This is a genomic window from Providencia sp. Me31A, from assembly GCF_050487165.1.
Lineage (GTDB): Bacteria > Pseudomonadota > Gammaproteobacteria > Enterobacterales > Enterobacteriaceae > Providencia.
Genome location: NZ_JBKQGZ010000028.1, coordinates 1 through 55378, shown reverse-complemented (window position 1 = coordinate 55378; position 55378 = coordinate 1). Strand labels below are relative to the sequence as shown.

The 55378-nt window shown below is 40.9% G+C and carries 45 protein-coding genes, 2 tRNA genes and 1 rRNA gene; 30 read left to right on the top strand and 18 right to left on the bottom strand.

The window, feature by feature from the left end:
• Positions 1 to 102, top strand: a 5S ribosomal RNA gene (gene rrf, locus ACLPIE_RS19505); the annotation flags it as partial.
• An 844-nt stretch (positions 103 to 946) separates the two neighbouring features.
• Here the strand turns inward: rrf and idi are convergent.
• The 4 genes from idi to ACLPIE_RS19485 all read right to left on the bottom strand — a co-directional run bounded on the left by idi (position 947) and on the right by ACLPIE_RS19485 (position 5350).
• Complete coding sequence (gene idi / locus ACLPIE_RS19500; RefSeq protein WP_430263381.1) at positions 947 to 1462, bottom strand: isopentenyl-diphosphate Delta-isomerase; 516 nt, start codon at positions 1460 to 1462, stop codon at positions 947 to 949.
• 153 nt (positions 1463 to 1615) lie between these two features.
• On the bottom strand, positions 1616 to 2254 hold the full coding sequence (gene narL, locus ACLPIE_RS19495) for a two-component system response regulator NarL (RefSeq protein WP_430263380.1): 639 nt from the start codon (positions 2252 to 2254) through the stop codon (positions 1616 to 1618).
• A gap of 36 nt (positions 2255 to 2290) precedes the next feature.
• Positions 2291 to 4048 (bottom strand): nitrate/nitrite two-component system sensor histidine kinase NarX, encoded by a 1758-nt coding sequence (gene narX / locus ACLPIE_RS19490; protein ID WP_430263379.1) that lies wholly within the window; start codon positions 4046 to 4048, stop codon positions 2291 to 2293.
• A gap of 384 nt (positions 4049 to 4432) precedes the next feature.
• Entirely contained in the window at positions 4433 to 5350 is a 918-nt protein-coding gene (locus tag ACLPIE_RS19485; protein ID WP_430263378.1) for a DUF808 domain-containing protein, read from the bottom strand.
• Positions 5351 to 5634: 284 nt separating this feature from the next.
• Here ACLPIE_RS19485 and ACLPIE_RS19480 point away from each other — a divergent pair, with 284 nt between their 5' ends.
• Positions 5635 to 6621, top strand: coding sequence for a glycosyltransferase (locus tag ACLPIE_RS19480; RefSeq protein WP_430263377.1), 987 nt, complete (start codon positions 5635 to 5637; stop codon positions 6619 to 6621).
• Between the two features lie 46 nt (positions 6622 to 6667).
• Here the strand turns inward: ACLPIE_RS19480 and uriH are convergent, their stop codons facing one another.
• Positions 6668 to 7612 (bottom strand): uridine-preferring nucleoside hydrolase UriH, encoded by a 945-nt coding sequence (uriH, locus tag ACLPIE_RS19475; RefSeq protein ID WP_430263376.1) that lies wholly within the window; start codon positions 7610 to 7612, stop codon positions 6668 to 6670.
• Between the two features lie 260 nt (positions 7613 to 7872).
• On the opposite strand from uriH, the gene ACLPIE_RS19470 reads away from it, so the two are divergent.
• The 5 genes from ACLPIE_RS19470 to ACLPIE_RS19450 all read left to right on the top strand — a co-directional run bounded on the left by ACLPIE_RS19470 (position 7873) and on the right by ACLPIE_RS19450 (position 13000).
• A complete protein-coding gene (locus ACLPIE_RS19470) occupies positions 7873 to 8619 on the top strand; it encodes a helix-turn-helix transcriptional regulator (protein ID WP_430263375.1) in 747 nt (248 codons plus the stop codon).
• A gap of 267 nt (positions 8620 to 8886) precedes the next feature.
• A complete protein-coding gene (locus ACLPIE_RS19465; protein ID WP_430263374.1) occupies positions 8887 to 10191 on the top strand; it encodes an NAD(P)/FAD-dependent oxidoreductase in 1305 nt (434 codons plus the stop codon).
• Positions 10192 to 10238: 47 nt separating this feature from the next.
• A complete protein-coding gene (locus ACLPIE_RS19460; protein ID WP_430263373.1) occupies positions 10239 to 10607 on the top strand; it encodes a cupin domain-containing protein in 369 nt (122 codons plus the stop codon).
• A gap of 28 nt (positions 10608 to 10635) precedes the next feature.
• A complete protein-coding gene (locus ACLPIE_RS19455) occupies positions 10636 to 12129 on the top strand; it encodes an aldehyde dehydrogenase family protein (RefSeq protein ID WP_430263372.1) in 1494 nt (497 codons plus the stop codon).
• Positions 12130 to 12256: 127 nt separating this feature from the next.
• Complete coding sequence (locus ACLPIE_RS19450) at positions 12257 to 13000, top strand: SDR family oxidoreductase (protein ID WP_430263371.1); 744 nt, start codon at positions 12257 to 12259, stop codon at positions 12998 to 13000.
• 2 nt (positions 13001 to 13002) lie between these two features.
• Here ACLPIE_RS19450 and ACLPIE_RS19445 read toward each other — a convergent pair whose 3' ends face one another.
• A complete protein-coding gene (locus ACLPIE_RS19445; RefSeq protein ID WP_430263370.1) occupies positions 13003 to 13671 on the bottom strand; it encodes a helix-turn-helix domain-containing protein in 669 nt (222 codons plus the stop codon).
• Positions 13672 to 14077: 406 nt separating this feature from the next.
• On the opposite strand from ACLPIE_RS19445, the gene ACLPIE_RS19440 reads away from it, so the two are divergent.
• From ACLPIE_RS19440 to ACLPIE_RS19415, 6 genes are all read left to right on the top strand, one after another.
• Positions 14078 to 15568 (top strand): APC family permease, encoded by a 1491-nt coding sequence (locus ACLPIE_RS19440; protein ID WP_430263369.1) that lies wholly within the window; start codon positions 14078 to 14080, stop codon positions 15566 to 15568.
• Complete coding sequence (locus ACLPIE_RS19435) at positions 15543 to 16157, top strand: DUF3156 family protein (RefSeq protein WP_430263368.1); 615 nt, start codon at positions 15543 to 15545, stop codon at positions 16155 to 16157. The genes ACLPIE_RS19440 and ACLPIE_RS19435 overlap by 26 nt, the downstream gene beginning before the upstream one ends.
• Before the next feature lie 58 nt (positions 16158 to 16215).
• Positions 16216 to 17784: an alpha/beta hydrolase-fold protein gene (locus ACLPIE_RS19430; RefSeq protein ID WP_430263367.1), complete on the top strand. Its 1569-nt coding sequence runs from the start codon at positions 16216 to 16218 to the stop codon at positions 17782 to 17784.
• 179 nt (positions 17785 to 17963) lie between these two features.
• On the top strand, positions 17964 to 19403 hold the full coding sequence (gene phoA, locus ACLPIE_RS19425) for an alkaline phosphatase (RefSeq protein ID WP_430263366.1): 1440 nt from the start codon (positions 17964 to 17966) through the stop codon (positions 19401 to 19403).
• Between the two features lie 202 nt (positions 19404 to 19605).
• Positions 19606 to 20136, top strand: a complete 531-nt coding sequence (locus ACLPIE_RS19420) for a GNAT family N-acetyltransferase (protein WP_430263365.1) — start codon at positions 19606 to 19608, stop codon at positions 20134 to 20136.
• 107 nt (positions 20137 to 20243) lie between these two features.
• A complete protein-coding gene (locus ACLPIE_RS19415) occupies positions 20244 to 20498 on the top strand; it encodes a DUF1435 family protein (protein WP_430263364.1) in 255 nt (84 codons plus the stop codon).
• 157 nt (positions 20499 to 20655) lie between these two features.
• On the opposite strand, the gene ACLPIE_RS19410 is transcribed toward ACLPIE_RS19415, so the two are convergent.
• The 3 genes from ACLPIE_RS19410 to rsmC form a co-directional block, all read right to left on the bottom strand.
• Positions 20656 to 20741 (bottom strand) — tRNA-Leu (locus ACLPIE_RS19410).
• Positions 20742 to 20789: 48 nt separating this feature from the next.
• Positions 20790 to 20875, bottom strand: a tRNA-Leu gene (locus ACLPIE_RS19405).
• A gap of 196 nt (positions 20876 to 21071) precedes the next feature.
• A complete protein-coding gene (gene rsmC, locus ACLPIE_RS19400; RefSeq protein WP_430263363.1) occupies positions 21072 to 22085 on the bottom strand; it encodes a 16S rRNA (guanine(1207)-N(2))-methyltransferase RsmC in 1014 nt (337 codons plus the stop codon).
• A gap of 131 nt (positions 22086 to 22216) precedes the next feature.
• On the opposite strand from rsmC, the gene ACLPIE_RS19395 reads away from it, so the two are divergent.
• The 12 genes from ACLPIE_RS19395 (at position 22217) to deoD (ending at position 34999) form a co-directional block, all read left to right on the top strand.
• Complete coding sequence (locus tag ACLPIE_RS19395; protein WP_430263362.1) at positions 22217 to 22627, top strand: DNA polymerase III subunit psi; 411 nt, start codon at positions 22217 to 22219, stop codon at positions 22625 to 22627.
• Positions 22596 to 23048 carry a ribosomal protein S18-alanine N-acetyltransferase gene (gene rimI, locus ACLPIE_RS19390; RefSeq protein WP_430263361.1) on the top strand — a complete coding sequence of 151 codons (453 nt, stop codon included), beginning with the start codon at positions 22596 to 22598 and terminating at the stop codon, positions 23046 to 23048. Before ACLPIE_RS19395 ends, rimI begins: the two co-directional genes overlap by 32 nt.
• A 32-nt stretch (positions 23049 to 23080) precedes the next feature.
• A complete protein-coding gene (locus tag ACLPIE_RS19385; protein WP_430263360.1) occupies positions 23081 to 24145 on the top strand; it encodes a tartrate dehydrogenase in 1065 nt (354 codons plus the stop codon).
• Positions 24146 to 24347: 202 nt separating this feature from the next.
• Positions 24348 to 25937: a peptide chain release factor 3 gene (gene prfC, locus ACLPIE_RS19380; RefSeq protein ID WP_430263359.1), complete on the top strand. Its 1590-nt coding sequence runs from the start codon at positions 24348 to 24350 to the stop codon at positions 25935 to 25937.
• A gap of 193 nt (positions 25938 to 26130) precedes the next feature.
• Positions 26131 to 26541, top strand: coding sequence for a BON domain-containing protein (locus tag ACLPIE_RS19375; RefSeq protein WP_430263358.1), 411 nt, complete (start codon positions 26131 to 26133; stop codon positions 26539 to 26541).
• 148 nt (positions 26542 to 26689) lie between these two features.
• Positions 26690 to 27778, top strand: coding sequence for a patatin-like phospholipase family protein (locus ACLPIE_RS19370; protein WP_430263357.1), 1089 nt, complete (start codon positions 26690 to 26692; stop codon positions 27776 to 27778).
• Entirely contained in the window at positions 27759 to 28556 is a 798-nt protein-coding gene (locus ACLPIE_RS19365; RefSeq protein ID WP_430263356.1) for a TatD family hydrolase, read from the top strand. Before ACLPIE_RS19370 ends, ACLPIE_RS19365 begins: the two co-directional genes overlap by 20 nt.
• A gap of 305 nt (positions 28557 to 28861) precedes the next feature.
• Positions 28862 to 30145: a NupC/NupG family nucleoside CNT transporter gene (locus ACLPIE_RS19360; RefSeq protein ID WP_430263382.1), complete on the top strand. Its 1284-nt coding sequence runs from the start codon at positions 28862 to 28864 to the stop codon at positions 30143 to 30145.
• 487 nt (positions 30146 to 30632) lie between these two features.
• Complete coding sequence (gene deoC / locus ACLPIE_RS19355; protein WP_430263355.1) at positions 30633 to 31412, top strand: deoxyribose-phosphate aldolase; 780 nt, start codon at positions 30633 to 30635, stop codon at positions 31410 to 31412.
• A gap of 43 nt (positions 31413 to 31455) precedes the next feature.
• A complete protein-coding gene (deoA, locus tag ACLPIE_RS19350) occupies positions 31456 to 32778 on the top strand; it encodes a thymidine phosphorylase (protein ID WP_430263354.1) in 1323 nt (440 codons plus the stop codon).
• A gap of 53 nt (positions 32779 to 32831) precedes the next feature.
• Positions 32832 to 34055, top strand: a complete 1224-nt coding sequence (gene deoB / locus ACLPIE_RS19345) for a phosphopentomutase (protein WP_430263353.1) — start codon at positions 32832 to 32834, stop codon at positions 34053 to 34055.
• Positions 34056 to 34282: 227 nt separating this feature from the next.
• Complete coding sequence (deoD, locus tag ACLPIE_RS19340) at positions 34283 to 34999, top strand: purine-nucleoside phosphorylase (RefSeq protein ID WP_430263352.1); 717 nt, start codon at positions 34283 to 34285, stop codon at positions 34997 to 34999.
• 61 nt (positions 35000 to 35060) lie between these two features.
• On the opposite strand, the gene ACLPIE_RS19335 is transcribed toward deoD, so the two are convergent.
• A complete protein-coding gene (locus tag ACLPIE_RS19335) occupies positions 35061 to 35555 on the bottom strand; it encodes a GNAT family N-acetyltransferase (protein WP_430263351.1) in 495 nt (164 codons plus the stop codon).
• A 214-nt stretch (positions 35556 to 35769) separates the two neighbouring features.
• Between ACLPIE_RS19335 and ACLPIE_RS19330 the strand changes: the two genes are divergently transcribed.
• Positions 35770 to 37341 (top strand): hypothetical protein, encoded by a 1572-nt coding sequence (locus ACLPIE_RS19330; protein ID WP_430263350.1) that lies wholly within the window; start codon positions 35770 to 35772, stop codon positions 37339 to 37341.
• 66 nt (positions 37342 to 37407) lie between these two features.
• On the opposite strand, the gene ACLPIE_RS19325 is transcribed toward ACLPIE_RS19330, so the two are convergent.
• The 5 genes from ACLPIE_RS19325 to ACLPIE_RS19305 all read right to left on the bottom strand — a co-directional run bounded on the left by ACLPIE_RS19325 (position 37408) and on the right by ACLPIE_RS19305 (position 46373).
• Positions 37408 to 40197 carry a M16 family metallopeptidase gene (locus tag ACLPIE_RS19325; protein WP_430263349.1) on the bottom strand — a complete coding sequence of 930 codons (2790 nt, stop codon included), beginning with the start codon at positions 40195 to 40197 and terminating at the stop codon, positions 37408 to 37410.
• Complete coding sequence (locus ACLPIE_RS19320) at positions 40187 to 41893, bottom strand: ABC transporter ATP-binding protein/permease (protein ID WP_430263348.1); 1707 nt, start codon at positions 41891 to 41893, stop codon at positions 40187 to 40189. Before ACLPIE_RS19320 ends, ACLPIE_RS19325 begins: the two co-directional genes overlap by 11 nt.
• A gap of 68 nt (positions 41894 to 41961) precedes the next feature.
• A complete protein-coding gene (locus ACLPIE_RS19315; protein WP_430263347.1) occupies positions 41962 to 44733 on the bottom strand; it encodes a secretin and TonB N-terminal domain-containing protein in 2772 nt (923 codons plus the stop codon).
• 117 nt (positions 44734 to 44850) lie between these two features.
• Positions 44851 to 45837 carry a FecR family protein gene (locus ACLPIE_RS19310; protein WP_430263346.1) on the bottom strand — a complete coding sequence of 329 codons (987 nt, stop codon included), beginning with the start codon at positions 45835 to 45837 and terminating at the stop codon, positions 44851 to 44853.
• Positions 45837 to 46373 carry an RNA polymerase sigma factor gene (locus ACLPIE_RS19305; protein ID WP_430263345.1) on the bottom strand — a complete coding sequence of 179 codons (537 nt, stop codon included), beginning with the start codon at positions 46371 to 46373 and terminating at the stop codon, positions 45837 to 45839. Before ACLPIE_RS19305 ends, ACLPIE_RS19310 begins: the two co-directional genes overlap by 1 nt.
• Positions 46374 to 46575: 202 nt before the next feature.
• Here ACLPIE_RS19305 and ACLPIE_RS19300 point away from each other — a divergent pair, with 202 nt between their 5' ends.
• A complete protein-coding gene (locus ACLPIE_RS19300; RefSeq protein ID WP_430263344.1) occupies positions 46576 to 47358 on the top strand; it encodes an energy transducer TonB in 783 nt (260 codons plus the stop codon).
• A gap of 10 nt (positions 47359 to 47368) precedes the next feature.
• Here the strand turns inward: ACLPIE_RS19300 and ACLPIE_RS19295 are convergent, their stop codons facing one another.
• Positions 47369 to 48142: an AhpA/YtjB family protein gene (locus tag ACLPIE_RS19295; RefSeq protein ID WP_430263343.1), complete on the bottom strand. Its 774-nt coding sequence runs from the start codon at positions 48140 to 48142 to the stop codon at positions 47369 to 47371.
• A gap of 175 nt (positions 48143 to 48317) precedes the next feature.
• On the opposite strand from ACLPIE_RS19295, the gene serB reads away from it, so the two are divergent.
• The 3 genes from serB (at position 48318) to nadR (ending at position 52079) form a co-directional block, all read left to right on the top strand.
• The gene (gene serB, locus ACLPIE_RS19290) at positions 48318 to 49295 is read left to right on the top strand and encodes a phosphoserine phosphatase (protein WP_430263342.1); all 978 of its coding nucleotides are present in this window, start codon (positions 48318 to 48320) and stop codon (positions 49293 to 49295) included.
• 132 nt (positions 49296 to 49427) lie between these two features.
• Positions 49428 to 50813 carry a DNA repair protein RadA gene (gene radA / locus ACLPIE_RS19285; protein WP_430263341.1) on the top strand — a complete coding sequence of 462 codons (1386 nt, stop codon included), beginning with the start codon at positions 49428 to 49430 and terminating at the stop codon, positions 50811 to 50813.
• Between the two features lie 30 nt (positions 50814 to 50843).
• Positions 50844 to 52079 (top strand): multifunctional transcriptional regulator/nicotinamide-nucleotide adenylyltransferase/ribosylnicotinamide kinase NadR, encoded by a 1236-nt coding sequence (gene nadR / locus ACLPIE_RS19280; protein WP_430263340.1) that lies wholly within the window; start codon positions 50844 to 50846, stop codon positions 52077 to 52079.
• 70 nt (positions 52080 to 52149) lie between these two features.
• Here nadR and ettA read toward each other — a convergent pair whose 3' ends face one another.
• Together ettA and ACLPIE_RS19270 are read right to left on the bottom strand one after the other, a co-directional pair.
• Positions 52150 to 53817 (bottom strand): energy-dependent translational throttle protein EttA, encoded by a 1668-nt coding sequence (ettA, locus tag ACLPIE_RS19275; protein WP_430263339.1) that lies wholly within the window; start codon positions 53815 to 53817, stop codon positions 52150 to 52152.
• A 977-nt stretch (positions 53818 to 54794) separates the two neighbouring features.
• Entirely contained in the window at positions 54795 to 55055 is a 261-nt protein-coding gene (locus ACLPIE_RS19270; RefSeq protein ID WP_430263338.1) for a YdgH/BhsA/McbA-like domain containing protein, read from the bottom strand.
• Positions 55056 to 55378: the final 323 nt, after the last annotated feature.

Sequence of the window (55378 nt, the reverse complement as noted above, 5' to 3'; positions counted from 1 at the left end):
CGCGGTGGTCCCACCTGACCCCATGCCGAACTCAGCAGTGAAACGCCGTAGCGCCGATGGTAGTGTGGGGTCTCCCCATGTGAGAGTAGGGAACTGCCAGACATTAAATTAGTGAAGAAGCCACCCAATGGGTGGCTTTTTTGCGTTTGGGAAATGACAAATATTTTTCTATTTTCTTCTTTATTTTCCACACAATACCCACCCTTGTTTTTACCACGTCCTCTATTGAGTGTTATAGCGAAGACTTTACCTGATTACGTAATTTTAGTTATCACTGTGATGAATAGGAGTGCCTGACTCAAAGTAGTGAGTAACAGCTTACTTACTATTGAGGAAGTAACTGAGATTCCTAATAAAATCAAATATATATTGCGAATTATAAGTTTGGTTATCACCGTGATGAATAGGAGTGCCTGACTCAAGGTAGTGAGTAACAGCTTACTGGCTACTGAGGAAGTAACTGAGATTCCTAATAAAATCAAATGCATATTGCGAATTATAAGTTTGGTTATCACCGTGATGAATAGGAGTGCCTGGCTCAAAGTAGTGAGTAACAGCTCACTTACTACTGAGGAAGCAGTCGAGATTTCGAATGAAATCTAATGAGTATTATGAATTATAAGCTTGCAGGATCAATGAGGGGATGAAATCTCAGTGAGTATCAATGTCATAAATGGAAATGGCGGATATAACATAGTAAGTAACAGCCCATTCGCTGTTTGAGTCTTAATTGAGATCAAGGAGTCAGCTATGCTGAGTCTATAAAATATTATTTTTTACTCTGAAAATTCACTAAATTAAAGAGTAATAACGTTTTATTAAATTAACTCACTATAGAATGATGTGGCTAAATAACGTAAGTTAAATAATTATTTATAATGCATTTTTAGTTTTTACATCTTATTTTTAATTTATGGCTTAACCAAAAAGATATGAAATTTTAATACTAATTAAAATTTAATAAGGGATATTTTTCCTGTATTTTTTTAAACCAGGGAGTGAACTTATCAGGGCATTGGGCAACTTCTTGTATTAATTCTGAAGGAAATACCCAGCGGATAGAATTTACTTCATCTGTATTTGGCGTAACACATTGGTCATAATAGCCAATAAAAATATGGTCAAATTCGTATTCAATTAAGCCTCCACTAACTTTAGCATGGTAGATGATTGAGCCTACATGAGTTAATGGAGTAACGAAACCAAGCTCTTCTTTGAGCCTACGTTCTGCTGCTTTAAGAGTATCCTCATTTGGTTTTGGGTGACTGCAACATGAGTTAGTCCATTGGCCAGCTGAATGGTATTTGTGAAAAGCTCTTTGTTGAATAAGTAGCTGACCTTGATGATTAAAAATAAATATCGAAAATGCACGATGTAAACGCCCAAGTTGATGAGCTAATAATTTTCCCATTATTCCGATCTGCTCATCATGCTCGTTGACTAAAATTAAATTATCTTCCATCTTAAATTATTTCCATCATAAGTTTTATAATAGTTTATTATAATCCAAAAGATTAGTTTGTAGATTAGAGCTATTTTTATTTGATTTGACTTAATCTTATTTCTATAAAAGATCCGCAGCTATTTCTTTCATTATATAGCTGCGAAATTAATCTTACTTTTGTTGTAATACCCAGACGGCAGCTTCTACTCTAGATTTTAGATTTAATTTTTTAAGTAAATGTTTAACATGAACTTTAACCGTACTTTCTGCAATGTCGAGTTTACGAGCTATCATTTTATTAGACAAGCCTTGTGAGATTAGCTCTAAAATATCAGCTTCTCTTGGAGTTAGCGTTGTGATGTTGTTTTCATCTTGCCCTGTATTATCTCTTAATGACTCTGCGAGTACTGACGCTAGTGTTGGGCTAACAACTAATTTACCGCTTGCTGCTTCTTTGAGGGCGATAATCAATTCTTCGGGTTCCATATCTTTAAGTAGATAACCATCAGCCCCTCTTTTTAAGGCGTTGACGAGGTCATCACTATAGTTTGAAACAGTAAATAAAATGATCCTACCTGATAATTCACGTTTTCTCAGTTCATCTAAGGTTTCGAATCCATTCATACCAGGCATATTGAGATCGAGTAAAATGAGGTCAGGATCTTGTTCTTCTGCTATTTTAATCCCTAATTTACCGTCTCCCGCTTCACCGATAACTTTTAATGAAGGTTCCAAACTGATTAGTTGTTTGACTCCATTTCTTAGCATAGGATGGTCATCAATAAGTAAGATGGTTGATTTTTCATTCATTATATTTTTATTTTCCATAGATGATTTTTCCAGTGTTTAAGCTTCAACTAAAGGGAAGGTAACTTTAACTTCAGTTCCCCCTTGTTCTCTAGAAATAACAGTGCATTCGCCATTAAGACTTGATGCTCTTTCTCTCATAATAATAAGACCGTAATGATTTAGTTTATCAGCATTTGATGAGATCCCTGCACCATCATCAGTAACAGTAATACAAACAATACCAGAATGTTGGTTTAACGAAACCTCAGCCCATTTAGCATCAGCATGCTTCAGAATATTGCTAAGAGCTTCTCGGATTATCTGTATAATATGAATTGATTGGTGCGGTGAAATACTTTTTGCTGGCAGGTCATAACGTAATTCTACCTTATAGCCTAAGCGTTCGCTAAATTCATTGATTGTACTTTCAAGAGATGGCAATAGACCTGGTTCGGTTAATTTTAGTCTAAAAGTTGTCAATAATTCCCTTAACTGGCTGTATGCTCTATTGATTTCACTACGCATTTCCATCAACAGCTGTTGGGGTTTTTCAGGTAAAGGGTCGGGTTGCAGTTGTAAGTAGCTAATCTGCATTTTTAAGCATGATAATGATTGTGCAATGGAGTCATGGAGTTCGCGTGCAATTGCTGAACGTTCGTCCATGATAAGTAACTGTTGCTGCTGCTCAATTTGTTGCTCCATTGTTAGCATACCAGAAATTTGTTTAGCCAGAACGGAAACTAAACTATTTTGTTCATCTGAAAGTGTTTGATTTTCATCTATTTCCCCAATTATGATACCGTAACGATGCATATTATCGGATAGATCCCACTGTAAGTTTTTTGTTCTTCCTGTGGTGGCCTGTTTTTCTGGCAAAATGCTATCAGGAGCAACTAACCCAGTTGAGTAACAGCATATTTCATGAAAATAGCTATCATTGCTTTCTTCATATAACCGTAAGCTAAGGTTTTTTAATATAGTAATGTTTTTTAATTCGATTAAGACTTTTTGCAGCCTTAAATAAAGAGATTCTGAGGAATGAAGAATTTTGTTTGATTGGTATAAGTAAGATAAAACACGGTTTTTCGTGATTAGGTCTGCTGTTTTTTCTGCAACTCTTTCTTCGAGTTGATGGTAGCTTTGAGCTAATTCATCAGACATTTGATTTAGTGTTTCTCCAAGCGCATTAAGCTCATCTTGTCGATGATTTTTGGGATAACGCTGACTAAAATCTTTTTGTCCAATAGCGGTTACCATGGATAATAATTTCATCCAAGGATAGTAAATTTTACGTCGTAAATGCCACATTGTTCCTATTAATAACAAGAAAACTAAGCCAATAAAAATGAGTTGTGTCATTGCAACATAAGCAATTTTTCTTTCTGTTTTCTCATCAATATGGTGCACTAGTTCGTCTAGTTTATTGACGAATGAAATGACTTCATATCTTGCATCATTTGGAGTGCTTGCTGCCATTAATGCAGGCTGCAAGGTTTGTAACCAAAAGTCATGAAGCTCATTAAATTGGGGGGTTAAATGTTCTGCTTTTACTACTTGAGTAAGCTCAGGGCTGACCAAATCATTTTCTAGGGCATCAATATAACGCTGATTTTGGTTGTTTAACGGTACTAAAGAAAGAAGGCGGTAGCTTTGCATTCGCAAAGAACCTGACTTATTTATTGCATGTGCGTTGCCTTGTACGCTAATAATCATGCGGTTCGAAATCGTCATTCCAATAATCCCTAAAATCGCAATAAGCAACATTAGGCCTATCACTTGGTTAATAATTGAAAATCGACGATATAAAGTCGGCATGTTTTTTCCTTAGACATAACGTATTTAATGAAGTTTAAAATAAAAGTTATTGTATTGTTCATAAAAGTGGAATAATTAAATATACCACCTCAGTATTGGATTTAGTGTGAAACCGAGTTAGTAAGGTTTAAAATAAACATAAGAAACACTCAGTTTTATCTTGTTTGTTGATATTTATGGTTATATGTAAATTTTATTGTGTTTTTATGAGATTTTTAGGTTTATAGTGTAAATTAAAAATGAATTTCTTTGGGTTTAAATCATTTTGATGTTGGTGATATTCGTTATATATTTAAATTCATATTAATAAGATTAAGAACCACAAATGGATAACTATGATAGCTCAAATAGCTCTAATTTATTAGAGCTATTTGACTTGTTAAATTAGGATGTCCTTAGTTTTTTGAATAAAAATAGAGCTGCAACGAGGATTAACCCTACAGCTAAACCAAATAACAAATTGATGATAGTAGGTAAGATAAACTGCATTGTACTACCAATTACGGGTGTGAATGTGGCTGTAAAGGCCAATTCATCAATCCATTTTGAAATATAGCTAATTCCATGTGTTAAAATTCCACCACCAACCATAAACATGGCTGCTGTACCTACAACTGATAATATTCTCATTAGGTATGGGGTGATATAAATAAGAGCATTACCACATTTTTTTAATAGTGTTGCTGTTTTCTTTTGTAAGAAAAAGCCTAGATCATCGAGTTTAACAATACCTGCCACTAACCCATATACGCCGATGGTCATAACGATAGCAATGATTGAAAGCACCACGATTTGATTAAGAAAAGTGGTGGTAGAAACAATTCCTAATGTAATGGCAATGATCTCAGCGGATAAAATAAAATCAGTTCGAATAGCCCCTTTAACTTTTTTTCTTTCAAACTCGCTTATCTGTTCAGTGGATAGTTGGTTTTGCTCTTGAACTGTCGTGGTTTTTTTTGTATTCGGATGTAGTAGTTTATGCGCTAGCTTTTCCGCACCTTCGAAACACAAATAAGCGCCACCTAACATGAGTAAAGGTGTGATAGCCCAAGGGAGGAATGCGCTGATAAGCAAGGCTAAAGGAACGAGTATGAGTTTATTAATAAAAGAGCCTTTAGCGACGGCCCAAACAACAGGTAGCTCTCTGTCTGCGCGAACGCCTGTTACTTGTTGAGCGTTTAGAGCAAGGTCATCACCTAAGACACCTGATGTTTTTTTAGCCGCCATTTTTGTCATGACGGAAACATCATCTAATACCGCTGCAATATCATCAAGTAAGGTGAGTAAGCTACTTCCTGCCACAATAAATTCCCCGATAGTTTATTTATAAGGTGTAATTAATGTTTGTTAGGTCAATTATGTGATAATAAGTTCACTGAAGTATAAATATAATTTAGATTATTCTATGGACACTTATGACATGACTTATTGGATTGTTAAATTTTTATGACAGTGGAACCAATACCACATTTGCTTTTCTAAACGGGTGGTTTTAGTGAAACGACGACCTGTTGTTAGTTTCTTTTATTTCGTTTAGCCACTTTGAGTTATCAATAATTTCGGGTGGATTAGTATAGGGTTAATACATGTCTTCTCAGCTAGTTTTGAGCATTGTTGTTGCAGTTTATAATGGTGAAAAGTTTTTACCTCAGTTTTTTGACAGTTTAATCGCACAAAAATTAGAGAATTGGGAGCTTATTGTCGTTAATGATGGCTCTAAGGATAACAGTGAAAGTGTTATCAACTCTTACGCTGATAAATTTACGAATTTGAAAGTATTGTTTCAAGAAAACCAAGGTGTTTCAGTTGCACGCAATACTGGTATGGCAGAAGCAACGGGGAAGTATATTACCTTTCCTGACATTGATGATGAAATTAGTCCGAAAATGTATGGGCGTTTATTAGAAATTGCTTTGTCTGAGGATCTTGATGTTGCGACCTGTAATGGTACATACATTTACACTAATGGTGATGCCCCTAAGGCGATTTTTCCACCGAATAAAGTGCCATCAACAGGTGTAATTTCAGGGCCACAATGGCTTGAGATCGGTTTAAACTCTCGTAAATTTTTACATGTTACTTGGCTAAATCTATATCGTTTAGATATGTTACGTCAGCACAAATTTTTCTTTGAACCGAAACTTCATCACCAAGATATCCCTTGGACAACAGAGGTTTTACTCGTTGCTAAACGCGTTCAGTTTATTAATGAGCAGTATTATCGTTATTTGATCCACAACCAATCAGTTTCCCATTCTCTTTCTGGTGATGAAAGGTCTGTTCGTAAGATCAACACCTATTTGAAAATTATTGATATGCTATTAAAAATCTATCAGCGCTATCCAGAGCAAACTAAGCAAGCTCCAGCGTGTTTATGGCAGGTTGGTAAAGAGGGGTTAGGTATCGTTCAAGCGTTGCTAGCAATTAAATCACCAGAAATAAAAAAAGACATGGTGCAGCAATTTTTTGATAAAGGATACTGGGAAGTTGTTTGGAGTCATGCAACGACCGTGAAGCTAAAATGGCGCTTAATAAGACGTTATATGAAGCTAAAAGAAATTATTAATTCCTAATCATTTGAAAAGGTAGTTTATTTTTATGATAAACTACCTTTCACTTCTATTTGTCTAATCGCTTTAAAGAATCAATAAACATCGCCCATAATTTAGGGTTATCTAGCTTTGTTGCAACTTGAGTATGGCAGTCAGTTGTTGCTTGAGAGCGAAAATCCGTGACGGTCATACCTGTTGTAAGGGCGCCCTGTAATTCAATATTCACCGGTGCTTTTTGTGTATCAATGATTGACGGATCAATTAAATAAGCGACTGCACAAGGATCATGAACGGGAGCATGATCACTGCGACCACTGCGTTGGCGATACCCTGCGGTGTAATAGTTAAGTGATCTAACAACAAACTCACTAATAGGGGTCTTTAACGCAGCAATCTCAGCCATAATACGATCATCAGGCCGAGCTTGATGGGTTAAATCTAACCCAACCATGGTGAGAGGCCACTTTTCATTGAAAACAATATGAGCCGCCTCAGGGTCAATTGCAATATTAAATTCAGAGACCGCAGAACGATTTCCTGTGTGATAGCCGCCGCCCATTAGAACGACTTCTTTGACTAATTCAGTAATTTCTGGAGCCTTTCTTACGGCGAGGGCTATATTAGTCAAACCGCCAATGGGGACTAAGGTGATTGTTTTAGGTGGATTGGCTTTGATTGTATCTATGATTAAATCAACAGCATGACGTTTATCTAGGGGGATAGTTGGTTCAGGAAGGTTTGTACCATCTAACCCACTGATGCCATGAACTTCAGCGGCATTTTGAATCGCTCTAACAAGTGGGCGTGTGCAGCCAGCGGCAATTGGAATCTGTTTTGCACCAGCAAACTCAAGGATCGCTCTTGCATTATGTGTCACTTTTTCTAAAGTTTGGTTACCAACAACGGTGGTTACTGCCACTAATTCAATATTTGGATTACCAAGTGCCAATAAAATAGCCATTGCATCATCATGGCCAGGGTCACAATCCAAAATAATCTTGTGTAAAGGCATTGTATCTCCTTGTATAAAAACAATCTTATCTAATGAGGTAGACTAAGTAATTATCAGTTTTTTTCCTGTGATCAGCTTCTTGTTTACTTATTACACATAAGAAAATTGGTAACAAAATATTAATACTTTTGGACGAGACTGTGATTTGATTAACATATTAATAACAATCGGTTTGAGCTTATCGGCAGAATATGTTTTTTATATCCAGTGAATTCATTGCTTTTATGCGTGAGCGCTTATTAATAAATTAGAGGGGCGAAATGAATAACTATCTCAATAAATTACCTGATGTAATTGATTCTGTTGCAACTAATCAGTTCTACCCTAATTTATTATCGTGGCTATCATCATTCATTACATTTGATAATGCGATTGTTTACTCCTTTGAAAAAGGGTTCCCACCTCGTTTTCTGTCTAAAGTAGAGCAACGCAATAGCGACAGCGTTAACCGAATTTATCAGCGGGGGGCTTATTTAATGGACCCCTTTTACCAAGAGATCCAAAAAGGTGGAGCTTCGAAAGTACTGACATTAAAAGAACTCGCACCTAAAGGCTTCTATCATACTGATTATTACTTGAATTTTTATCGTAAGACAGGTTGGTGTGATGAAGCGGGTTTGTTATTAGAAATTTCAACTGATAGGCAGCTGGGCATTTTTTTTGGTAACGAAGAGAGGCCTTTTTTCTCTGAAAAATATACGCAAGCACCTCTTAAAGATGCATTTGATATTATTTGTAGTATGGCTAGATTACATAAAGAGGTTTTGCCTCATACTGTTTCTAGTTATTACCAACAAGCGGACATGCAAACTCGATTTGGTCTCACACCAAGAGAGTGTGAAATTGTTGAACTGATCCTTGAAGGGAAAGGGTCTCCGCAAATCGCGCAGGCTCTTTTTATTAGTTTAGGAACAGTAAAAAACCACCGTAAAAATATTTATCAAAAGCTAGATATTAACTCACAAGCAGAGTTATTTAACTTATTCATGAACAAGTTTAGCCAATAAACTAAAACGTCATTGCCCCAGTTAACTCATCATTTTTCAGCGTATTATCGGTTTATTTAATTGTTATTATTAACATGGTAATAATTCAATAACTAGTTGAATAATAAAATGAAATTTTTATTTTTTTGGATTTTATTTTTATTTAAATATTCTACCTGCGTCACAAATGTTAATTTTATGTTTTGAATGTCCCTAAAGGGCTATGTAATTGTTAATGTAAGGTTAAGATAATTGGGTTATCACAAGATACTAAATAGGGTATCCATTATGAATAACCAAGTCGAATCACTAACTTATTACGCTGCAACGAAGAAGTACGATCTACGTTTTCCAATCTTAAAAGAAGATATCGATGTTGATGTTGTGATTATTGGGGGTGGGTTTTCTGGAGTTCACACGGCACTAGAGTTGTGTGAAAAAGGCATAACCAATATTGCGATTCTAGAAGGGCGCTATCTTGGTTATGGTGGTTCTGGGCGTAATGGTGGTCAAGTGATGGCGGGTATTGGCCATGATATTGATGCTATTAAAAAATACGTAGGTCCAGAAGGTTTAGAAACCATTTTTAAGCTCAGTAACATGGGCGCTGGGATCATGCGTGAGCGTATTGCTAAATATGATATTGATGCCGATTTTTGCCGCGGATATGCCTATTTAGGTAGTAACAAGCGCCAAGAAAAAACTTTACGCACTTGGCTGAAAGATTTTAAAGCAGTTGATCCTGAAGAAGAAATTGAATTTTATAGTGGTTCTGAATTAAAACAGATCATTGGTTCAGATGCCTATACCTGCGGTATCAAACATATGGGTGGAGGGCATGTCCATTCATTGAATTTATTGCTAGGTGAAGCAAAGGCAATTAGTGAAATCTATGGTGCAAAAATTTTTGAAAACAGCCAAGTATTGAATGTTGAATATGGCAATACCATTACGGTAAGAACGGCGATGGGAACGGTCAAAGCACAGAAAATGTTGTGGGCTTGTGACTCATTCTTAAATGGCCTTGAGCCGACAATTTATCCAAAAACAATCAATACTTACGCTTACCAGTTAATGACGGAACAATTGTCTGACGAATTAATTGAGCAGATTAGCCCAATTCGTGGGGCGTATAGTGATATTCGTCCTGTAATTGATTATTACCGAGTCACTAACGAAAACCGTTTGTTATTTGGCAGTTCGACACATTTGCTTGAGTATATTCCATCAGACCTTAAAGCTTGGAACCGTAACTTAATGTTGAAAGTTTTCCCTTATCTCAAAGATGTCAAAATTGAGTTAGCGTGGGGAGGCCCAATGGCGTGTAGTGCGAATTTATTTCCACAAATTGGCTCATTACCGCAACATAAAAATGTGTTCTATGCGCAAGGCTATTCTGGTTTTGGTGTCACACCTAGCCAGATTGTTTGTAAAGTGCTTGCCGAAGGCATGGTGGAAGGTTCTCATCGTTATGACTTAATGAGTTCAATTCCCCATGCCAATATTATCGGTAAAGATAGTATGCGTAATGTGATTGTTTCGCTCGCAAAAATCATGCATCAAACGTCGGGTTATTGGCAAGGTCGCCGCTAATTCATTATCAGTCTCATTATTTTTGAAATTTATTAAAGGTAAACATCATGATTAGTCCATTATTGCTGAATAAACCACTGCCAGAATTATTAAATATTGGTAGCGTTGCTAATTTAGGGTCTGTTGTTGTTGAAGGTGACCCGCAAGCCAGTGTGGCAATGATCCACGGTGAACCATCCGATAACCTGACTTGTGGGATCTTTGCTTGTACCAAAGGCAAATTTAAAATGATTTACCCATTTGATGAGATGGCGACGGTGCATGAAGGCTCTGTGAAATTAACCGATGTTAAAACGGGTGTCACGGTTGAGTATCATAAAGGCGACTCATGGTTTGCGGCAAAAGGGACTGAAGTTTTATGGGAGATTGAGGCACCACGTTTCGTCAAACACTATCTAGCTTGTGTAAATGCTTAATTAATTCTTATTTAGTGGAGTGATAACGATGAGTGAGTTAGCCCTATTACCAGAAGTCAGTGAATTTTTAAAACGCCAACATGGTCATTTTATCAACGGGTTGCCGGTTTCTGGCAAGGGAGATACTCTTTTTGATGTCGTAAATCCTGCCACTGAGCAAGCTATTGCTAAAGTGAAAGAAGGCACATTAGCGGAAGTGGATGAAGCAATGAACGCCGCTCACGCTGCATTTAAAGGGGTTTGGGCAAATACCACGCCGATGGAAAGAGGGAATTGCTTAAACCGCCTTGCTGATTTATTTGAGAAGCACCTTGAGGAGTTAGCCCAATTAGAAACGCTATGCTCAGGAAAAACAATTCAGCTTTCTCGCTTTCTTGAGGTAGGCTCTTCAGCACAATTTTTACGTTATTTTGCTGGTTGGGCGACAAAAATCAGTGGTGAAACTCTCAACGTTTCATTGCCATCATTTAATGGTGAAAAGTATTCTGCCTTTACACAGCGCGAGCCAGTTGGGGTGGTTGCAGGGATCATTCCTTGGAACTTTTCCATTATGATTTCTATTTGGAAATTAGCAGCGGCATTAACCTGTGGTTGTACAATTGTATTGAAGCCGAGCGAGTTTACGCCTCTGACAATGTTGCGAGTCGCTGAGCTGGCAAAAGAAGCAGGGATCCCTGACGGTGTGATTAACATCGTCAATGGCGGTGGCCGTGAGGTTGGGCCTGCGCTTATTCACCATCCTCTTTGTTCGAAAGTGACATTTACGGGTTCTGTACCAACTGGGTTGGCGGTAGGGCGTACAGCGATGGAGGGTAAGTTAACCCGTGTAACTCTTGAGCTTGGTGGTAAAAATGGCGCTGCATTTTTAGCGGATCTTCCGGTTGAAAAAATTGTCAATGGCATCATTGAAGCAGGGTATCTGAACCAAGGGCAAATTTGTGCGGCTGCGGAGCGTTTTTATATCCCTTCTAAGTTGATGGAGCCTGTATTAACCGAGTTAAAAGCACGTTTATCTGCGATGAAGGTGGGGGCGCCATTAGATGAAACAACGGAAATGGGACCACTGGCAAACAAAGCGCACTATGAAAAAATCTTAGGATTGTTTGAAAAAGCGCGCCAAGAAGGTAATGAAATTATTTATGGTGGGCAGCCAATTGCGGGGACGGGTTACTTTGTTCCGCCAACCATTATTTGTGCGAATAGCCCTGACGATGCATTAATGAAGGAAGAAACTTTTGGCCCAATAGGGACATTCCTCAGCTACGATGATGAGGAGCAACTTATTGAGTTGATGAATAGCACCCCGTTTGGTTTAGCGGCGAGTTTATGGACTAACGATCTCAGCAAAGCGATGCGTATGATTTCACAAATTGAAGCAGGAACGGTTTGGGTGAATATGCACACCTTCCTAGATCCGGCAGTACCTTTCGGTGGCATCAAGTCATCTGGGATTGGTCGTGAGTTTGGCAGTGCTTTTATCGAATATTATACCGAATTAAAATCTGTCATGGTGCGTTATTAGAGTTTAATTAACATTCTTTTTATCAATGTTTCCCGGCTATCGTGCCGGGTTTTTTGTATTTTTATAGATAGAGTGAGTTATTCGTGGCTATGATGGGGGTAACCGTTATTCACGCATAGGTAACAGTATGAAAAAAGTGTTGGTTACAGGGGGAAGTCGCGGTATTGGCCGAGCTACAGCGATTCAATTAGGTCGCCTTGGTATGCATGTGCTGATTAATTATAAAAGTCACCAGCAAGCAGCAGAGGCTGTTGTAGAAAATATTCGCTCAGCCGGTGGTACTGCAAATGCGCTGCGCTGTGATATCAGTAATGAAAATAATGTTGTTGAGCTATTCGCTAGCATCAAAGCGCAGTATGGTGATTTACATTATTTAGTAAACAATGCTGGAATTTTATTTCAACAGTGCCGTACAGAGGTACTGACAGCGGAGCGTATTAATCAGGTATTAGCCACAAATGTGACAGGATTACTGATTTGTTGTCGTGAATTTATCAAACATGCACGCCATTTTAATCAATTTCAAGGCAAAGCCATCGTAAATGTCTCCTCTGCGGCGGCACGCTTAGGTGCTGCTGGGCAATATATTGATTATGCGGCCTCTAAAGGTGCAGTAGATTCAATTACCAAAGGGCTGTCACTTGAACTCGCAGACGTTGGCATTCGAGTTAATGGTGTTCGCCCTGGCTATATTTACACGCAAATGCACAAAGATGGTGGGGAAGAAAGGCGTGTAGACCGTATTGCTTCGCAATTGCCAATGAAAAGAGGGGGAGAACCACGTGAGATTGCAGAAATTATCGTATGGTTGCTAAGTGATGCTGCTTCTTATGTCACAGGTTCGATTATTGATGCAGCGGGGGGCCGTTAGGCTCATTGAAACTTTTCTTGGCGAATGATAAAACCGGATGACACTAATTCGGTTCGGTTGGTTACATTCGCTTTGGTGAAAATGTTGCGTAAGTGAGTCTTTACTGTAGAAAGTGAGACCCCTAATAATAGGGCAATTCGCTTATTGCTCGCGCCTTCTCGTACTAAGTGGATAATTTCTTGTTCTTTGGGTGTATAGGAAACTAGAGAATCAGGTAATACATCGAATGTCATCAATTCAGCAATGGGCAAAATGGCATTTAAACGTATGATTTCCTGTTGGCTAAATGGACTATCACGTAGCACAGAGATCCCCGCAATAATTTTATTTTTTCGACGAATAAAGATCTCTGCCATATCGGTGAGGTTATTTGGTTGCATGAAATCATGATAAAAAGCTTGATTTTTCTGGCGTATGTCGGGTTCCATGCGAACGAGCCTGAGGTCATCATTGCGAAAATTATCAGGATGCAAAGGATCAATTTGGTGAAAATAGGCCAGATAGTCTTGGTGCATCTTTGATGGAATTCCATATAAGACGTAGTTATCAGGTTTCCAGTGATCATTGACGAGGTAATAAACGGATGCTGAGATAGGAATAATATGTGCAATCGTATTAAGACAGCAATCAATCAATGTTTGTTGGTGAAGACTAAACAATGGTGGATTCATGATATTCCCTTCCGTAGCCTCTTAGTCAATTGAATTATTATCATGCCTTTTATTTTTATTAACATAAAGTAAACATGTTAATAACGTGAAGTCGATTGCAGTATTTAAAACTCATAAAAATCTAGCCAAAGAGTGTAAGCTCCTTTTTGGTATCTTTCGCTTATTTTTTATTAACATATTAATGAAGCTTTTGATTCTTATGCGTTGATATATAATAAATTATCTTAATTTTGGATTGAATTGCAGGTACTTTTCGCTATTAAAATCAACCTCCCTCTCCCTCTGGGTATCGTCCTTTAGAACGATAGCGACCTATTTGTGCTTATTTTTATAGTGGCCATGTAGTCACTCTATCTTTACAAAAAATTCACATTTATGACTGCATAAAGAGCGAGAGGGAAGCAAAATGAATTTATCCTCAAAATTGTCGTCACATTTAGAGAAAGGAAAGATTGGCTTTCCTACCACACTGGCTAGCTCTGCGGGGTTGATTATGGCCAGCCCCGTTATTTTAACCGTCACTAGCGGATTCGGTATTGGCGGTGATACTTTTGCTTTAGCAGTGCTACTTAGTTTCATTATGATGCAAGCTCAGCTCACCACGTTTTCAGAAGCAGCGGCTATCTTGCCAACGTCGGGGTCGGTATATGATTATATTTCTTGTGGAATGGGGCGTTTTTGGGCGATAACCGGTGCACTCTCTGCCTATTTAATTGTGCACGTCTTTGCAGGGACGGCCGAAACCATACTTTCTGGGATTATGGCATTGGTCAACTTTGAGCATTTAAACACAGTTCTAGAAACTAGTCATTCTTCATGGATGGTTGGTGTTGGGCTGGTGGTAACTTTCGGTATCTTAAATGCATTTGGTATTGAAGCTTTTGGTAAAGTTGAAGTGGTACTGACTTTTGTGATGTGGTCAACACTGGTTATTTTCAGTGTGAGTGGCCTATTGATGCCTTTTCACGTCGATATGGAAGGTTGGTTTGGCAGCCCATTGAATACTGATCCAGAGTTGGTGTTAAGCTTTGTAGGTATGGCGATGTTCATGTTTGTGGGATGTGAATTAGTGACTCCAATGGCGCCTGAAATTAAAAATTCAGCTAAAGTTATTCCACGAGCGATGACGACAGGCTTGTTCTGTGTTGCCCTGTGTATGGTGCTATTTGGTGCAGCCTTGGCAAACCAAGTGGAAAACGTGGTGGTTGACCCGCAAACAGGCACACGTTTACTGGAAACACCAATGGCAATCCCTGCCTTTGCAGAAATTGTGATGGGGGAGTTCGGTAAATACTGGATTGGTGTTGCTCTATTACTTGCGGGTGGTGCAACGATCAATACATTAATGGCAGCAGTGCCACGTATTCTATATGGTATGGCGTTAGATGGTGCACTACCACGTATTTTTACTTACTTGCACCCTCGCTTTAAAACCCCCGTATTTGGCATTTTAGTGGCAGTGATGATCCCTTGTTTACATGCTTTTGCTATTCAAGGGGATCTTGACCGCATCATCCCTCTGGTATTAGCTGCAGTTTGCTCTTGGGGAACCGCTTATTTGTTAGTGACGCTTTCCGTTGTATTATTACGCATTCGTCGCCCTGATTTACACCGTGCTTACCGTTCACCATTTTTCCCACTACCACAGATTATTTCGAGTGTGGGTATTATTCTTGCAATCATCTATATCACCCCCCCGGGTATGAATAAGTCAGATGTGTATATTCCATTTGCAATTATGTTAGGAATAACGGCCAGTTACGCTCTTATTTGGACGGTTTTCGTACAAAAAGTAAATCCTTTCAAACCTGTCGATGTTGAATTAGTTTTATCAAATTCATTCAGAGATGAAGATATTGAAGGAGGCCAACTTGAGCCATTACGCAACCTCGCCTAAGCCTTCAGTGTGGCAACGCTTAGGCAGTTTAACAAAAAAGCGACTGCCAACGGGGTATCAAGCTGGATTAACACTCAATCGTGTTGAGAAAGATATGACTCCCTACCCGTGTGAGTGGAAAGCACCGGGGGTCTTGCAGATCTTACCGCAGTCTGAGTTGGTTGTTGAAGTGACGGAGCGCCCAAGAAAACTGTTTCTGGCTTTTATTGTATACACGCGCTTTGTGGTATCTGGTTTTTGTGCTCAGAATATTAACGCAACAATAGAGGTAAAAACACGGGGCTCAGTGAAAAAAAAACATATCCATTTTGTATCGAAACAAATGGATGGGCAGAAAGTCATTGATTGGATAAATGAATATCCTATTATCAAACAAACATTAGCTGAATTGGATTTTAATCATTGCTTAATAGAATTTAATAACGGTCAGTGGCATTGTGAAATAGAGCCTTTTACTGCATCTGAAATGGTAAGCCGTATTCCTGCAACGCGCCGTTATCTGAGGCTTGAAGCCAAACAGCGGCATCGTTTATTGAGTGTACTACAATTAATGAGTCAACTGATGGAAAAACATGCGCAGATCCATTGAGTTTAAACAGGTTTTTTGATAGTAATAATTATTATCAGTTGACTCATTAGGACTAGATGTGAAATCTTTGCCGCTTTTAGGGTGTATTCTATTTTCTTGTACAGCAATGGCCTCGAATTCAGACTGTATTCGTTTGGCCGAACTCTCTTCTGCACAGGGAGTACATGACAGCGAGGGTCGTAGTTGCTTATTTTTTGAGGTATCACAGCAAGATTTTATTAAACAACATGGTGATGGGGTTTCCACTGCCATATTATTGGATGCAAAGAAACAACCAATTCGAACGTTGCAAGAATATGGTTCAGCGCAAGAACCCCACTCTGTAGATTATCTCGTACCTGAAAACGGGGTGTATTACCTTTCATTAAAAGGGGAGCCAGGGAAGCCTTGGCACTTACAGTTTAATGTTAGCACTTACCAGCCTTTAGATATCAAAAAAGAGGGAGAGCCCGTTAGCTCTAAGTTACAGAGCTTATTGGATGAATATTACAGTGATGGTGACTCGACAGCTTTTTGGCAGGCTGTTGCTGCACAAGGGACACCATTAATTGAGAACCTTCCAGGTAAGCAGAAACGGGCTACCTTTTTGTGGCGAGGGGCAAAGTCAAATGTCTATATTTTAGGCGCTCCGTCTGGTAATCATGAACGAATGGCGCATTTACCGGATACGGATATTTGGTATCGCTCATTTATTATTCCTGATGATACGTTGACTCAATACAAAATTGCGCCAGATATTCCAACTGTGCCTGAAGGCGGGTTCGCACAGCGTAAAGCGATTTTAGTCACCGCACAGGCTGATCCTTATAATCCTCATGTTGTTCCTTCATTCATCACCGACAAATACAACCGTTTTTCCGTGTTATCACTTGCTCCGCAGATACGCCAATGTAACTTCCCTGAGATAGAAAATACAGGAGTACAGGGGCATTTGGAAACGTTCACACTTTCTAGCCAAGTTTTGAAAAATGAAAGAAAAATTACGGTGTATCGCCCAAATGTACCGATGGAGCAACCTGCACTTTTGGTGTTATTAGATGGCCAAATTTATCTACAAAATTATCAAATGGCGAAATTTTTTGATAAGTGGATAAATGGTGGTGATCTTCCTGCAATGAATATTGTATTTGTTGATAGCATTAATTCAGATCGCCGTGGGGACGAATTACCTCCCAATGATGATTTCCCTAAATTGCTGGTGGATGAATTAATGCCGCTACTCGCCAAAAAAGGCATTCAAGCAGAGGCAAATCGTACCATTATTGCAGGCTCTAGTTTTGGTGGGTTAGGGGCGACTTGGAATGCATTACAACATCCGGAAGTGTTTGGTAATGTACTTAGCATGTCAGGTTCTTATTGGTGGGCGCCAAAGGGGGAAGATCCTGAATGGTTGATCCGTCAGATAGAAAACATGCCCCCACTGCCCATTCGCTTTTTCCTTGAAGCGGGGTTATTTGAACAAAGAGGTAGTTGGGGTGGGATTATTCAAAATCATTATCGCTTATTTGATGTGCTAAAACACAAAGGTTATCAGGCGGACGCACTAGAGTTACCGAGTGGACATGATTATGTTTCTTGGTGTGAAACGCTGTATGAAGGCACAAAACAGCTAGCCTCGCAGTGGTAAATTACGCCTATTATTGTGACAAAAAGCAGCTTATATGGAGCTGCTTTTTCACATTTATGACAACCATCTTTATTCCGCAATAAAAACGTCATTCAACTGTCATCTAGCTCCTTTAGCATGCCTATTATTATTTGAAGCATACATTCTCTTTTTCATTATTGATTGGCAAGGAAACAGTTATGACGGGTAATTTTATGAAATCCCTTTTAGCGGTTACGGTAAGCACGTTAGTTTTAGGTACTACAATTCCTGCTTATGCCGCAGATAAAAATGATGCCGTTTCTGAAAATCGAGCTGCTCAAGGCGATATTACTAAATTTGGCGGAGCGCGTCGTTTAGCGACTGAACAAACTGACATAATGAAAGCGGCTCTTCATAATGGTCAAGCTAAAAATGTGATTTTATTTATCGGTGATGGTATGGGAGATTCTGAAATTACCGTCGCACGTAACTATGCAGAAGGTGCTTCTGGCTTTTTCAAAGGTATTGATGCACTGCCTATTACGGGGCAATATACCCATTATGCGTTAGATAAAAAAACGCAGAAACCAGACTATGTGACTGACTCTGCGGCTTCGGCGACAGCATGGTCATCTGGTGTGAAAACGTATAATGGTGCATTAGGGATTGATGTCTTTGGCAATGACCATGAAACTTTAATTGAAATTGCGAAGCGTAACGGTAAAGCAACGGGTAACGTAACCACGTCTGAAATTCAAGATGCAACACCAGCGGCACAGTACTCTCATGTGAGTGCGCGTAAATGTTATGGTCCTGAAGAAACGTCAGAAAAATGTGCGACGAATGCGTTAGAAAATGGCGGACGTGGTTCAATTTCAGAACAATTGCTGGTGACGCGTGCTGATGTCACTTTAGGTGGCGGAGCAAAAAGTTTTCAACAAGAAGCGAAGGCTGGCGACTATAAAGGCAAAACGCTAGAACAACAAGCGATTGAGCGTGGTTTTAATATTGTACGTGACGTAAATGCCTTGAATGATGTTAAAGTGGCCAACCAAGACAAACCTGTTTTAGGCTTATTCCATGATGGCAATATGGCGGTCGCATGGGAAGGTCCGAAAGCCGTTCATTATGGTAATATTAATAACCCGCCACTTGAGTGTAAGCCGAACGCAAAATTAGACCCTAATGCACCGACATTAGCGCAAATGACTAAAAAAGCGATTGAGTTATTGGAAGTCAACCCAAATGGTTTCTTCTTACAAGTTGAAAGCGCCTCTATTGACAAACAAGATCACAAAGCCAATCCATGTGGTCAAATTGGTGAAACCGTCGCCCTTGATGAAGCGGTACAAGTCGGCTTAGATTTTGCGAAAAAACACGGTGATACATTAGTTATCGTGACTGCCGATCACTCTCATTCAAGCCAAATTATTCCAGAAGGCACTAAATCCACAGGTTTAACTCAAGCGCTGATCACCAAAGATGGCTCTGTCATGGTTGTCAACTACGGTAACTCTGAAGAGGATGACTCACAGGAGCATACGGGAGCTCAGCTACGTGTGGCAGCTTATGGCCCACATGCGGCAAATGTAATGGGTCTGACTGACCAAACCGATTTGTTCTTTACCATGCGTGATGCGATGGGATTGAAGCAATAAACCAACCCTGTAGTGAAAATTCTCTGCGATAGGATGTTGCAGAGAATTTTTTATTTCTCTCTAACTTCTCGTTTTCTTTCAACCATCCCTCAATAGCACCATGAAATATTTGAACTTATTTTTTTATTGTTTATCTTGATGATTAAGTATTAGATAACAATAAATGTGCTTATTTATAAGTACAAATAATGAGAAAAATATAATGAGAGAAATTCGCAAACTACAGAGAGATGAAATCCCATCCGTTTGGTCAATTGATCGCACTGAATTAATTGAGCATCTTTATTTATATCAAGATGGAAATCTAGTGCTATCAAAGCAGCGTTTTGATATGAAAGGTTGGCCTGAGGGGGAGCCTGAGGCATATACCCCACATTTGTTGGAAAGCTATGATCAAGGTGCTATTTTTTTAGGTGTGTTTGAGAAAGACAAACTCATTGCTGCGGCAAGCCTAGATAATGTGTGGCGTGGTGAGCAAAAAAACTTATTACAATTGTCTTTTTTGCATGTTAGTTATCCATATCGCGGTGAAGGGTTAGCAGGGAGATTGTTTCAGCAATGTGTTGATATTGCTATAGAAAAAGGGGCGAAAGGACTATATATTTCAGCGACACCATCTGAAAATACAGTTCATTTTTACCAATATCTTGGCTGTACACTGATTGAAGAACCCGATCCTGAGTTGTTCGCCTTAGAACCCGAAGATATTCATTTTGTTTACTGGTTTGGCTGATATATTGAGGTGATGAATTAGGTGTGATGTTGAACAAAAAATATTGAAATTTACTAAAAAGTAGATATTATTGATAATCATTATCATTTAGTGTTGTTGAGGTCATTATGCCAACTAGCATATCAAAAACCACCGGCTTACGACGTATAGGTGCGGGTTTATGGGGCGTTTTCGCAGTGATATTGCTGAGCATTGTTTATGTACTTAGCAGCATAGGGTTAGATAGCCTTAGAGTCGTAATGATCACTATGATGGTTGCGACCGCAGGGATGCTATTTAACCGAGGCTCACGGCGTTTGTTGATTATTCCTGCTGTTATTTCTTTGGCTTGTTTTTTAATGGCTTTTGTACTGCAAAGATAATTTGGTAAATCGTTTACTGGCTCGATAGTTGCGGGCCTGTAAATCATTTATTGATGTATTATTAGGCTAATTATTTATCGGTGATGTAGCAAAATAATGTCAGAACAGGGGTTATTTTCTGAAGAGATACCTGAAAAGGTAAATACTGACTGACCCGTGGTGCGAAAGGGGGGACTTGAACCCCCACATCCAAAGGACACTAACACCTGAAGCTAGCGCGTCTACCAATTCCGCCACCCTCGCAATACCGTCTCGTCAATACTAAATTATTGTTGTTTATCTCAAAATTAGTGGTGCGAAAGGGGGGACTTGAACCCCCATGTCCGAAGGACACTAACACCTGAAGCTAGCGCGTCTACCAATTCCGCCACCCTCGCAATGCCAAACTAAATTTTGATACAGCGATACTTTTTACCTAATAACGATGTGGGGCGGATTTTAGGCTAATTTTGGCGAACGTCAATAATTTTTTAGGAGACAGTTTTTTATTTGCTGAAAAAATGGCCACCTATTGTAGCTGGCCATGTTACCTACATTAAAAATTGTAGTTTAGTGTGTTTCTAGAAGAAACGTTTAGCGCTTAGTCGCTTGGTAAACTTTAAATTTACCCGTTTTTGCTAGCACTTCGTGACCGCCAAATGCTTTATCTAACAAATCAGGATAAGGTAAGAAGGCATTAGCTACGATGCGTAAGCGCCCACCTTTTTTCAGGAATTTAGGGGCTTGGTAGATCATGTTTTCAACAGCACGGTAACTGGTATTCAGGCCATCATGGAACGGTGGATTAGAGATAATCCAATCAAATTTATCATGAATGTCTGAGTAGGCATCACTGGCAACTACTTTTCCTTCGAGCTTATTTGCTTCTAAGGTTGATGTTGCAGAGTCTATTGCAGAGGCGCTGACATCGCTTAATGTCAGATTGATGTCTGGGTTTTGTGAGCCAACTACGGTTGCAAGCACACCGTTACCACAGGCGAGATCAAGCAGGTCACCACTCATTGGCTCTGTGAGGGTTGACAGTAGCAAGTCGCTGCCAATATCAAGTTCCATATGGCTAAAGACACCCGGTAAGGCATTAATTCTCACATTATCAATCTGATAATGGCGCCACCAGCGGTCAATATCAAAAGTGGTTGGTTGCTCTAGTTCACCATAGTACAAGCCACAGCGGCGGGCGGAGTCAATTTTTTGTAAACTAGCGATTCCCTCCATAATGGACTCTGCGCTTTTCACACCGCTACGGTTTTCACCAACGATAAAAATTTGGCTACCTACAGGGAGGTGAGTGCAAAGATCATCAAGCTGGAAACAAGCTTCTTGTTTATTTTTTTGCCAGAAGTAGATCAGAGTATTGCAAGGCTGAATAAACTCCGCGGGTGTTGTGGTGGAAAATAGTGCCATTTCCCCCATCAATGGTTGTAACCGTTTCCAATGGTGGTATTGATTAGTAACCACTCGAACACTTGTGGCGTCTATCATGGCAGCCAATTCATCCTGAATGTCACCGGCCAAAATGACATGACGATCTGTAAAATGCTCGAGATGGCGCTGAATAACTTCGCTGGCAGGTGTCAGTAATGACATATTCTGTCAATCTCCTAAAATAATAAAAACCGATAACACATTACCAGAAATGAGATAAATAGCATTGCTCTGTTGGCGCTATTAATCCCCTTTGATAAGATGTGGTTGTAAAATTGCGACTGGAAAATTATATGACACGACGTGACAGGCTTTTAGAACAAATGGGGATCACTCAATGGATGGTGAGAAACCCTGCCGTGTTACGTGGTGAACGTGGTGTAAGGTTCCCAGCGTCGACTAAGCTTATTATTATTACTGATGAGAACCTTGATTTAAACAGCCAACTGCTAAAAGATATTTTTCTATCAATGAATATTACGCAAGATGATGTTGTTTGTGTGAATTCAGAGCAGTTAAGTTTAATCCCAACACCAATAACCATTCCTTGTTGGGTCTTGGGTGGTGAAATCCACCCTGAAGGTGTGAAAATTATGTTTATTTCTCCTGTTTTGTCGGAACTTATATTGAGTCACAGCGCAAAACAGGCACTATGGAAACAAGTTTATCAATATGATGAAAATTTCACCACTAAAGCAATCTGATCTTGCGACGGCCTTCTTAATTGAGAAACTAAGCCATGATTTTCCGTGGACTGAGCGAGTTTTCTACGGAAATCAAGGGGAAAAGTACCATAATCTAAAAATTTCTATTAATAATCAAATTGTTGGTTATGCAATAACACAGTATGTTTTGGATGAGGCGACGTTGTTTAATATTGCCATCCACCCAGATTACCAAGGAAAAGGATATGGCCGTTTGCTGCTGGAACAGCTTATCGGTGACCTCGTCAAGAAAGGGATATTAACCCTGTGGTTAGAGGTTAGGGAGTCAAACGCATCGGCTTTGCATCTTTATGATAAACTCGGTTTTCACCAAGTTACAGTTCGTAAAGACTATTATCCCGCGAAGAAAGGCAGAGAAGATGCATTAGTGCTGGCTTTAACCTTATTTAATGACCAGTAATATACTTAATTTATTTTTCAGAGGTTCTCGCCATGTCACAATTCAATATCGCGGTTATTCCGGGTGATGGTATTGGTACAGAAGTTATCCCTGAAGGGCTTAAAGTTCTAGAGGCTGCTGCAAATAAATATGATGTAAAACTTAATTTTACGCATTTTGATTGGTCATGCGAAACCTATCATCGTACAGGGCGTATGATGCCTGAAGATGGCTTAGAGCAACTGAAAAAGTTTGATGCCATTTTCTTAGGTGCAGTAGGGTTTCCTGGCGTTCCAGACCATATTTCTTTGTGGGGGTTATTATTGCCCATCCGCCGTGCATTTAACCAATATGTTAATCTACGTCCAGTTCGCTTGTTTGATGGGATCAAGTGCCCATTAGCGGATAAAAAACCAGGTGATATTGATTTTTATGTGGTTCGAGAGAATGTGGAAGGGGAATATTCGGCTATCGGTGGCATTCAATATGAAGGTACTGATGAAGAAATGGTGCTGCAACAAAGTGTATTTACCCGAAAAGGGACTGATCGTATATTAAAGTATGCGTTTGAATTAGCGCAATCACGAGAGAAAAAGCACTTAAGCTCAGCGACGAAATCGAATGGATTGTTTCATTCAATGCCTTATTGGGACAGCCGTGTTGCGCAAATGGCAAAGCACTATCCTGAGATCAAAGTAGATCAGTTCCACATTGATATTTTTGCCGCCAACCTTGTCAGAATGCCGGAATTCTACGATGTGATTGTTGGGTCAAATTTATTTGGCGATATTCTGTCTGATTTAGGTCCGGCTTGTACGGGCACTATTGCGATTGCGCCATCCGCAAATATCAATCCTGAAAAACAATTTCCGTCGATGTTCGAACCTGTTCATGGTTCGGCTCCAGATATTGCAGGCCAAAATATTGCCAACCCTATCGGTACCATTTGGGCAGCGGCCATGATGATGCAGCACTTAGGTTGTGCTGATATGCACGATACTATAATGTCAGCGGTAGAAACTGCCATCAAAGAGCGCAAATATTTAACCCGCGATATGGGGGGAAATGCGAGTACTCAGGCATTAGGCGACGAAATCGCCCGTCTTGTGAAGGCTTAATTCTTTCACTGTAATGGCTTATTCGTCAAAAAATCGGGGTACTGTTTTCCCTGTACCTCGATGCTTTGATTGTTAATACCCCGAAGATCTGCGAAAATAACCACCAATTTTGATTAACAAAACGGATTTGCTGCGCTTAGAGCCAAATCGAGCCTCTTTGAATGCCTATACAAATCTGTATATAAACGAAAAGAACGGTTAAATGACAGATCAGAACTTTCTCCATGAAGTTAGCACTCGCAGAACGTTTGCTATCATATCCCACCCCGATGCGGGTAAAACCACAATCACTGAAAAAGTGTTATTGTTCGGGCACGCTATTCAACGTGCAGGTACGGTAAAGGGTCGTGGCTCTAATCAGCACGCTAAATCCGACTGGATGGAAATGGAAAAGCAGCGTGGTATTTCGATTACCACCTCTGTCATGCAATTTCCGTATAATGATTGCCTCGTTAATTTACTGGATACCCCTGGGCACGAAGACTTCTCTGAAGATACTTACCGTACATTAACGGCGGTTGACTGCTGCTTAATGGTCATTGACTCAGGTAAAGGGGTTGAAGACCGGACGCGTAAATTGATGGAAGTGACGCGTTTACGTGATACACCAATCTTAACCTTCATGAATAAGTTGGACCGTGACATTCGTGATCCAATGGAATTATTGGATGAAGTGGAAAATGAGCTAAAAATTGCGTGTTGTCCAATCACATGGCCTATCGGTTGCGGTAAATTATTCAAGGGTGTTTATCATTTGCTGCGCGATGAGACGATCCTATACCAAACAGGGCAAGGTCATACTATTCAAGAAGTGCGTATTATCAAAGGGTTAAATAACCCAGACTTGGATGTTGCTGTAGGAGATGAGCTGGCGGCTCAATTGCGTGAGGAACTTGAACTGGTTCAAGGTGCATCTCATGAATTTGATCATGATGCTTTTTTAGAAGGGGAGTTAACCCCTGTATTCTTCGGTACAGCGTTGGGGAACTTTGGTGTTGACCACATGCTTGACGGCTTAGTCGAGTGGGCTCCAGCCCCGCAACCCCGCCAAACTGACATACGAGAAGTAAAAGCAACGGAAGAGAAATTCACCGGCTTCGTATTCAAAATTCAAGCCAATATGGACCCAAAACACCGTGACCGTGTTGCATTTATGCGTATTGTTTCAGGTACTTATGAAAAAGGCATGAAATTACGTCAAGTGCGTATTAAGAAAGATGTGGTGATTTCCGATGCATTAACCTTTATGGCAGGAGACCGCTCACAAGTGGAAAATGCCTATGCCGGGGATATTATTGGGTTACATAATCATGGCACGATTCAAATTGGTGATACCTTTACTCAAGGCGAAGAACTAAAATTCACGGGTATTCCTAACTTTGCCCCTGAATTGTTCCGTCGCATCCGTTTACGCGATCCGCTAAAACAAAAACAATTATTGAAAGGCTTGGTTCAGTTATCTGAAGAAGGTGCGGTACAGGTATTCCGTCCTTTAACCAATAATGACCTAATTGTTGGTGCGGTGGGGGTGCTACAGTTTGATGTTGTCGTTTCACGCTTAAAAAGCGAGTATAATGTTGAAGCGATTTATGAGGCAGTCAATGTTTCAACGGCTCGCTGGGTCGAGTGTGATGATGTGAAGAAACTCGAAGAGTTTAAACGTAAAAATGAGCAAAACTTAGCATTAGATGGTGGCGATAACTTATCGTATATCGCACCAACGATGGTAAACTTGAACCTCACCAGTGAGCGTTACCCAGACGTTAAGTTCCGCAAAACTCGCGAGCACTAATTTCGACTATCAACCCGCTACGTGAATAGTAGCGGGTAATCCACTTTCGACCTTCATTTTTAGTCTATTTCTCCATTATATTATTTAATATGTCAGGAATATTCTGTCTTTAGTGCATTTCTCTTTATTTTTTATGTTTTTTTACTTAGGCTGTATAGGTCATCAGTCCATCACAGTAAAAGGAAGGTTTTTTATGAAAAAAGCAACGCTATTAAACTGTTTCGGGGTTGTTGGGTTGAGCTTGGTGCTGGCAGCATGTAACTCATCATCAGATAGCGCTTTGAAAAAACAAGCCTCACAGACGTGGGACAATGCAGCAAAAACGGTAGAAATGGCAGGGAACGATACAGGTAATGCCATTTCCAGTGGTGCAAAGAGCACCGGTGAGTACATTGATGATTCCTCTATCACTGCGGATGTAAAAGGCAAGTTACTGGGCACTAAAGGCATTTCAAGCAACAGTGTATCAGTGAAGACCGTCAACGGGGTTGTATACCTCTCTGGTTTTGTCAAATCAGCAGATCAAATTGATAAAATCGTACAGGTTGCATCGCAGGTTAATGGGGTGAAATCGGTACAAAATGGCTTAGTCATTGCCAATTAGTTTGTACATAAATATTGAATAGCCCAAATAGTTGAATATTTATTAAACAAATCCATTAGAGTGAGCTTTCGTTAGGAAGCTCTTCTATTGTTAAAGTGCGTGAAAGTGGCAAGTTAAAGCAGTAAATAACACATCATTAAGGGTCACTATGGGAAAACACGTTTCAGTAACATTAGGTACTATCGAGCCCCTCGCATTCTTAGATGATATTAATCCGGGGAAAACTGCGCTGATTTGTGAAGGCGGAGGGCAGCGAGGGATTTTTACTGCAGGTGTACTGGACGAGTTTTTAATCTGCGACTTTAACCCTTTTGACCTAATGATTGGTACCTCAGCAGGAGCACAAAATCTTTCCGCTTATATTTGTGGTCAAGTAGGCTATGCTCGACGTGTGATCACTCGCTATACCACGAATTCTGCATTTTTTAATCCATTACGCTTTATTCGGGGTGGACATCTTATCGATCTCGATTGGCTGGTGGAAACTACGGCAAATGAATGTCCTCTTCGTATGCAGGCGGGACTAGATTTATTGAAGTCTGGTCGTGAGTTTTATATGGGAGCAAGCCGCAGTGATGATTTTACTGCTGAGTTTCTACAACCAACGGATGCGAATTCTTGGTTAGATATGATCCGCGCCTCAAGTGCCATTCCCGGTTTTTATCGAACGGGTGTTGAGTTTGATGGCACCTTATATCATGACGGTGGGATCAGTGCCGCTGTTCCGGTTGAAGAGGCCTATCGCCGTGGTGCAGATACCATCGTCGTGATCCGTACAGTGCCCTCCCAAATGTATTTCACACCGGAATGGCTGAAAAGAATGACCCAATGGCTGGAAGGCGACAGTAATAGTTTGCAGCGTATGGCGACTATGTTGAAAGTTCATTTAAACAGTTACCGTAAGACGCAGGAATTTATTGAAAATCCCCCTAACGATGTACAGATATTTGAAATTTATCCTCCTGTTCCACTAAAAAGCAGCGCACTAGGCAGTAAAATTTCCTCATTAAATGAGGATTATCATACAGGTAGGCGTTGTGGCCGCTACTTTATCGCGGCGCTCGGTGAGGCATTTAATCAAAATCTTCCTACCTTTAGCCGTACTCTTGAGCAGAAAATAGAAGATAGCCCCATTGATATCGACATGGTGTCTCAAGAACAAGAGGACTTAGTGCCTGCGGTCATGGCGGACACCGTAATAGGGGGGCTGCAAGTCAATGACAATCGAGACGGCTAATCCAAAATTTATCGACACTCACTGTCATTTTGATTTTCCTCCTTTTAGTGATTCTTTCACTGAAAGCCTGTCGCTTGCACAGCAAAGCGGGGTGAGTGAGATTATTATTCCGACGGTTAGTGTCGATAATTTTCAGCGAGTTTGGCAATTGGCACAGCAGTATCCACAGTTATATGCCGCAATGGGGCTCCATCCGCTATATTTGAGCCAATGCCATGATCAACATATTGATATTTTGGTCGATTATCTTAATCGGAAAGACAAAAAGTGCGTAGCTGTAGGGGAAATAGGCCTCGACCTATATATGCAAGACCCTCAATTTGAGCGCCAACAATCAGTATTATCCACTCAGTTAAAATTAGCAAAACAGTTTGATTTGCCTGTTATTTTGCACTCACGTAAAAGCCATGACCCCTTAGCGGCCATGTTACGTCGCATTGATGTCCCTGCTCGCGGTGTGATACACGGTTTTGCTGGGAGTTTATCTCAAGCTCAAGCCTTTGTTAAACTAGGTTATTATATTGGTGTGGGAGGAACGATTACCTATGAAAGAGCAAATAAAACGCGTTATGTGATGTCCCAATTGCCCCTTTCCTCGTTGCTCTTTGAAACGGATGCGCCTGATATGCCTGTTTCTGGCTTCCAAGGTGAGCCTAATCGGCCTGAACGTATTCAATGGGTTTTTCGCTCATTATGTGAACTTCGCCACGAATCCCCTTCTGAAATAGCGCAACAACTTTACAACAATAGTTTGTCGTTATTTAATCTAGCAAAGTAAAATTGCCTCTATAAATATAAATAATATTTATGTAATGCAGTTATATATCAAGTTTAATCCATTCAGCTTTTACTGTCATAAATTATGTTTTTAGTGCCTTTTTAGACTACATTAAGATGTTTTTGTGATTTTAGTCACATCGTTTGAATTTTTACTGCTTATTGCAGTACGTATTTGTGATGAAAGCTGCGGGTTATTCATGATGACTAGGTATAATCATCAGACTAAAAATCAAGGAGACTCACACGTTTCCTTATATATCAACCTAAAATAAAGTGAACAGGGATTCTTCCATGCAGCTCATTATGAGTATTATAGGAATGGCGGTACTTATCGCGATAGCTGTCCTATTTTCTAGCAATCGCCGAGCGATCCGGCTACGTACAGTCGGCGGCGCATTTTTAATCCAACTTGCCATTGGCGCATTAATTCTTTACGTACCCGCAGGGCGTAACGTGCTTCAAAACGTGTCTGATGCTGTTTCTAAAGTGATCGGTTATGGTCAAGATGGCATGAGTTTTATCTTTGGTGGTCTTGTTTCCGATAAAATGTTTGAATTATTTGGGGGCGGCGGTTTTATTTTTGCGTTCCGCGTATTACCAATAATCGTCTTTTTCTCTTCACTGATAGCGGTACTTTACTATTTAGGTATCATGCAGTTAGTCATTAAAATATTAGGTGGTGCCCTGCAAAAAGTACTCGGAACATCAAGAACAGAATCTTTATCAGCTACGGCAAATATCTTTGTTGGGCAAACAGAGGCACCACTGGTGGTTCGCCCATACATTGCAACTATGACAACGTCTGAGCTATTCGCCATTATGTGTGGTGGTTTGGCGTCTGTAGCAGGCTCTGTATTGGCAGGTTATGCGCAAATGGGTGTTCCGATGGAATATTTGATTGCCGCATCATTTATGGCTGCACCGGGCGGTTTGTTATTCGCTAAATTAATGGTTCCTGAAACTGAAGATATTAAAGATAGAGTTAATGCGACAGATTTAGTGGCTGAAGACGAACGTCCTGCTAATATCATTGATGCGGCGGCGTCGGGAGCTTCATCAGGGATGCAGTTAGCATTGAACGTTGGTGCGATGTTATTAGCGTTCATTGCCTTAATCGCTTTAATTAACGGGATATTAGGTGGCATTGGCGGTTGGTTTGACTACCCTCAATTGTCCCTTGAGTTATTATTAGGCTGGCTATTCGCCCCTATTGCATATCTGATTGGTGTACCTTGGAATGAAGCGACAATAGCAGGTTCTTTCATCGGGCAGAAAATTGTAGTGAATGAGTTTGTTGCCTTTATGAACTTTGGTGAATACATGAAGGCGGATGCAGATGTCATTGCGGCAGGTAAACAAGTGTTATCTGACCATACCAAAGCGATTATTTCTTTTGCATTGTGTGGGTTTGCTAACTTATCATCAGTGGCTATCTTACTGGGTGGTTTAGGTGGAATGGCGCCAAATCGCCGAGGCGATGTTGCTCGTTTAGGTATGAAAGCGGTCATGGCCGGAACTCTGTCTAACTTGATGAGTGCGACAATTGCTGGTTTCTTCTTAACATTGGGTGCAGTCGCAATTATCTAATTGATTTCTGATAGCGATGAGCTCGTTATTTGAAGCTAATATAACGGAAGGGTGATTGTCCTTCCGTTTTCATTTTGATGGTTTATATTCTTTTAATAGCTGCTTATCTCAAGTCCAAATTTTCAGCTATTCTTAACTTAGCCAATTATTGCTTAGAGCAGTAAATAAAAGCCATTTGAGTGAATAAATTGATAGCCTGATCGGCTAAAATGAGATTTAGTTAACATTTTTAATTTTGATAATGTAACATTCAGTCGATTAATGTGATTTGTAGCACATAAAATAGCAGGGTTTCATGGTCAAATAGCCATTAGTAAGCTGCTATGGAACTGCTAGTTCTAAGAGTGAAATTACTCTAGGGCATGATGCGGTGAGAAGGATCTCAGCTGCTCAGTTCGGAAAAACCGACTAGCATCTTTAAGGAACCAAGCCCGCTCGCCAACAAAGAACGTGTCGTTCTGAAGAATTAACAACGTTGGAGAGTTATATGACTGATTTAAAAGCAGCCGCACAACGCGCGCTGACCCTGATGGATTTAACAACATTAAATGATGACGATACAGATGCAAAAGTTATCACATTATGTCATCAGGCGAAAAGCCCAGCTGGCAATACAGCTGCAATCTGTATTTACCCTCGTTTCATTCCAATCGCACGTAAAACATTACGTGAACAAGGTACCCCTGATGTTCGTATTGCGACAGTAACTAACTTCCCACATGGTAATGATGATATTGAAATCGCATTAGCGGAAACGAAAGCGGCGATTGCTTATGGTGCAGACGAAGTTGACGTGGTTTTCCCATACCGTGCACTGATTGCAGGTAATGAACAAGTCGGTTTTGACTTAGTGAAAGCCTGTAAAGAGGCTTGTGCAGCAGCGAATGTATTACTGAAAGTCATTATTGAAACAGGCGAATTAAAAGATAAGGCGCTGATTCGTAAAGCTTCTGAAATTTCAATTAAAGCAGGTGCTGATTTTATTAAAACTTCAACGGGTAAAGTGCCTGTTAACGCGACACTAGAAAGTGCTGAAATCATGATGCAGGTCATCAGTGATATGGGTGTGGCGAAAACCGTTGGCTTTAAACCTGCTGGTGGTGTTCGTACCGCAGAAGAAGCGGCTGAATATTTAGCATTAGCTGGTCGAATTTTAGGTGATGATTGGGCAGATAGCCGTCATTTCCGCTTTGGCGCATCAAGTTTATTAGCTAATTTATTAAATACACTGGGTTTTGACGTTAAAAAATCGAGTAGCAGTTATTAATCTATTTAGTTAGCCGATAAATTCGACTTTAAAGGAGTATATCGTGTTTCTGGCACAAGAAATTATTCGTAAAAAACGCGATGGTAAGCCGTTAAGTGAAGAAGAAATTCGTTTCTTTATCAATGGAGTTCGTGACAATTCTGTTTCAGAAGGTCAAATTGCTGCATTAGCGATGACTATCTATTTTAACGATATGACGATGCCTGAGCGTGTCGCGTTGACTTTAGCCATGCGTGATTCAGGAACGGTTCTGAACTGGAAATCGTTAAACCTCAATGGCCCGTTAGTGGATAAACACTCAACAGGTGGCGTGGGAGATGTGACATCACTGATGCTTGGCCCTATGGTGGCAGCATGTGGTGGTTATGTACCGATGATTTCAGGCCGTGGGTTAGGGCACACTGGCGGTACATTGGATAAACTTGAAGCGATTCCAAATTTCGATATTTTCCCAGATGATGTCCGTTTTCGTGACATTATCAAAGACGTTGGTGTGGCGATTATTGGGCAAACCAATTCATTAGCACCCGCTGACAAACGTTTTTATGCAACCCGTGATATCACAGCAACGGTTGATTCCATACCATTAATTACGGCATCCATTCTGGGTAAAAAATTAGCCGAAGGTCTTGATGCATTAGTGATGGATGTAAAAGTTGGCTCTGGGGCATTTATGCCAACTTATGAGAAATCAGAGGAATTGGCTGAATCCATCGTTAAAGTCGCCAATGGCTCAGGTTGTAAAACGACCGCATTGCTGACCGATATGAATGAAGTACTGGCGTCAAGTGCCGGTAATGCTGTTGAGGTGCGTGAAGCGGTTCAATTTTTGACAGGGGAATACAGAAACCCTCGCCTCTATGAAGTGACCATGGCATTGTGTGTAGAAATGCTAGTGTCAGGCTCATTAGCCGCGACCCGTGAAGAGGCACGTCAGAAATTACAGGCAGTATTAGATAATGGTAAAGCGGCAGAAGTATTTGGCCGTATGGTTGCAGCGCAAAAAGGGCCTGCTGATTTTGTTGAAAATTACAACAAATACCTGCCGACTGCGGTACTAAGCAAAGCGGTTTATGCGCCAAAAGACGGCATCATCACGCAAATGGATACCCGTGCGCTGGGAATGTCTGTCGTGACCTTAGGTGGTGGTCGTCGTAAAGCGACAGACCCAATTGATTATAGTGTTGGTTTGAGTGATATCGCCGCATTAGGTGCCAAAGTGGATACCCAGACACCACTGGCAATTATCCATGCAAACAGTGAAAAAGCGTGGGAAGAAGCGGCGAAAGAAGTGCGTGAAGCGATGGTGATTGGAGATAAAGCGCCTGAAGCAACACCAATGGTTTATCGCCAAATCAGCGAGTAATATAAATAGATTTTAGTGGTATATCGTATTTAAAAATACCGCAGGAGAAAAATATGAAACGCACATTTATTATGGTTTTAGATTCCTTTGGGATCGGTGCTGCACACGATGCACATAAATTTGGTGATGAAGGTTCAAATACGTTAGGTCACATTGCAGATGCTTGCGCACGCGGCGAGGCGGATATTGGTCGTAAAGGGCCTCTGCATTTACCCAATTTAACAAAATTAGGTTTAGGTAAAGCAGGAGAGGAATCAAGCGGTTCATTCCCTGCGGGTCTTGACCCTAATGCGGAAATTATTGGCGCGTATGGTTATGCGAGCGAAATTTCTTCAGGTAAAGATACGCCGTCTGGTCACTGGGAAATCGCAGGTGTTCCTGTACTGTTCGATTGGGGATATTTCTCTAACGAAGAAAATAGCTTCCCGCAAGAATTATTGGATACGTTAGTTGAAAAAGCGAACTTACCTGGTTATTTAGGTAACTGTCACTCATCCGGTACCGTAATTTTGGATCAACTGGGTGAAGAGCATATGAAAACAGGGAAACCGATTTTCTATACTTCTGCTGACTCCGTATTCCAAATTGCTTGTCATGAAGAAACTTATGGCCTAGACAAACTGTATGAGTTGTGCGAAATCGCACGTGAAGAGTTAACTAAAGGTGGTTATAACATTGGCCGTGTTATCGCGCGTCCATTTGTTGGTGACAAAGCCGGTAACTTCACACGTACAGGTAATCGTCATGACTTAGCGGTGGAGCCACCAGCACCAACTGTATTGAAAAAACTAGTTGATGAAAAACAAGGTGAAGTCGTTTCTATCGGTAAAATTGCTGATATTTACGCGCATGTTGGTATCACTAAGAAAATTAAAGCTACAGGTATTGATGCGCTATTTGATGCCACTGTTGAAGAAATGAAACTGGCTGGTGATAACACGATTGTTTTCACTAACTTTGTTGACTTTGACTCTGCATACGGTCACCGTCGTGATGTAGCAGGTTATGCAGCGGCATTAGAATTATTTGACCGCCGTTTGCCTGAGCTGATGAAGCTGGTTAAAGAGGATGATATTTTGATTTTAACGGCTGACCACGGCTGTGATCCAACTTGGGCGGGAACTGATCATACTCGTGAGCACATTCCTGTTCTGATTTATGGTCCAAAAGTAAAACCCGGTTCATTAGGCCATCGCGAAACATTTGCTGATATTGGCCAAACAGTTGCGAAATACTTTGACCTGTCTCCAATGGATTATGGTAAACCGATGCTCTAATAATAAGGTGGGGAACCACCTTATTGAGGTTGTTGACAAAGCGGGATAAAAGCGTGGTTTTTCCCGCTTTGTGTTATCAGCCGAAAATCAATGAATTGATTTTCCTAGCTTATTTTCAAAACCTATATGACTTGCTGCCAAACATAATATATTTGTCAGCAGTCTGAATAAGGTGGGGAACCACCTTATTCATTTTAAAATATTTAATTGTCTAAAGGGAAATAATCATGGCAACTCCACATATTAATGCAGAAATGGGTGATTTCGCTGATGTCGTTTTGATGCCAGGCGACCCATTACGTGCAAAATACATCGCTGAGACTTTTCTTCAAGATGTTCGCCAAGTCAATAATGTACGTGGTATGTTAGGTTTCACAGGGACTTACAAAGGCCGTAAAATTTCTGTTATGGGTCACGGTATGGGCATCCCTTCATGCTCTATCTATGCGAAAGAGCTGATCACTGATTTCGGTGTTAAAGTACTGATCCGTGTTGGTTCATGTGGTGCAGTAATGGATGACGTAAAATTACGTGATGTTGTTATTGGTATGGGGGCATGTACAGACTCTAAAGTTAACCGTCAACGTTTTAAAGATCATGACTTTGCAGCAATCGCAGATTACGATTTAGTACATAATGCGGTTGAAGCAGCAAAAGCCAGAAACGTTAACGTACGTGTGGGTAACCTGTTCTCTGCAGACCTATTCTATTCACCTGATCCTGATATGTTTAAAGTCATGGAAAAATACGGCATTCTCGGTGTTGAGATGGAAGCTGCTGGTATCTATGGTGTGGCTGCGGAATTCGGAGCACGGGCACTGACAATTTGTACTGTGTCTGATCATATCAAAACGGGCGAACAAACCACCTCAGAAGAGCGTCAAACTACATTCAATGAAATGATTGAAATTGCATTGGATTCAGTATTATTAGGCGATAAGTAATCAGTTAATCACATACTGAGATGATTTTTAAATGCCACGTATAGCGTGGCATTTTTTGTGGTTATTTTTTGATCCTACTCATCATCACGGCATCAACATACTGCCCATCACGAAACGCATAATCGCGCATTCTGCCCTCTTGTTCGAAGCCAAACTTTTCATATAGTCCAACACCATTGCCATTTGCTGCAAACACTTCCAATTCAATGCGATGGACATTGAGCCAATTATCGCAGTAATCCACCATCACTTGCATCAGTTGCGAGCCTATCCCTTTGCCTTGGTATGCCTCACTGACGGTAATACCGAAGGTAGCCACATGGCGGCGGCGTAATTGATTGGGTTGATGAATAACGAGTAGCCCGACAACCGTATCATCAATAGTGGCGACAAACTGGGTAACGAGCGGGTCATTCGCCCCAAGGCGAGCTTCCCACGTTTTTTCTGTTGGATAAGGGAGTTGTAAGGTGTTGGCATAGGCTGAATAGTCAGCATGCATTTGAGTGATTGCCGGTACATCGCTCAGTGTTGCCCTGCGAATGGTTAAGTTATTCATTATTTTTCTCATTTAGTCATTGTCGTTTCTAGAATATATTAATCACATCAAAAACATTCTATGTCAATGAGATATAAGAATTATTATATGAAAAATAGTGAAATAAATTGAGTGTTTTATAATCGTTATTTGATATAAAAAACTAATCGAACTCTATATTATTTTTCATGATGCCTTTAAATTAAGAATAAAAGGAAGTTAGAGGGAGATTGATATGCTAACTCTTTTGAAACAAAATTTTGATGAAAGAAAATATTTATCTATGTCATTGAATGATATGGTTATTGAAATAATAAATAAACCAAATGTTTTTAAAGGTAATAGCCATGTAATGATAAATAGAATAAGAGAAATTAAAAATAAGGGTGATTCAGGGTGGAGTGAAATAAAAAATGCTTGGGATATTGAGTCTAAAGGGGAAGCTAAAAGAAAAATTGATAAATATTTTAATGAAGGGCTAAAAGTTGATAGTGATCTTTCAATAAAAAAAAGTGTAAAGATAAACCTTAATGATAAAGGGTCTATGCCCCAACCTATAGGTGTTAAAGATAAGGAGATATCGAGTGCTGAAAATAAATATGAAAGTAGAAACTTGAATGGGGGGATAGGAAAAAAGATTCAGCATGCGGTAGAGAAAATAGCAAGTAATTTTGAAAGTGGAATAGAGTTAAAAAAAAGCAAGAGGGATGAGGAGAGTGAAAAAATAAATAAGGTTGAATGTAACAGTTTTGATGATTTAATTAATAATTTAAAAAAAGGAGAGGCTTTATCTGAGAGAGAATTGAGTTATATAAAATTTTTGATGAGTTACATTAGAACAAAAGCCCCGATTGGAAATGAAGATAATATAAGAAAGGAACTTGAGAATGTTTTTGTGAAAATTACTAATTTAATAAGGAATGATGATAAGAGTAAAGTTCTTCACTTGTATCAAGAACAGCGCTTTCTATCTATATATAACTCATCCTGTCGAGTTGCAACCTACGCGATAGAGTCTTTACTTGAAAAAAAAGGGTTCCAGAAAGAAACAATCACAAAAATTAAAGAATACCTTATTAATTATTCAAATGAGTATTTAGTTAAACTTAAGCTAAACGAATCTAAGTATAATGACTACATTAAAAATATAAAGAAATTTTCTGATTTTGATATTTTCAAAGGAGTTGAAAGTATTGATAAAATAATTTTTCTCAAGGGTATTCTCTCTGAAAATAAATTTACCAGCGAGGGCAGGCGATTTTTAACAGAATTTAGTGATAATTTAAAGGATGAAAGAATTATTGACTTTATAAAAGATAAAATAAATTTAGATGTTGGATTGTTGAAGTCTGAATATGATAGTAAATGTTTCGAAGAAAAAAATGCATATGATAAGTATGTTAAAGAAAAAAATGCATATGATAAGTATGTTAAAGAAAAAAATAAAATTATAGATGCTGCTATTAATAGAATTAAATCAATGCTAATTGTGAGTAAAATGCCTAAAAGTATTGTAGATTCTGTGATTGAAGTCATTAATAAAGAAAGAAGTAACATAAAAATAGAACCGTTTTCCTCTAAAATTGATTTAATTATCAATATGCTACAGTGTAAAAGAACTAAAGTTAATGAAATTACTAACGATATTGAACATTATTTGAACATTTCAATGGAACAATTAAAACTAGAGGTTGAAATAGCGAAGTCTAAAAAAATATCATTTCAAGAACGTCTATCTTCATTATTAAATAACTTAAATAATCGAGTGTTAAATTTTATTTATTACGTAAAGCATTCATTTAAATAAGAGCACGGTTAATGTGGCAAGAAAACCAACAGTCTAATTGTAATTAAACTGTTGGTTCTGCTTATATTAAGGCGTCATCATAAACACTTTGCTGTTCTGCCCTAAATACTGCTGAGCTAAGCGGTTAATATCCTCAACCGTTAGTTGGCGAACAAGGGTTTGCTCTTGGTTTAAGCGTTGGTATTGCCCATCGTCTGCAGCAATTTGTGCTAGAGCTTCGGTCCAGTAGCTGGAGCTATCAGTCACTTGAGAATTCTCAGTTAGCCAAATATTTTTCGCTTCGGTTAATTCTTTCTCACTCACCCCCCTTTGGCTAATTTGCCCTATCGTTTTTTGGGCGATTTGCGTCATTTCCTGTGCACGTTCTGGCGAGGTGGTGAAATTCAATCGAGCAAGATAATAAGGCTGTGGCTTTTTGGCTAGCATTTGTGAGAATCCTAATGCGTAAATTCCACTCGCTTTCTCTCTTAACTCACCTCGTAAACGTTGGCTCACAATAGTATCAATCAATTGCATGGCCAGTTGATCTTGCTGTGACCAAACGGCTGGGGCTGCATATTGAATGCTCACCATGCTTTTATCACTGCTACTGATGGGATAAGTTTTATTAAAGCTGGTCATTTTGGGCATAATCCCTTGGTCACGGGATGCCAGTTTTTGGTTACTTTGAGGGAGTGATGCAACCCATTGCTCTAACAGCGGTTTTAGCTCACGGCTATTCATTGCACCTGTAATTACCAGTGTCATATCTGCTGTTGAAGTGAGTAATTGACGGTTGGCTTGTTGCAATTGTTGTGCGGTAAATTGCTGCCAACCACCTTGAGGATTTATCACTAAGAATTCACCGTGAGTATAGCTTTCCTGATTAATATTATCGAGGAAGGTACGTTCTACTGGTGTTTTGGTTAAGTTTAACGCAAAGGACTGTTTTTGTTGCTCTAACTTTTCGCCGCTAAATTGGGGGGCTGTTAACTTTAGGTTGAGTAGCTGTAGTGCCGTTTCAAGGTTATCAACAGGGGCTTTTCCGCGAAAACCATGTGTGAGCAATTCACTGTATGGACGAATGCTAATTTGGTTTTGTTTTGCCAGCAAAGCCAGATCCCGTGCGCTGTAATTTCCATAGCCGCTGCTTTCAGGAAGTTTTAATGCCCAATCGGTTAACCCTGCCGTTTGCGGTGTTTCTAATGAGCGACCACCCGGTAATTGCAAGTTAAATTGAATATCATCTTTTAGGTTTTTATCTGTTTTAACAATCACCTGAATGCCATTGCTTAGCGTCCAATGTTCCGTTTTTTCAACAGGGAGCTTAGACTGCTCAACAATATTGCCTTTGGGGGCTTGAGGTAACTGTAATTGAATTGCTTTAGAACGCAGAGTAAATGGCCCTGGAGTACTTTGGCGGATTTTAAGCCATTGTTGATTGAATGCCGATTTGTCAACAGATTGTGCATCTATATCTGGGCCAATTAAGGCCAAACGAGGGGAGGCAACTTGTAGGAATTTTGCAACATGCTGTTGTAAATCTTGCGGTTTAACTGATTTCATCAATTGGTAGCTGTTATCTAACTGCTGGCGTTTATTCCACATTGGCATATCGTATTCAAGGGCTGTCGTCAGTTGTCCGGCTAAATATTCATTACTATAACGTTGCTCAGAAGCGGCTTGTAGGCTGAATTTTTTCAACATGGCTTGCTTTGCCGAATCAAGTTCTTCTTGGGTAACGGGTTCAGTGGCAAGGCGTTGTAGCTCTGTAAATAAAATTTCGGTCGCACCTTGGTAATCATTACCTTTTGGGTGGATGATCATTAACTGTTGTAAGCGCAGGTTATCTAACATTGCCCCTTGTTCATTGATGCTAATGGATGGCAACACACCATTGTCGACCATGACGGAGAAGCGTTGGTTTAAAATAGCCAGCCACAGGTTATCGAGTAGGTCTTCAGTTTGCCCTAAGCGGCTATTTAGCGGTGCGCTAACATCCTTTTGTAAAGCGAATTGCACATAACGTGCCCCTTGCTCTTTATCAAACACGCCTTGCACTAACATATTGGTTGAATGGGCAAATTGTTTCCATTGCGGGTTATCTTCTGCCACTTTTTCGGGTTTAGGGAGCGCAAATAAATTATCAACCTGATTGCGTACTAATGAACTATTGAAATCACCAATAATTAATAGTGACATTCGCTGAGGTTGATACCATGTTTGATAATAGTTTTTTGCTTGTTCAATAGGGGCATTGCGTACTACATCTAATGAACCAATTGGGTTGCGATCAGCGTAACGGCTACCGTGATAACGTAATTTCTCTAGACTGTCATTGATGCGATAGCCCATTCCTTGGCGTAAACGCCATTCTTCAACGATTACGGGGCGTTCTTTTTCAAAGGCGTCTTGGTCAAAGGTCATATTTGACGCCCAATCTGCCATAACTTGTAGGCCAGTTGCGACCTGAGCCGGTGTTGCTTCAGGTAATGAAAGTTTGTATAGCGTGGAGTTTAAGCTGGTGATGGCATTGACGTGGCTTCCCAGTTTAAGCCCTTGGTGTTCAAGCTGTTTGAATCCAGTTGTTCCCGGAAAGTGTTTGGTGCCTTTAAACGCCATATGTTCAGTAAAGTGCGCAAGGCCAAGTTGTTGCTCATTTTCTTGCAGTGAACCGCTACTGACCAATAAACGCAGTTCAACGCCGGGTTGATTGCGTTGTAGAAGGTAAACTTGCAGCCCATTTTCGAGTTGATAGTGTTGCAGGTCACCGCGCACGGGTAACAGTGAGGTTGAGTTTTGGCTCACAGATGTGCTGCCTGCGCAGCCACCGAGCAGAATGCTTACCAGTGTGGCGAAGGTAATTTTACGAAGCATATTTAGGCGTTCCTGTATTTAAGGATTTTTCACTCGCAGGTTCAACGAGCAATATTTGTTGTTCCGCAAATTGAGCAACGAAGCTCTGATGGCTAACCAAAACAATGGCGCTGTCATGTAATTCAGCTTTTAATAGAGCGAGTAGCTCTAATGCACTGTTTTCATCAAGCGCAGAGGTGGTTTCATCCAATAAAAGCAGTTTTGGACGATTGAGCAATAGTCGGGCAAACATCACGCGTTGCTGTTCACCACCGGATAGTCGGTTGTTCCAATCAGTTTCTAAGGCTAATTGATGATGTAGTTTTTCCAACCCAACGAGGGTGAGTGCATATTGGAAATCGTTTTGGCTAAATGAAGAAGTCGCCTGTGGGTAAGCGAGTAAACTATCAAGGCGGCTAATGGGCAAATAGAGACGCTGAGGAACCCACATTACGTGCTCTGTACGCGTGATTGTGCCGTTGAAAAATGGCCAATGGCCACTTAGTGTACGCAATAAAGTGGATTTACCAATACCGGAGCGACCTGAGATTAGAGTGAGTTCACCTTGTTTAGCGGTTAAGTTGACCTTACTAAGCAGGCAGCGGTTATCTGCCGTTGATACGGAAAGATTTGCTGTCAGCGGGGCTTGTTGTTCGTTGATAGTCACGGCGGCCTTGTTATCATTTTCCAACAAGACGACAAAATTATATAAACGCGAAACCGTGGCTTGCCATGCGGCAATTTCTTTATAGGCGAAAATAAACCAACCGAGAGAGGTGGCAACACTGGTAAAGGCTTGGCGTAGCTGCATTAGGCCTCCTAGCATGATTTCACCCGCAAGGAATTTAGGCAAAGCCAGTAATACAGGCGCTAAGGCGGTTACTTGTTGGTAGCCAACGGTATAGAAAGAGAGATTCCGCTCACAGCGGATCAGGCGGTTCCAGTTACTGATGATTTCACCAAAGCGTCCCATCAGTTCTTTTCTGTCTTGGTTTTCACCACGTTGCCCCGCGATAGCATCACCATGTTGGCGGCAGTTAATTAGCGAGCTACGGTAATCGGCCTCACGGCGCTGTTTATCCATATGTAAGCGCCGTAGTGGAAAGCCAATCCACTGGGTGAGGGCGATACCAATCAAGGTGTAAATGATACAGGCCCAAAACATATAACCGGGGATAGTCCAATCGCTATCGGCAAAGTTGAACGAGAGGCTGCCAGAGAGTGTCCACAAAATGGCTGCGAATGAAACCAGCGTTAGCATTGAGTGGAGGAATGTCACCACTAAATTTAGCGTCGATTCAATCAGTAAACGGATATCTTCGGCGATACGTTGGTCTGGGTTATCCGGTTCTTGGGCGGTTAATCTTAACAGGTAGTGTTTACTGTTGGGGGATAGCCAGCGGCTGAGGACTTGCTCGGTCATGCCTTTGCGCCAGCGGATAATCAGCATTTGTTTTAGGTAATTACCCATAACAACGACAAAAATTAGCCCACTGACTAAGACAACAAAGTACTGCAACAGGCCATATAGGGCTTGGCCGTCGAGCTTTTGTAGGGCGTTATAAAAATCCCCATTCCACATGTTCATTTTGACGTTGAACCAGACGGATGACAGCGTGAGCCCTAAGGAGGCAAACAGCAGTATCCAGCACAAAAGGGCAGCACGCTGCCCCCAAAAAGGTTTCACTAAATAGAAAAATTGTTTCAGTGTCTTCATGACGTTTTATTCATTTGTTGTTTTTAATTGCTTATATTATTTTTATTGCTCACATTGCTGGTGATGACTTAAAAATCGTAATTGACTTGTAACCAGAACTGACGGCCCGGATCATAGGCTTTGATGACTCGGTTATCGTAGGTAAATCGTTCAGATATATTTTTATTATTCAATATGTTATTGACTTCAACAGAAACACCAAAGCCATAAGCAAAATCAGGCTTCCAACCTAGGCGAGTATCCCATGTATATTTACTGGCGAAGTGTTGCTTGGTGTACTTACGAACTTGTCCATATTCAGGGTCAAAATCGTACGCATTGTCATAGCGCACAGCTTGGGAGCGAGCCCCCCACCATTGCAGGCGGTTATACCAAGTGACGTCGTAATCATCCCAAACACTGGTTAACTCTAAATTAAGCTTGATTGGAGAGTTAAAACTGGTTGATGGTAGCTTGGATGCATCGATGATTTTGCCGTTATAAGAAACTTTGTCGAGATTGACTCGGTTGCTTGGGTCATAGGAACTATAGCCTGCATCTTTCGGTGTATTACTTTCACTTTGTTGCCAAGTGAATGATGCAGCCATTACATGGGAAGCTTCGGCCCATTCCCACGGTTGGCTATTTTTTACCGATAAGGTTACGGTATCGTGAGAACTGCGCCCACCATTGTCAAAGGTACGAATACTGCGCGTATTTGGGTCACGAGGGTTATCGTACTTGGTACGGTTTCTAACTTCATCATACCCTTCACGGTGAACATATTGCAGGCGCCATGTCGTGGATAAAATATCTTGTTGTAGTGCAAGGGTCAGTTCATCGTTATAAGGTGTTTTTAATGACTCTAATCCCTCGTAATCTTTTTGATTATCCCAATCATTTTTGTTTGGATCGAGAGAGCAAGCCATTGATTCGCTATATGCCATACAGTTTTGCATGCCATCATTTTGTGCACCATACAGTGCATAAGTTAGCATTGAGCGGCCATAATAGCGGTTAGCACCAGCAATAATTTGAGTTTTACCATCACCAAAGACATCATAGGTTCCACTCAGACGGGGCGCGATATTGGTACGATTTACGAAGTCATCACGATCGAGACGAACCCCCGGTCGGAGCGTTAACTTGCCATATTGAATGTTGTCATCAAGAAAAAGGGCATAGTTAGTATAATCTGCGGAATAAGCACCTTGGCGAAAACGGGTTACGTTGCTAAGGTAGCCAGAGTACATATTGTCTGGGCCAATTTCTCCGGTATAGGTATAACGGAAATAGTCATGATCACGCACATAAGTCCCTTTGGTGTAATTAACCTCTGCGCCTAATGTGGGATTATGAGTTAAGCCTAAACCGTCTTCTTTAGGATCAAAACGCATCACGGTTTTTAAGCCGTGGGTTTTTTGTTTTGATTCCAAATCCCCTAAACCGCCACTATTTTGTTCAACCATGTTCCAGTTGTCATCGAAAGCACGGATTGTTAGAGAGTATTTTTGGTCATTTTTTCGGTTATCTTTCAAGTCTTGTGTACTTGCTGTAACTTCAAGTTGTCCTAAATCAAACTTTTGTTTGTATACGGCGGTAAAACCAAGTCCATCATGGGTGGAGTCGTACCCTGAATTGGCAATTGTTGATGAAAATAGACGACTATCATAATTGGCATAATTGGCAGATAAATCAAATGAACTCTTATCTGATAAATCTACTGAGTATTTTAAAAAGTAGTTATCTGAGGTACGGCGCTGATTTTTTTTACCATAAAAGCCATCAAAAGGTACAATCTGGTTATTTTCAAGCACATAAGCTTCACCACCAACGACTGTCATTGGGATCGTGGAGCTACGGCGCGAGGCAGAGAATACGATACCTGAATTATCGGTCACACCCGCTTCAAACCAACCACCAAAGTCGCTTTTGTCGTAACGGTTTTGGAAGCGAGCAGGATTGGCGGTATCATTTTTAGTGGTATCAATGCCTTGTGTGGAGTCGTGGAATAGGTTATTCCAGCCTGAGCGAGTTAAGCGGTAATAGGCATGAGCACTATTTTCCCCTTGCCAGCGGCGGCTGTTCACTTCAACGGTGCCCCCTGTAAACCCACCAAATTCGACCGGGATGTTGTTGTCATACACCGTCATGCTGTCGATAAGACGGCTATCGATGTAAATTCCTTGGTCGCTGCTGCTTAGTCGAGTCGAGGTTTCACCAAGGCCATTGTCCGCAGGGTCAAAGTCATTATTAAAGCTCACGCCATCCAGACGATAGGCATTTTGATAACTGCTTGAACCGTGAATGGAAATACGTGAAGGTTTAATTTCCCCTTGGTTCATGGAGTTGCTGTCACTATTGGCAAACTGTACGGCAGGGTTGGTTTTCATCAAGTCCGTAATATTGCCATCGCCAGTATTTTTCTGGCTAATTTCTTCAGACGTCACATACTGCGGTGCTGACATGACATCGGTCGCAGGGTGGTTTTGTACCACGCCAGAAACTTGAGTTTCCGGTAATACTAAGGTGCCTTGGTTTAGGTTTTGCTGACGAATAACCAAAACCCCATTTTCATTGACTAACTCTAAGCCGCTACCGATGAGTATTTTTTGTAATGCGGTTTGGGCTGAGTAGTTACCCGATAATGCAGGGGCTCGTAGGCCATTAAGCTGGCTTTTATCATAAAGCAGTTGCATTTGGCTCTGACGGCTAATTTCGGCAACGGATTTATCAAGTGACTGTTCTGGCAGTGAAAATGCCAGTTCTTGTGCAGATGCAGACTGACAAACAATGGCGCTGCTCACCGCGATAGCAAGGGCGAGCGGCCTTAATCGGCTTTGAGTAAACTGAATAGACATGGATATCCCTTATTCTTAAGCTGCACAAAAAGTGTGCGAAAAATGGTCAATAAAATAATGACTACCTAAGAAGAGGGTGAAATGAGAATTATCCTCACCTGTAAATGAAAATATTTTTCATTTATTTTTTTTATTTTGAATAATCAAGATGTTATTTTTATCTTGATGGATGACCTGTACAGGTAATAGCGAGGGAAGTGCTTGAAAGAATGTATCAGGCTGGCGCAAATTGAGGCGGCCTGAGATTTTACGGTTGGCTAGGCTAATCGGTGACAGCTCAATATTGAAGGAGGAATAGTTTTTCAGTTCATTGAGCACCTCAGATAAGGGTTTATCAACAAACACCAGCTCGCCAAAACGCCAACGGGCGACATCTCGCGTATCGATATGTTGGCGGGTAATTTGGCTATTAGGACTTTGACTGACCGCGCTATCTCCTGCAAGGAGAAAAACAGGGTGATCATTTTCGAGACTTTGGAAACTGACGATCCCTTGGCTCACATTAACGGAAATCTGTTGGGCCTCTTTGTTCACTTCAAATTCAGTACCAACCACTTGAATACGTCTTTTATCGGCCTGAATGATAAACGGGCGATAGGGGTTAGACTTCACTTTGAAATAAACATTCCCATTTTCTAGATAGACATTCCGAACTGGGGTCTCATAGGCGACCTGAATACGTGTATTGCGGTTGAGAAACAATGAAGAACCGTCTGGCAAAGTGACTTCTTTTGGTGAGTCAGTGGTAACCAAAGTCATGTTATTAAGCAACATGGATGGCAGGTGGCTGTAGGGCAGAAACAAAATTGCGGCAATGAAAAATGCCGCTAACGTATTACCCAACGGACGCCATAAGCGAAAAAAAGGGCGTTTTTCCTCCGCCAGTTTCACGCTTGCAGGGCGCGGCATTGCATCAAAATCTCGCCATACGGTAGCAATTGCATCATAGGCTTTTGCATGGGCAGACGATGACGCGAGCCATTGCTTAAATTGCTCGGTTTCAAGGGCACTGATGCGTTGGCTGTGCATACGAGTGAACCATAGCGCAGCTTCTTCATCAATGCGGTTTTCATCATCTTTTGTTGGCAACGAATTGTGTGTCATTACTGGTTATTACCCTGATTATCAAGGTGTTTTTTACAATGAACTAACGCTGCCGCAATGTGTTTTTCCACCATGCTGATTGAAATTTCCATTCGTTCAGCAATCTCACTTTGAGATAGCCCATCAAAACGATACAGCAAAAATGCTTCTCGCCGACGTGGAGGTAAGGTTTCGAGCGCTTCACTTAGCCGTTGAATGCGTTGCTGATGTTCCAATATTTCACTGGGATCAGCTTGGCTTTGTTCAAAATTGAGCTCATGTGCCACCTCATCAATGGAGGTCTCTGATTTAGTTTGGCGCTGATTGCGTCGCCAATGGTCAATCAAAACATGATTAGCAATTTTAAACAGGTAAGCGCGACTTTCTTTTACCGGTGTTTTTTCTTTGCGGTTAAGCCATAGTGTAAACACATCCTGTGATAAATCATCAGCATCGTTGCTGTTGTCTAGCCGATTGCGGAAAAAGCGCACAAGCTGGCTATATGTTAACTGATATGCACCGCTAATTTTACGGGCAAGGGATTTATCAATGGTCATTTTGCTGGTGTTAATGTCATAAAAGAGCACAAGCAGAGGGAGTGGATACCGATGATTGCGCTGATTAATAATCTGCTCAGATTACTTTTTATTTTAAATCAATATGTTATTTTAATTTTTATATCTTTACTAATAATAATGAATATCATTTTTGTTTGTATTATGCCTATAATCTGCAAAAAATAAAGTCGTGAGGCAGAATATGAGCAGTATGACGGGCAAGTTAGAACGCCCGATTTTCCGTCCACTGGGCGGTTTGTTTTTAAGTTTTCTTTTCCACGGAACACTAGCAATCATTTTTATCGGATGGTTTACCTCATCAATACCTAAGACAGGGGTATTACCGCCCGCTATTTCATTGCAACTTGGCGTTTATCAATTGGAGCAACAGGTAGAGCCTGAAGTCAATCACGCGCCAAAACAACAAATGGCGACCCGTGAAGAAACGCTGCCTGATGTGGTTGAAAAGGTTGAAAAACTCCCTGAGACAGCAATGGTGGATAATGGCACCTTGACGAAAGTGACTGAAAAAAAACGCCCGCCAAAGAAAAAACAACCTCAAGAGAAAAAGGTATTTGAAGACGCGCCCGTTTTAACCCAAGAGTCTACCGTGACCTCTGCCCCCGCTTCTGGTAGCGAGGCAAACAGTAGTGCGAACTTTTCCAGTAATGCGTCTGCGGCTGTCAGTGGTCATCAAGGTTGGCAAAGTGAAGTGCATCAACGTATTGCGAAATCCAAACGTTATCCACGTGCGGCACTGCGTTTTCGCTCCACTGGGGTTTCTCAGGTCAAAGTGACGTTGGACAGCAAAGGTGAGGTCATCACGGCCAGTTTGTTGAATTCATCGGGCACTAAGATTTTAGATAAAGAAGCTCTAGCGACGATTTCGCGTGCGGCACCTTTCCCCGTACCGCCAGAAACATTACTGGTGGATGGGCGAGTGGAATTCATCGCCCCTATCGTATTTGACACCACATCAATTTAAGTTATCGATGTTACTTATCAGACTGGGTTGGCTTGCTTTTCGGAGCAGGCCGCTTAGGTCGATAAGGGCGAGGTGCTTTTTTCCGTTTTAGACGCACAGGTTTTAGTGGTGCCGACACATTGGCTTCGTTTTCTTTATCTACCGAGTTTTTCTCTTCAGGGCTGTCATCGCTATTCTCATCAGTATTTACGACAAGCGGCGGTGGCTGTTTGTGGCCTTTCTTTTTCTTCAACTGTAACAGTGTGTTAGCTAAAACAAACCCAATACAGAGCGCAAACAGAATAAAAATTCGTAGCACGTTGGTACTGTTATCGGCTTGCTGGATTTCAGCGGAAAGTAACTCGGTATCAATCGTTAGGCGCAGGTAGCCTTTAGGCTCTTTTGCCCCTTGAATAGGCACAACAAGCTGGTACTGAAAGTTTTGTAGTGAGGAGTTGCCATCAATGGCTAACCGTTCTTTCACGGTAGTCGGCTCGCCGACTTGTGTCACTAACGCACCACTGGCTGTATAAATACTTGCATCTAAAATATATTTATCTTTTGCTACATTATTTAGGTTGGCATTAATTCGTTCTAAATTAAAATCTTTGCTGCCGGGAACTATATAATCAGATAAGCTAAATGCCACTTGTTCAGCAAGTACATAAGTTAATTGTTTAAACTGCTCGATTCGGCTTTGTGTTTGGCTATGGCCTAAGTATGAGACACCATGCATCAGTAGGGTGACTAACGCAACGCAGATAACAATAATAACGGTTTTGTGTAGTCTAAAGGTGAGTTTCATTGCTTTATTGGTGCTCTCGACTTATTTTGAGTATAAAAAAGTAATCTGGGTTATCTGCAGTTTTAACCGCAAAAACATAAGGTCATAACGCCTTAAAATTTAGTATAGTGGCTTCGTTCGGCTGCTCGCAACTTATCATTATAAAAAGTTATATCGATTACAGGAGCTAATTTTCATGTCAACGAGTTTGACCTACTGCTATTTACCCGATGAAATCCAAAAATGGCCCGGTTTGCCACTCTCACTCAGTGGTGAGGAAGTCATGCCATTAGATTACCGCGCTGGTGATAGTGGGTGGTTACTATATGGTCGCGGCTTAGATAAAGCTCGTATCAGTAATTTCCAACAGCGATTAGGGATCGCCATTGTGATTGTATCTTCATGGCGCATCGATGACTACCAAGTGGTTAGGATCGCTGGAAGTATTACACCTCGAATTAAAAAACTCGCTGATGAATGTTTATTAGATGTGGTGCCATTAGGCCAAATTCCGCGCCTACGTTCACCGGGTCTGTTATTGATGGATATGGACTCGACGGCGATTCAAATTGAATGTATCGATGAAATTGCGCGCTTAGCCGGTGTGGGTGAACAGGTCGCGGAGGTCACTGAGCGAGCCATGCAAGGGGAGCTCGATTTTACTGAAAGTTTACGTGCTCGTGTCGGCTTACTCGAAGGCGCTGACGCGGCCATTCTTGACCAAGTGCTGGAAACACTGCCTCTGATGCCGGGGTTAACTAACTTGGTGCGTAAACTGCAAGCGATGAATTGGCACATTGCCATTGCATCCGGTGGTTTTACTTTCTTTGCGGATAACTTACGTCAACGTTTAAAACTTGTGGCGGCTGTTGCGAACCAACTTGAAATCAAAAATGGTAAGTTAACGGGTAAAGTCAAAGGGCCGATTGTGGATGCGAAGTATAAAGCGCAAACTTTGGTTAAATTAGCTGAAAAGTTGGAAATCCCCATTGAACAAACCGTTGCAATCGGTGATGGGGCAAATGACTTGAAGATGATCCGTAAAGCGGGTCTTGGTATTGCCTATCATGCCAAGCCAAAGGTATATGCAAGGTCTAAAGTGGCTATCCGCCACGCTGACCTGATGGGGGTTTTGTGTGTTTTAAGCGGGGGCTTGAAGCACGAGGAACGGTAAATATTCTTCATGGCTTGTGCTGTAGCGGTGTTGGCTTAGCTTTACTTGCCGCCTTGCTGCAACACACTCCATTTTGAATAGGATGAGTTAGCATCAATCTATAACTAAGTTAATTATCAAGAGGAGTTTGTTGTGGCGAAAGGGGTTAAAAGGGCGTTTGTCTGTAATGAATGCGGTGCGGATTATCCGCGTTGGCAAGGTCAGTGTAGCGCTTGTCATGCATGGAATACCATTACGGAAGTCCGTCTCGCCTCAGCAAGTTCTTCATCGCGCAATGACCGCTTAACGGGGTATGCAGGGAATGCCGCTGGGGTGAGTAAAGTTCAGAAATTATCTGAAATTAGCCTCGAAGAACTGCCCCGCTTTACCACCGGTTTCAAAGAGTTTGACCGTGTACTTGGTGGGGGGGTTGTACCCGGAAGTGCTATTCTTATCGGGGGAAATCCGGGGGCCGGTAAAAGTACCTTATTACTGCAAACCATGTGTCTGTTATCCCGTGAAATGAAGACATTGTACGTCACAGGGGAAGAGTCGCTACAGCAAGTAGCCATGCGAGCGCATCGGTTAGGATTGCCAACGGATTCCCTCAATATGCTATCAGAAACCAGTATTGAGCAAATTTGTCTAACCGCAGAGCAAGAACAACCTAAACTGATGGTGATAGATTCCATCCAAGTGATGCATATGGCGGATATTCAATCATCACCGGGTAGTGTGGCACAAGTGAGGGAAACCGCGGCTTATCTTACCCGTTTTGCGAAAACGCGCGGAGTGGCCATTATTATGGTGGGTCACGTGACGAAAGATGGCTCGCTGGCAGGCCCTAAAGTCCTCGAACACTGCATTGACTGCTCTATTATGTTAGATGGTGATGCGGATAACCGCTTTCGTACTTTGCGAAGCCATAAGAACCGCTTTGGGGCAGTCAATGAATTAGGGGTCTTTGCGATGACAGAGCAAGGCCTAAAAGAAGTCAGTAACCCTTCTGCGATTTTCTTAAGCCGTGGTGATGAGATTACTTCAGGCAGCTCTGTGATGGTGGTGTGGGAAGGGACAAGGCCATTGCTGGTGGAAATTCAAGCGCTTGTCGACCACTCAATGATGTCGAATCCGCGCCGCGTTGCCGTTGGGTTAGAGCAAAACCGTTTGGCAATTTTGTTAGCGGTGTTACATCGGCATGGTGGCTTACAAATGTCTGACCAAGACGTGTTTGTTAACGTGGTTGGTGGCGTCAAAGTTACGGAAACCAGTGCCGACTTAGCATTATTGCTTTCTCTTGTCTCCAGTTTTCGTGATCGTCCTTTGCCTAGAGACCTCGTGGTTTTTGGTGAAGTCGGGTTGGCAGGGGAAATTCGCCCAGTACCAAGTGGTCAAGAGCGGATTTCTGAGGCGGCAAAACATGGTTTTAAACGCGCTATCGTACCTCATGCGAATATGCCCAAAAAATCACCGCCAGATATGAAAGTTTATGGGGTGAAGAAACTTGCAGATGCACTCAGCATTTTAGATGAGCTATAACGTTACCATTTAACGTAAAAAGGAAAATCCATGGCTGATTTTGACTATCTTAAAAACGCAATTAAACGAGCGGGTTATACGCTACAGCAAGTTGCGGAAGCGACAGATATGACCAAAGGCTATCTCAGCCAGTTGATTAACGACAAAATAAAAAGCCCCAGCGCACAAAAAATTGCCGCCCTTCATCGCTTTTTAGGCCTTGAATATCCCAATCAGCAAAAAACCATTGGTGTAGTGTTTGGTAAGTTCTATCCATTGCATACAGGGCATATCTATTTGATCCAACGGGCGTGTAGCCAAGTGGATGAACTGCATGTGATCCTTTGTCATGATGAACCACGGGACAAAGACCTGTTTGTGAACAGCTCAATGTCACAACAACCTACAGTCAGTGACCGCCTTCGTTGGTTGTTGCAAACCTTTAAATATCAAAAAAATATACGTATTCATTCATTTGATGAAAATGGCATAGAGCCTTATCCACACGGTTGGGAAGTGTGGAGTGATGGCATGAAAGGTTTTTTGAAAAAACACAATATCAATCCGAGCTTTATTTATTCAGGTGAGGTCAACGATGTACCTCGCTATAAAAAATATTTAGGCATTGAAACCGTTTTGGTCGACCCTGAGCGCACGTTTATGAATATTAGCGGAAACCAAATTCGCCAAGCCCCGTTCCGCTATTGGGAGTACATCCCTACAGAAGTGAAACCTTTCTTTGTACGTAAAGTGGCGATTTTAGGCGGTGAATCGAGTGGTAAATCCACGTTGGTCAATAAGTTAGCGAATATTTTCAATACATCCAGTGCATGGGAATATGGCCGTGACTATGTGTTTAGTCACCTCGGTGGTGATGAGATGGCATTGCAATATTCTGATTACGATAAAATCGCTTTAGGCCATGCTCAATACATTGATTTTGCGGTGAAATATGCCAATAAAGTCGCATTTATTGATACAGATTTTGTTACCACACAAGCCTTTTGTTTGCGCTATGAAGGGAAAGAGCATCCATTTGTTCAAGCTCTGATTGATGAGTATCGATTCGATTTGGTGATAGTTTTGGAAAACAACACCCCGTGGGTTGCTGATGGGCTACGGAGTTTAGGCAGTGATAAAGACAGAAAAGCCTTCCAAAACTTACTTATTGAGATGCTTAAGAAAAATAATATTGAATTTGTGCGCGTGGAATCACCAGACTACGATACTCGATTTTTAGAATGTGTCACGCTAGTTCAGCAGTTATTGATGTTGGATGACTTATAAAGTCACTCAATAAAAAATAAAGTCACTTAATAAAAAACGGCACTCGAGGGTGCCGTTTCATCGTTCATGACTACTTCGTCATTCTTTTGTATTTCATCCGGTGTGGCTGAAGCGCATCCGCACCAAGAGTACGTTTTTTGTAATCTTCATATTCAGAGAAGTTACCTTCAAAGAACGTGATATTACCTTCATCTTGGTAATCAATGATATGTGTTGCAATACGGTCAAGGAACCAACGGTCATGGGAAATAACCATGGCGCAGCCCGGGAATTCTAACAGGGCATTTTCCAGCGCGCGCAAGGTTTCAACGTCAAGGTCGTTGGTTGGTTCATCGAGCAGCAAAACGTTACCCCCCACTTGCAGCAGTTTGGCTAGATGTAAACGACCGCGTTCACCACCGGATAACTCACCAACGCGTTTGCCTTGGTCAACGCCTTTAAAGTTAAAGCGACCCACATAGGCACGGCTTGGAATTTCAAAGTTGCCGATGCGCATAATATCTTGACCGTTAGAAATCTCTTCCCACACGGTTTTGCTATCATCCATTGCATCACGGAATTGATCAACAGAGGCGATTTTTACGGTATCACCTAATGTGATAGAGCCAGAATCCGGCTGCTCTTGGCCTGAAATCATGCGGAACAGGGTTGATTTACCCGCACCATTAGGACCGATAATCCCAACAATTGCACCTTTCGGAATCGAGAAGTTCAGGTTATCTATCAGAACGCGGTCACCATAAGATTTACTTAGGTTTTCAACTTCGATAACTTTGTCACCTAAGCGTGGGCCAGGTGGAATAAACAGTTCGCTAGTTTCGTTACGCTTTTGATATTCGACGCTATTGAGCTCTTCAAAGCGAGCTAAACGCGCTTTACCTTTAGCCTGACGACCTTTCGGATTTTGACGTATCCACTCAAGTTCTTTTTCAATAGACTTGCGACGAGCTGCTTCAGTCGAAGCTTCTTGCGCTAAACGTTCATCTTTTTGCTCAAGCCAAGAAGAGTAATTACCTTCCCAAGGAATACCTTCACCGCGGTCAAGTTCAAGTATCCAACCTGCCACGTTATCTAAGAAGTAACGGTCATGCGTGATAGCGACAACAGTTCCTTCGTAATCGTGTAGGAAGCGCTCTAACCATGCAACAGACTCGGCGTCCAAGTGGTTAGTTGGTTCATCAAGCAGCAGCATGTCTGGTTTTTCTAACAGCAGACGGCAAATTGCCACACGGCGACGTTCACCCCCTGAGAGATTCTCGATTTTTGCATCCCAAGGAGGAAGGCGCAGTGCGTCAGCAGCACGTTCCAGTTGGTTATCAAGGTTATGGCCATCTTGGGCTGAAATAATCGCTTCTAGCTCGCCTTGTTCTTTCGCTAGTTTATCGAAATCGGCACCTTCTTCTGCATAGGCGGCATAAACTTCATCTAAACGAGTTAATGCACGCTTAACTTCACCAACGGCCTCTTCAACCGCTTCGCGTACAGTGTGCTCAAGGTTCAGTTTAGGTTCTTGGGGGAGATAACCAATTTTCAGGCCAGGTTGTGGGCGTGCCTCACCTTCGATATCAGTATCAATACCCGCCATGATGCGTAGTAATGTCGATTTACCTGCACCATTAAGACCTAAAACACCGATCTTAGCCCCCGGAAAGAAGCTCAGAGAGATATTTTTTAAAATATGACGTTTCGGTGGAACAATTTTTCCAACCCGATACATACTGTAGACGTATTGAGCCAATTTACTTTTCCTTTTGTTTTATAAGCAAAAAGTTAAACAACCTTTAATTTATAGGGCATGGATGGGGGATGACTAAAAAGCTTTAAATTTAGCTACCTACCTGAATATTATTATATTCTGGCATCCAATAACCATAAACCATAAAAATCATTTTCACGGAACTAGCCCTCCTATTTATATTGCAAAAAATTTATATTGCAAAAAAGTAGGCTAGCACCCGCTAAAAACGCCTAACAAGCATAAGTTATGCCTAGCTTGATAGCGTTTCGATGCCTTATTTTAGCCTTTTTATTTGCTCTATCCCACATATCACCGAGAGTTGTTGAGGGATAGCGACCGCTTTTAATCGTATAATCACGAGTATTGATACTAGGATAGAATATAAAGGCGTATTTGTTTTTACGTGTCTTATCAAATTCTCACAGACGTATGTTAACTTTAACTGATTCTTGCATATACGTTAATGGTATTTGAGCTTTTAATGCATTTATTGCTGGCTCGAGTAAAACAATAATCTTATCAGTTTCCGCATTCGTTTTGCTAAGGTGTATTGTTTTGCAGCGGTCCAATTGCGTCTCACTGTAATTGTTCCTACATCTAAGTCAACATCTTCCCATGCAAGGGGGATAGTTTATCTAGGTATATTTGCGTACAAAAAGCTAAAGATAACAACGATGATCAGGAAAGTGGTCAATCACCCAAGAAGCAATTAACACAGCACTATTCCTGCAAAGGGCGAGGTAAAGAATTAGATGAAGCTTAGCGTAAATAACAAGGGAACATTCATTTATAAACATTGATCTCTTGCGCGGGTAAAGGCTTTAATCGTGTGTTGTCGTCTGAGGCGTTTATTGAAAAAAGTACGTTAGAACAAGTCGTTGGTAAAGCAATAAGATAAATAATTATAGATGGGAATACGTTAAAATTTAAAAATGGGCGATTTTGAAATAGTTTCGCCCATAAAATATAACTATCAATTATTTTTTGTACAGTTCACCAATAACTGTAACAGAATTACCATTTCCTTCAGGCGTAGTTTCAGTTATTACAAAAAACTCTATTCCTTTATTATCAGCATCGTTTGATATTTTTTTTATTGCAGAGCTTACTGTTTTATCAGTATGACTAATAGTTTCAACTTTTGTTAAATTTTTTGCTTCATCTTTAGATATTTCAGATGCAGCTAGGGTTGAAAAGCTTATAAATGAAGAGACTATCAGGACTAATATTTTATTCATAATCATTAACACCTTATAAAATTTAATGTTGGAATTATAAAACGGAATAAGTATTTTCCTTACCGATAGAAGCGTTACATATTCAGTTTAAATAAGCTCTAAAGATAAAAGTTTAGTTTTTGTTTAATAGAATTATAAAAACTAAGCCTTATACCACTATATACCGACTTAAGTTAAATTTAAATGTGTTGATATTTGGGTCTTCCCCGATCATGGTGGTCAGACTCAAAATCCCATATCTAAATTACCATAGTGAAACATCACTGCTGTTTTAAATCGTTCTTGATTTCGATAACCTCTTGCTTTGATCCTCAATAATCTAA

Excerpts from the sequence above, each read along its gene's own strand:
- idi (WP_430263381.1), bottom strand. The coding sequence starts at position 1,462 with ATGGAAGATAATTTAATTTTAGTCAACGAGCATGATGAGCAGATCGGA.
- narL (WP_430263380.1), bottom strand. The coding sequence starts at position 2,254 with ATGAATGAAAAATCAACCATCTTACTTATTGATGACCATCCTATGCTA.
- narX (WP_430263379.1), bottom strand. The coding sequence starts at position 4,048 with ATGCCGACTTTATATCGTCGATTTTCAATTATTAACCAAGTGATAGGC.
- ACLPIE_RS19480 (WP_430263377.1), top strand. The coding sequence starts at position 5,635 with ATGTCTTCTCAGCTAGTTTTGAGCATTGTTGTTGCAGTTTATAATGGT.
- uriH (WP_430263376.1), bottom strand. The coding sequence starts at position 7,612 with ATGCCTTTACACAAGATTATTTTGGATTGTGACCCTGGCCATGATGAT.
- ACLPIE_RS19470 (WP_430263375.1), top strand. The coding sequence starts at position 7,873 with ATGAATAACTATCTCAATAAATTACCTGATGTAATTGATTCTGTTGCA.
- ACLPIE_RS19465 (WP_430263374.1), top strand. The coding sequence starts at position 8,887 with ATGAATAACCAAGTCGAATCACTAACTTATTACGCTGCAACGAAGAAG.
- ACLPIE_RS19460 (WP_430263373.1), top strand. The coding sequence starts at position 10,239 with ATGATTAGTCCATTATTGCTGAATAAACCACTGCCAGAATTATTAAAT.
- ACLPIE_RS19455 (WP_430263372.1), top strand. The coding sequence starts at position 10,636 with ATGAGTGAGTTAGCCCTATTACCAGAAGTCAGTGAATTTTTAAAACGC.
- ACLPIE_RS19450 (WP_430263371.1), top strand. The coding sequence starts at position 12,257 with ATGAAAAAAGTGTTGGTTACAGGGGGAAGTCGCGGTATTGGCCGAGCT.
- ACLPIE_RS19445 (WP_430263370.1), bottom strand. The coding sequence starts at position 13,671 with ATGAATCCACCATTGTTTAGTCTTCACCAACAAACATTGATTGATTGC.
- ACLPIE_RS19440 (WP_430263369.1), top strand. The coding sequence starts at position 14,078 with ATGAATTTATCCTCAAAATTGTCGTCACATTTAGAGAAAGGAAAGATT.
- phoA (WP_430263366.1), top strand. The coding sequence starts at position 17,964 with ATGACGGGTAATTTTATGAAATCCCTTTTAGCGGTTACGGTAAGCACG.
- ACLPIE_RS19420 (WP_430263365.1), top strand. The coding sequence starts at position 19,606 with ATGAGAGAAATTCGCAAACTACAGAGAGATGAAATCCCATCCGTTTGG.
- ACLPIE_RS19415 (WP_430263364.1), top strand. The coding sequence starts at position 20,244 with ATGCCAACTAGCATATCAAAAACCACCGGCTTACGACGTATAGGTGCG.
- rsmC (WP_430263363.1), bottom strand. The coding sequence starts at position 22,085 with ATGTCATTACTGACACCTGCCAGCGAAGTTATTCAGCGCCATCTCGAG.
- ACLPIE_RS19395 (WP_430263362.1), top strand. The coding sequence starts at position 22,217 with ATGACACGACGTGACAGGCTTTTAGAACAAATGGGGATCACTCAATGG.
- rimI (WP_430263361.1), top strand. The coding sequence starts at position 22,596 with ATGATGAAAATTTCACCACTAAAGCAATCTGATCTTGCGACGGCCTTC.
- ACLPIE_RS19385 (WP_430263360.1), top strand. The coding sequence starts at position 23,081 with ATGTCACAATTCAATATCGCGGTTATTCCGGGTGATGGTATTGGTACA.
- prfC (WP_430263359.1), top strand. The coding sequence starts at position 24,348 with ATGACAGATCAGAACTTTCTCCATGAAGTTAGCACTCGCAGAACGTTT.
- ACLPIE_RS19375 (WP_430263358.1), top strand. The coding sequence starts at position 26,131 with ATGAAAAAAGCAACGCTATTAAACTGTTTCGGGGTTGTTGGGTTGAGC.
- ACLPIE_RS19370 (WP_430263357.1), top strand. The coding sequence starts at position 26,690 with ATGGGAAAACACGTTTCAGTAACATTAGGTACTATCGAGCCCCTCGCA.
- ACLPIE_RS19365 (WP_430263356.1), top strand. The coding sequence starts at position 27,759 with ATGACAATCGAGACGGCTAATCCAAAATTTATCGACACTCACTGTCAT.
- ACLPIE_RS19360 (WP_430263382.1), top strand. The coding sequence starts at position 28,862 with ATGAGTATTATAGGAATGGCGGTACTTATCGCGATAGCTGTCCTATTT.
- deoC (WP_430263355.1), top strand. The coding sequence starts at position 30,633 with ATGACTGATTTAAAAGCAGCCGCACAACGCGCGCTGACCCTGATGGAT.
- deoB (WP_430263353.1), top strand. The coding sequence starts at position 32,832 with ATGAAACGCACATTTATTATGGTTTTAGATTCCTTTGGGATCGGTGCT.
- deoD (WP_430263352.1), top strand. The coding sequence starts at position 34,283 with ATGGCAACTCCACATATTAATGCAGAAATGGGTGATTTCGCTGATGTC.
- ACLPIE_RS19335 (WP_430263351.1), bottom strand. The coding sequence starts at position 35,555 with ATGAATAACTTAACCATTCGCAGGGCAACACTGAGCGATGTACCGGCA.
- ACLPIE_RS19330 (WP_430263350.1), top strand. The coding sequence starts at position 35,770 with ATGCTAACTCTTTTGAAACAAAATTTTGATGAAAGAAAATATTTATCT.
- ACLPIE_RS19325 (WP_430263349.1), bottom strand. The coding sequence starts at position 40,197 with ATGCTTCGTAAAATTACCTTCGCCACACTGGTAAGCATTCTGCTCGGT.
- ACLPIE_RS19320 (WP_430263348.1), bottom strand. The coding sequence starts at position 41,893 with ATGAAGACACTGAAACAATTTTTCTATTTAGTGAAACCTTTTTGGGGG.
- ACLPIE_RS19315 (WP_430263347.1), bottom strand. The coding sequence starts at position 44,733 with ATGTCTATTCAGTTTACTCAAAGCCGATTAAGGCCGCTCGCCCTTGCT.
- ACLPIE_RS19310 (WP_430263346.1), bottom strand. The coding sequence starts at position 45,837 with ATGACACACAATTCGTTGCCAACAAAAGATGATGAAAACCGCATTGAT.
- ACLPIE_RS19305 (WP_430263345.1), bottom strand. The coding sequence starts at position 46,373 with ATGACCATTGATAAATCCCTTGCCCGTAAAATTAGCGGTGCATATCAG.
- ACLPIE_RS19300 (WP_430263344.1), top strand. The coding sequence starts at position 46,576 with ATGAGCAGTATGACGGGCAAGTTAGAACGCCCGATTTTCCGTCCACTG.
- ACLPIE_RS19295 (WP_430263343.1), bottom strand. The coding sequence starts at position 48,142 with ATGAAACTCACCTTTAGACTACACAAAACCGTTATTATTGTTATCTGC.
- serB (WP_430263342.1), top strand. The coding sequence starts at position 48,318 with ATGTCAACGAGTTTGACCTACTGCTATTTACCCGATGAAATCCAAAAA.
- nadR (WP_430263340.1), top strand. The coding sequence starts at position 50,844 with ATGGCTGATTTTGACTATCTTAAAAACGCAATTAAACGAGCGGGTTAT.
- ACLPIE_RS19270 (WP_430263338.1), bottom strand. The coding sequence starts at position 55,055 with ATGAATAAAATATTAGTCCTGATAGTCTCTTCATTTATAAGCTTTTCA.